General features: G+C 67.4%; 57 protein-coding genes and 2 tRNA genes (2 of these 59 cut by a window edge). 37 read left to right on the forward strand and 22 right to left on the reverse strand.

What is annotated here, in order from left to right; translation table 11 throughout:
- Positions 1 to 624: the 3' portion of an esterase gene (locus ABQF13_RS00555; protein ID WP_448390704.1), read on the forward strand. 72 nt of this gene lie to the left of the window's left edge; the window shows 624 of its 696 coding nt (coding positions 73-696); its start codon lies beyond the left edge, outside the window; the stop codon is at positions 622 to 624.
- On the opposite strand, the gene ABQF13_RS00560 is transcribed toward ABQF13_RS00555, so the two are convergent.
- Complete coding sequence (locus ABQF13_RS00560) at positions 621 to 1907, reverse strand: BamB-related PQQ repeat family beta-propellar protein (RefSeq protein ID WP_448390705.1); 1287 nt, start codon at positions 1905 to 1907, stop codon at positions 621 to 623. The two genes, ABQF13_RS00555 and ABQF13_RS00560, sit on opposite strands and share 4 nt — an antisense overlap.
- 82 nt (positions 1908 to 1989) lie before the next feature.
- Between ABQF13_RS00560 and ABQF13_RS00565 the strand changes: the two genes are divergently transcribed.
- Positions 1990 to 2727: an acyltransferase gene (locus tag ABQF13_RS00565; RefSeq protein WP_448390706.1), complete on the forward strand. Its 738-nt coding sequence runs from the start codon at positions 1990 to 1992 to the stop codon at positions 2725 to 2727.
- Between the two features lie 104 nt (positions 2728 to 2831).
- Here the strand turns inward: ABQF13_RS00565 and ABQF13_RS00570 are convergent, their stop codons facing one another.
- Genes ABQF13_RS00570 through ABQF13_RS00580 form a run of 3 tightly spaced genes read right to left on the reverse strand, consistent with a single transcriptional unit; the run spans position 2832 to position 6398 of the window.
- Complete coding sequence (locus ABQF13_RS00570; protein ID WP_448390707.1) at positions 2832 to 4073, reverse strand: glycosyltransferase family 4 protein; 1242 nt, start codon at positions 4071 to 4073, stop codon at positions 2832 to 2834.
- 34 nt (positions 4074 to 4107) lie between these two features.
- Entirely contained in the window at positions 4108 to 5631 is a 1524-nt protein-coding gene (locus ABQF13_RS00575; protein ID WP_448390708.1) for a 1,4-alpha-glucan branching protein domain-containing protein, read from the reverse strand.
- Positions 5628 to 6398, reverse strand: a complete 771-nt coding sequence (locus tag ABQF13_RS00580; protein WP_448390709.1) for a class I SAM-dependent methyltransferase — start codon at positions 6396 to 6398, stop codon at positions 5628 to 5630. The genes ABQF13_RS00575 and ABQF13_RS00580 overlap by 4 nt, the downstream gene beginning before the upstream one ends.
- A gap of 197 nt (positions 6399 to 6595) precedes the next feature.
- On the opposite strand from ABQF13_RS00580, the gene ABQF13_RS00585 reads away from it, so the two are divergent.
- From ABQF13_RS00585 to ABQF13_RS00625, 9 genes are all read left to right on the forward strand, one after another.
- Positions 6596 to 7387, forward strand: coding sequence for an electron transfer flavoprotein subunit beta/FixA family protein (locus ABQF13_RS00585; RefSeq protein WP_448390710.1), 792 nt, complete (start codon positions 6596 to 6598; stop codon positions 7385 to 7387).
- Between the two features lie 30 nt (positions 7388 to 7417).
- Positions 7418 to 8374, forward strand: a complete 957-nt coding sequence (locus tag ABQF13_RS00590) for an electron transfer flavoprotein subunit alpha/FixB family protein (protein WP_448390711.1) — start codon at positions 7418 to 7420, stop codon at positions 8372 to 8374.
- A 145-nt stretch (positions 8375 to 8519) separates the two neighbouring features.
- Entirely contained in the window at positions 8520 to 9263 is a 744-nt protein-coding gene (locus ABQF13_RS00595; protein WP_448390712.1) for an SDR family oxidoreductase, read from the forward strand.
- 82 nt (positions 9264 to 9345) lie between these two features.
- Entirely contained in the window at positions 9346 to 10158 is an 813-nt protein-coding gene (locus ABQF13_RS00600; RefSeq protein WP_448390713.1) for a GNAT family N-acetyltransferase, read from the forward strand.
- The gene (locus tag ABQF13_RS00605; protein WP_448390714.1) at positions 10155 to 10979 is read left to right on the forward strand and encodes a lysophospholipid acyltransferase family protein; all 825 of its coding nucleotides are present in this window, start codon (positions 10155 to 10157) and stop codon (positions 10977 to 10979) included. Before ABQF13_RS00600 ends, ABQF13_RS00605 begins: the two co-directional genes overlap by 4 nt.
- 47 nt (positions 10980 to 11026) lie before the next feature.
- Positions 11027 to 12253: a cysteine desulfurase family protein gene (locus ABQF13_RS00610; protein ID WP_448390716.1), complete on the forward strand. Its 1227-nt coding sequence runs from the start codon at positions 11027 to 11029 to the stop codon at positions 12251 to 12253.
- Between the two features lie 25 nt (positions 12254 to 12278).
- A complete protein-coding gene (gene mnmA / locus ABQF13_RS00615; RefSeq protein WP_448391358.1) occupies positions 12279 to 13346 on the forward strand; it encodes a tRNA 2-thiouridine(34) synthase MnmA in 1068 nt (355 codons plus the stop codon).
- Between the two features lie 82 nt (positions 13347 to 13428).
- On the forward strand, positions 13429 to 14130 hold the full coding sequence (locus tag ABQF13_RS00620; RefSeq protein ID WP_448390717.1) for a helix-turn-helix transcriptional regulator: 702 nt from the start codon (positions 13429 to 13431) through the stop codon (positions 14128 to 14130).
- Positions 14123 to 14569: a hypothetical protein gene (locus ABQF13_RS00625; RefSeq protein WP_448390718.1), complete on the forward strand. Its 447-nt coding sequence runs from the start codon at positions 14123 to 14125 to the stop codon at positions 14567 to 14569. The genes ABQF13_RS00620 and ABQF13_RS00625 overlap by 8 nt, the downstream gene beginning before the upstream one ends.
- 9 nt (positions 14570 to 14578) lie before the next feature.
- On the opposite strand, the gene ctaD is transcribed toward ABQF13_RS00625, so the two are convergent.
- Positions 14579 to 16273: an aa3-type cytochrome oxidase subunit I gene (gene ctaD, locus ABQF13_RS00630; protein ID WP_448390719.1), complete on the reverse strand. Its 1695-nt coding sequence runs from the start codon at positions 16271 to 16273 to the stop codon at positions 14579 to 14581.
- A gap of 155 nt (positions 16274 to 16428) precedes the next feature.
- Between ctaD and fdxA the strand changes: the two genes are divergently transcribed.
- Together fdxA and ABQF13_RS00640 are read left to right on the forward strand one after the other, a co-directional pair.
- Positions 16429 to 16773: a ferredoxin gene (gene fdxA / locus ABQF13_RS00635; RefSeq protein ID WP_448390720.1), complete on the forward strand. Its 345-nt coding sequence runs from the start codon at positions 16429 to 16431 to the stop codon at positions 16771 to 16773.
- The gene (locus ABQF13_RS00640) at positions 16773 to 17405 is read left to right on the forward strand and encodes a helix-turn-helix transcriptional regulator (RefSeq protein ID WP_448390721.1); all 633 of its coding nucleotides are present in this window, start codon (positions 16773 to 16775) and stop codon (positions 17403 to 17405) included. Before fdxA ends, ABQF13_RS00640 begins: the two co-directional genes overlap by 1 nt.
- Here the strand turns inward: ABQF13_RS00640 and ABQF13_RS00645 are convergent.
- Positions 17402 to 18046, reverse strand: a complete 645-nt coding sequence (locus tag ABQF13_RS00645; protein WP_448390722.1) for a sensor domain-containing protein — start codon at positions 18044 to 18046, stop codon at positions 17402 to 17404. The two genes, ABQF13_RS00640 and ABQF13_RS00645, sit on opposite strands and share 4 nt — an antisense overlap.
- 57 nt (positions 18047 to 18103) lie before the next feature.
- Between ABQF13_RS00645 and ABQF13_RS00650 the strand changes: the two genes are divergently transcribed.
- The 4 genes from ABQF13_RS00650 (at position 18104) to ABQF13_RS00665 (ending at position 20961) form a co-directional block, all read left to right on the forward strand.
- Entirely contained in the window at positions 18104 to 19114 is a 1011-nt protein-coding gene (locus ABQF13_RS00650) for a uroporphyrinogen decarboxylase/cobalamine-independent methonine synthase family protein (protein ID WP_448390723.1), read from the forward strand.
- Between the two features lie 71 nt (positions 19115 to 19185).
- Positions 19186 to 19671 carry an SRPBCC family protein gene (locus ABQF13_RS00655; protein WP_448390724.1) on the forward strand — a complete coding sequence of 162 codons (486 nt, stop codon included), beginning with the start codon at positions 19186 to 19188 and terminating at the stop codon, positions 19669 to 19671.
- Positions 19668 to 19997: an ArsR/SmtB family transcription factor gene (locus tag ABQF13_RS00660; protein ID WP_448390725.1), complete on the forward strand. Its 330-nt coding sequence runs from the start codon at positions 19668 to 19670 to the stop codon at positions 19995 to 19997. The genes ABQF13_RS00655 and ABQF13_RS00660 overlap by 4 nt, the downstream gene beginning before the upstream one ends.
- 118 nt (positions 19998 to 20115) lie before the next feature.
- The gene (locus ABQF13_RS00665; protein WP_448390726.1) at positions 20116 to 20961 is read left to right on the forward strand and encodes a hypothetical protein; all 846 of its coding nucleotides are present in this window, start codon (positions 20116 to 20118) and stop codon (positions 20959 to 20961) included.
- Positions 20962 to 20963: 2 nt separating this feature from the next.
- Here the strand turns inward: ABQF13_RS00665 and ABQF13_RS00670 are convergent, their stop codons facing one another.
- Positions 20964 to 22568, reverse strand: coding sequence for a 4-coumarate--CoA ligase family protein (locus tag ABQF13_RS00670; RefSeq protein ID WP_448390727.1), 1605 nt, complete (start codon positions 22566 to 22568; stop codon positions 20964 to 20966).
- A 38-nt stretch (positions 22569 to 22606) separates the two neighbouring features.
- Positions 22607 to 23011 carry an MmcQ/YjbR family DNA-binding protein gene (locus ABQF13_RS00675; protein WP_448390729.1) on the reverse strand — a complete coding sequence of 135 codons (405 nt, stop codon included), beginning with the start codon at positions 23009 to 23011 and terminating at the stop codon, positions 22607 to 22609.
- Between the two features lie 178 nt (positions 23012 to 23189).
- Here ABQF13_RS00675 and ligA point away from each other — a divergent pair, with 178 nt between their 5' ends.
- Together ligA and ABQF13_RS00685 are read left to right on the forward strand one after the other, a co-directional pair.
- Positions 23190 to 25310 (forward strand): NAD-dependent DNA ligase LigA, encoded by a 2121-nt coding sequence (gene ligA / locus ABQF13_RS00680; RefSeq protein ID WP_448390730.1) that lies wholly within the window; start codon positions 23190 to 23192, stop codon positions 25308 to 25310.
- Positions 25311 to 25449: 139 nt separating this feature from the next.
- Entirely contained in the window at positions 25450 to 25704 is a 255-nt protein-coding gene (locus ABQF13_RS00685) for a metallothionein (RefSeq protein WP_448390731.1), read from the forward strand.
- A 1-nt stretch (position 25705) separates the two neighbouring features.
- Here the strand turns inward: ABQF13_RS00685 and ABQF13_RS00690 are convergent, their stop codons facing one another.
- The 6 genes from ABQF13_RS00690 to ABQF13_RS00715 all read right to left on the reverse strand — a co-directional run bounded on the left by ABQF13_RS00690 (position 25706) and on the right by ABQF13_RS00715 (position 30072).
- Positions 25706 to 27286, reverse strand: a complete 1581-nt coding sequence (locus tag ABQF13_RS00690) for a polyamine aminopropyltransferase (RefSeq protein WP_448390732.1) — start codon at positions 27284 to 27286, stop codon at positions 25706 to 25708.
- Positions 27283 to 27741, reverse strand: a complete 459-nt coding sequence (locus ABQF13_RS00695; RefSeq protein WP_448391359.1) for a DUF350 domain-containing protein — start codon at positions 27739 to 27741, stop codon at positions 27283 to 27285. Before ABQF13_RS00695 ends, ABQF13_RS00690 begins: the two co-directional genes overlap by 4 nt.
- Positions 27742 to 27788: 47 nt before the next feature.
- Complete coding sequence (locus tag ABQF13_RS00700) at positions 27789 to 28217, reverse strand: DUF4247 domain-containing protein (RefSeq protein WP_448390733.1); 429 nt, start codon at positions 28215 to 28217, stop codon at positions 27789 to 27791.
- Positions 28214 to 28717 carry a DUF2617 family protein gene (locus ABQF13_RS00705; protein WP_448390734.1) on the reverse strand — a complete coding sequence of 168 codons (504 nt, stop codon included), beginning with the start codon at positions 28715 to 28717 and terminating at the stop codon, positions 28214 to 28216. Before ABQF13_RS00705 ends, ABQF13_RS00700 begins: the two co-directional genes overlap by 4 nt.
- 8 nt (positions 28718 to 28725) lie before the next feature.
- Entirely contained in the window at positions 28726 to 29337 is a 612-nt protein-coding gene (locus ABQF13_RS00710) for a DUF4178 domain-containing protein (RefSeq protein ID WP_448390735.1), read from the reverse strand.
- Positions 29338 to 29415: 78 nt separating this feature from the next.
- On the reverse strand, positions 29416 to 30072 hold the full coding sequence (locus tag ABQF13_RS00715) for an ACT domain-containing protein (RefSeq protein WP_448390736.1): 657 nt from the start codon (positions 30070 to 30072) through the stop codon (positions 29416 to 29418).
- A gap of 72 nt (positions 30073 to 30144) precedes the next feature.
- Between ABQF13_RS00715 and gatC the strand changes: the two genes are divergently transcribed.
- From gatC to ABQF13_RS00730, 3 genes are all read left to right on the forward strand, one after another.
- Positions 30145 to 30444 (forward strand): Asp-tRNA(Asn)/Glu-tRNA(Gln) amidotransferase subunit GatC, encoded by a 300-nt coding sequence (gatC, locus tag ABQF13_RS00720; RefSeq protein WP_448390737.1) that lies wholly within the window; start codon positions 30145 to 30147, stop codon positions 30442 to 30444.
- On the forward strand, positions 30441 to 31922 hold the full coding sequence (gene gatA, locus ABQF13_RS00725; protein ID WP_448390738.1) for an Asp-tRNA(Asn)/Glu-tRNA(Gln) amidotransferase subunit GatA: 1482 nt from the start codon (positions 30441 to 30443) through the stop codon (positions 31920 to 31922). The genes gatC and gatA overlap by 4 nt, the downstream gene beginning before the upstream one ends.
- A gap of 76 nt (positions 31923 to 31998) precedes the next feature.
- Positions 31999 to 33030 carry an ATP-dependent 6-phosphofructokinase gene (locus ABQF13_RS00730; protein ID WP_448390739.1) on the forward strand — a complete coding sequence of 344 codons (1032 nt, stop codon included), beginning with the start codon at positions 31999 to 32001 and terminating at the stop codon, positions 33028 to 33030.
- Positions 33031 to 33034: 4 nt separating this feature from the next.
- Here the strand turns inward: ABQF13_RS00730 and ABQF13_RS00735 are convergent, their stop codons facing one another.
- On the reverse strand, positions 33035 to 33730 hold the full coding sequence (locus ABQF13_RS00735) for an NAD(P)-dependent oxidoreductase (RefSeq protein WP_448390740.1): 696 nt from the start codon (positions 33728 to 33730) through the stop codon (positions 33035 to 33037).
- A 72-nt stretch (positions 33731 to 33802) separates the two neighbouring features.
- Here ABQF13_RS00735 and ABQF13_RS00740 point away from each other — a divergent pair, with 72 nt between their 5' ends.
- Positions 33803 to 34276: a MarR family winged helix-turn-helix transcriptional regulator gene (locus ABQF13_RS00740; protein WP_448390741.1), complete on the forward strand. Its 474-nt coding sequence runs from the start codon at positions 33803 to 33805 to the stop codon at positions 34274 to 34276.
- Positions 34277 to 34301: 25 nt separating this feature from the next.
- Entirely contained in the window at positions 34302 to 35804 is a 1503-nt protein-coding gene (gene gatB / locus ABQF13_RS00745) for an Asp-tRNA(Asn)/Glu-tRNA(Gln) amidotransferase subunit GatB (RefSeq protein ID WP_448390742.1), read from the forward strand.
- A 79-nt stretch (positions 35805 to 35883) separates the two neighbouring features.
- On the opposite strand, the gene ABQF13_RS00750 is transcribed toward gatB, so the two are convergent.
- Positions 35884 to 37005 (reverse strand): PQQ-dependent sugar dehydrogenase, encoded by a 1122-nt coding sequence (locus ABQF13_RS00750; RefSeq protein WP_448390743.1) that lies wholly within the window; start codon positions 37003 to 37005, stop codon positions 35884 to 35886.
- Between the two features lie 134 nt (positions 37006 to 37139).
- Here ABQF13_RS00750 and ABQF13_RS00755 point away from each other — a divergent pair, with 134 nt between their 5' ends.
- Positions 37140 to 37964 carry a DoxX family protein gene (locus ABQF13_RS00755; protein ID WP_448390744.1) on the forward strand — a complete coding sequence of 275 codons (825 nt, stop codon included), beginning with the start codon at positions 37140 to 37142 and terminating at the stop codon, positions 37962 to 37964.
- Positions 37965 to 37967: 3 nt separating this feature from the next.
- Here ABQF13_RS00755 and ABQF13_RS00760 read toward each other — a convergent pair whose 3' ends face one another.
- Positions 37968 to 38357 carry a PH domain-containing protein gene (locus tag ABQF13_RS00760; protein WP_448390745.1) on the reverse strand — a complete coding sequence of 130 codons (390 nt, stop codon included), beginning with the start codon at positions 38355 to 38357 and terminating at the stop codon, positions 37968 to 37970.
- A 289-nt stretch (positions 38358 to 38646) separates the two neighbouring features.
- Between ABQF13_RS00760 and ABQF13_RS00765 the strand changes: the two genes are divergently transcribed.
- The 3 genes from ABQF13_RS00765 (at position 38647) to ilvC (ending at position 42093) form a co-directional block, all read left to right on the forward strand.
- The gene (locus tag ABQF13_RS00765; RefSeq protein ID WP_448390746.1) at positions 38647 to 40518 is read left to right on the forward strand and encodes an acetolactate synthase large subunit; all 1872 of its coding nucleotides are present in this window, start codon (positions 38647 to 38649) and stop codon (positions 40516 to 40518) included.
- Positions 40518 to 41024 carry an acetolactate synthase small subunit gene (ilvN, locus tag ABQF13_RS00770; RefSeq protein WP_448390748.1) on the forward strand — a complete coding sequence of 169 codons (507 nt, stop codon included), beginning with the start codon at positions 40518 to 40520 and terminating at the stop codon, positions 41022 to 41024. Before ABQF13_RS00765 ends, ilvN begins: the two co-directional genes overlap by 1 nt.
- 67 nt (positions 41025 to 41091) lie before the next feature.
- Positions 41092 to 42093 (forward strand): ketol-acid reductoisomerase, encoded by a 1002-nt coding sequence (gene ilvC, locus ABQF13_RS00775; RefSeq protein ID WP_448391360.1) that lies wholly within the window; start codon positions 41092 to 41094, stop codon positions 42091 to 42093.
- A gap of 63 nt (positions 42094 to 42156) precedes the next feature.
- On the opposite strand, the gene ABQF13_RS00780 is transcribed toward ilvC, so the two are convergent.
- The gene (locus ABQF13_RS00780; RefSeq protein ID WP_448390750.1) at positions 42157 to 43587 is read right to left on the reverse strand and encodes a phytoene desaturase family protein; all 1431 of its coding nucleotides are present in this window, start codon (positions 43585 to 43587) and stop codon (positions 42157 to 42159) included.
- Positions 43588 to 43651: 64 nt separating this feature from the next.
- Between ABQF13_RS00780 and serA the strand changes: the two genes are divergently transcribed.
- On the forward strand, positions 43652 to 45238 hold the full coding sequence (gene serA, locus ABQF13_RS00785; protein WP_448390751.1) for a phosphoglycerate dehydrogenase: 1587 nt from the start codon (positions 43652 to 43654) through the stop codon (positions 45236 to 45238).
- Entirely contained in the window at positions 45235 to 46245 is a 1011-nt protein-coding gene (locus ABQF13_RS00790) for a 3-isopropylmalate dehydrogenase (protein WP_448390752.1), read from the forward strand. Before serA ends, ABQF13_RS00790 begins: the two co-directional genes overlap by 4 nt.
- A gap of 43 nt (positions 46246 to 46288) precedes the next feature.
- Here ABQF13_RS00790 and ABQF13_RS00795 read toward each other — a convergent pair whose 3' ends face one another.
- On the reverse strand, positions 46289 to 47455 hold the full coding sequence (locus tag ABQF13_RS00795; RefSeq protein ID WP_448391361.1) for an MFS transporter: 1167 nt from the start codon (positions 47453 to 47455) through the stop codon (positions 46289 to 46291).
- A 153-nt stretch (positions 47456 to 47608) separates the two neighbouring features.
- Between ABQF13_RS00795 and ABQF13_RS00800 the strand changes: the two genes are divergently transcribed.
- The 4 genes from ABQF13_RS00800 to ABQF13_RS00815 all read left to right on the forward strand — a co-directional run bounded on the left by ABQF13_RS00800 (position 47609) and on the right by ABQF13_RS00815 (position 50211).
- A complete protein-coding gene (locus ABQF13_RS00800) occupies positions 47609 to 48424 on the forward strand; it encodes a fumarylacetoacetate hydrolase family protein (RefSeq protein WP_448390754.1) in 816 nt (271 codons plus the stop codon).
- Positions 48421 to 49881 carry a glutamate--tRNA ligase gene (gene gltX, locus ABQF13_RS00805; protein ID WP_448390755.1) on the forward strand — a complete coding sequence of 487 codons (1461 nt, stop codon included), beginning with the start codon at positions 48421 to 48423 and terminating at the stop codon, positions 49879 to 49881. Before ABQF13_RS00800 ends, gltX begins: the two co-directional genes overlap by 4 nt.
- Positions 49882 to 50000: 119 nt before the next feature.
- Positions 50001 to 50075, forward strand: a tRNA-Gln gene (locus ABQF13_RS00810).
- A 63-nt stretch (positions 50076 to 50138) separates the two neighbouring features.
- Positions 50139 to 50211: transfer RNA gene (locus tag ABQF13_RS00815), tRNA-Glu, on the forward strand.
- Positions 50212 to 50258: 47 nt separating this feature from the next.
- On the opposite strand, the gene ABQF13_RS00820 is transcribed toward ABQF13_RS00815, so the two are convergent.
- Entirely contained in the window at positions 50259 to 50960 is a 702-nt protein-coding gene (locus ABQF13_RS00820) for an IclR family transcriptional regulator (protein WP_448390756.1), read from the reverse strand.
- 37 nt (positions 50961 to 50997) lie between these two features.
- Between ABQF13_RS00820 and leuC the strand changes: the two genes are divergently transcribed.
- From leuC to ABQF13_RS00835, 3 genes are all read left to right on the forward strand, one after another.
- Positions 50998 to 52443 (forward strand): 3-isopropylmalate dehydratase large subunit, encoded by a 1446-nt coding sequence (gene leuC, locus ABQF13_RS00825; RefSeq protein ID WP_448390757.1) that lies wholly within the window; start codon positions 50998 to 51000, stop codon positions 52441 to 52443.
- A gap of 11 nt (positions 52444 to 52454) precedes the next feature.
- Entirely contained in the window at positions 52455 to 53048 is a 594-nt protein-coding gene (gene leuD, locus ABQF13_RS00830; protein ID WP_448390758.1) for a 3-isopropylmalate dehydratase small subunit, read from the forward strand.
- A gap of 191 nt (positions 53049 to 53239) precedes the next feature.
- The gene (locus tag ABQF13_RS00835) at positions 53240 to 53854 is read left to right on the forward strand and encodes an HU family DNA-binding protein (protein WP_448390759.1); all 615 of its coding nucleotides are present in this window, start codon (positions 53240 to 53242) and stop codon (positions 53852 to 53854) included.
- 54 nt (positions 53855 to 53908) lie between these two features.
- Here the strand turns inward: ABQF13_RS00835 and mutT1 are convergent, their stop codons facing one another.
- Complete coding sequence (gene mutT1 / locus ABQF13_RS00840) at positions 53909 to 54835, reverse strand: 8-oxo-(d)GTP phosphatase MutT1 (protein ID WP_448390760.1); 927 nt, start codon at positions 54833 to 54835, stop codon at positions 53909 to 53911.
- Positions 54836 to 54872: 37 nt separating this feature from the next.
- A protein-coding gene (locus ABQF13_RS00845; RefSeq protein ID WP_448390761.1) for an RNA degradosome polyphosphate kinase crosses the window boundary here: on the reverse strand, positions 54873 to 55910 show its end. It continues 1182 nt past the right edge of the window; only the last 1038 of its 2220 coding nucleotides appear in the window; its start codon lies beyond the right edge, outside the window — the gene reads right to left on this strand; it ends in the stop codon at positions 54873 to 54875.

Raw genomic sequence — 55910 nt, forward strand, 5'->3', positions numbered from 1 at the left:
TCGGCGCAGACGGCCTGTCAGGAACTCGGCGGCGTGGTCGACGCCGACCAACTGTGCCAGGTCCACGCCGAGGGGCCCACCTACCAACTCGACTTCAAGTTCCCCACCGGCTACCCGGATCCCGCACCGGTGGTGGCTTACCTGACGCAGGCCAGGGACGGTTTCATCAACGTCGCCGAGATGCCCGATTCCTACACCCTGCCGTACGAATTGGATGCGACAGGCGCCAGCTACCGCTCGGGTCCGCCGAACGCGGGCACCAGGAGCCTGGTGTTCACGTTGTGGCAGAACGTCGGCGGCGCCCATCCGCAGACGTTCTATCAGGCGTTCAACTGGAACGTCGGCAAGAACGCGCCGATCACGTTCGACAACCTGTTCAAACCGGGCAGTAAACCGCTTGACGTGATCTACCCGGAGGTCGACCGGTACCTGCAAAACGAATACGGCACGGTCAATCCCGTTCCGCCTGGCAGCGGCAGGGATCCGATCAACTACCAGGACTTCGCGCTGACCGACGACGCCCTGATCTTCTTCTTCACCCAGGGCTCGCTGCTCCCGGAGTCCGCGGGACCGGTGGAGGCGTCGGTGCCGCGCGCCGTCGTCGCGTCCATTCTGGCGCTCTAAGCGGGCGCGAACCCGTAGACGACGCCGTCGCTGGTGGCGGTGACGACGCGCCCGTCATCGCCGATCGAGACGCCGACGGGCCAACCCGTCGCCTCGGGCAGCGGATAGGTATTGACGGTGTGGCCGTCGGCGGGGTCGAACGTCATCAGCGCCAGCCCGTCCTCGCCGTCGCGGACCACGGTGTAGGCCACGTCGGGCCCGGCTTGGCTGGACGTCGACAGGGTCGTGACGTCGTCGCGGGTCCAGAGCACCTCGCCCTCGCCGCCGGTGTCCTTGATACCGACGAGTTTTGCGCCGGGTCCGCCGCCGGCCACGATCAGCCCGTCCGGTGACACCGAGGGCGGCGTCTGCGCGAGATAGTCCAGCGGCACCGACCACTTCGGGGTGCCGTCGGCGGCGTTGAGCGCCCAGAGTCGCTGGTCGCGGCCGTTGACGTACACCGTCGAACCGTCCGCCGAGAAGACCGGACTGGCCAACGGTCCGCCGCCGACGGCGTCGCTGGTCCAGTCGCGGGTCAGCAGCGGAGTCTGGCCGGGCCGGTAGCGCAGCGCGACGAGGACCGGCGCGTCGGCGCCAGGCTCCCACAGGCTCAACACGATCAGTCCCGGCGTCGGCGCGAACGCCGGCGCGGCGGCCACCGGGCAGCGCGCGCGGGCCAATTGGCAGTCGGCGAGCCCGCGTTCGGAATCCGTCGGGTCCACGCCGGCCACCAGGTCCAGCGGCGTACCCACCACGACGCCGTTGTGGGCGTCGAATACCAGTACCTGACCGAGGTGGGTGACGACCAGCAGATGCCCCGGCTCGAGAATCCGTGGTGTGGTCGGCATTCCGATCACCGGTTTGCGCCAGCGGATCCACTGTGTGGTCGGAAAAGTCAGCACTGCGCCGGGTTGGCCGACATAGAGGTTGTCGAACCCGTCAAGAAGCGGACTGAACACGCCGCCGCCCTGCACCAGCCGGGTGCACCAGCGCTGGCGGGCGTTGTTGTCGGCCTCCCAGACCATCAGCGAACAACCGGTCGGGGTTTGTGCGTTGATCCCGAGGTAGCCGTTGTTTCCCAGCGCGACGGCGGAGCGCAGATCCCCCTTGACCAAGCGGGTCCAGTCCAGACGGAGCGTGTCGGCGCCGGGATGGGGTGTGTAGCTGCTGTTGCGCGCGTCGCCATACTGCGCCGGCCAGCCCTCCGCGGGCTTCGCCTCCACCCAGGAGTCGGGGTTGCCGCACCCCGCCAACACGGCCGTGATCAGCGCCGTCGACGCGAGCACGGTCAATCGCCGCAACACGGGTTCCTTCCTCTGCGGAGTACGCGAAGCACACGTGAGGGTAACCGCTCGAGGCCAGAGTCCTCGCGTAGGCTTTCCGGCCATGACGACCATGTGGGGCGCACCGCTGCACAAGCGGTGGCGCGGGTCGCGGCTGCGTGATCCGCGCCAGGCCAGGTTCTTGACGATGGCGTCGCTGCGGTGGGTACTGGCCAACCGCGCCTACAGCCCGTGGTATTTAGTGCGCTACTGGCGGTTGTTGAAGTTCAAGCTCGCCAACCCCCACATCATCACCCGCGGCATGGTGTTCCTCGGCAAGGGCGTGGAGATCCAGGCCACCCCCGAGCTCTCGACCATGGAGATCGGCCGGTGGGTCCACATCGGCGACAAGAACACCATCCGCTGCCACGAGGGTTCACTGCGGTTCGGGGACAAGGTGGTGCTCGGTCGCGACAACGTCATCAACACCTACCTCGACATCGAGCTGGGTGACTCGGTGCTGATGGCCGACTGGGTCTACATCTGTGATTTCGACCACAGGATGGACGACATCAACGTGCCGATCAAGGATCAGGGCATCGTCAAGGGCCCGGTGCGCATCGGCCCCGACACCTGGATCGCCACCAAGGTCACGGTGCTGCGCAACACCTCGATCGGGCGCGGCTGCGTGCTGGGGTCGCACGCGGTGGTCAAGGGTGAGGTGCCGGACTTCTCGATCGCCGTCGGCGCGCCTGCCAAGGTCGTCAAGAACCGGCGGCTGGCGTGGGAGACCTCGGCGGCCCAGCGCGCCGAGCTGGCCGCGGCGCTGGCCGACATCGAACGCAAGAAAGCCTCCCGCTGAGCCTTCCCTTTGCGCGAGCGTGCATGTTTGAGGCCGACACGCCGTCACTTGCGCGGAGTTTGCGGTCGTCCCCTACTTGCGTGTGGGCCCACGCGCCACGGTGGTCAGCGGTCGGGCAACGCGTGCTCGACGATCGTGCGGCGGCGATGCGGTTGGCGCTCAGCCCGTTTGGCGGCCAAGTACACCTGCGCTGTCTCCTCGGCGACGGTGTCCCAGGCGAAGTCTGACGTGAGGCGTTCGCGTGCGGCGACGGCCATCTCCTGGGCGGCCTGCGGGTCGTCGAGCACGGCGCGTACCGCGGCGGCCAGGCCGGCGATATCCCGTGGGGCATACGACATGCCGGTCTGGCCGTTGATCACGGCCTCGCCCAAACCGCCGACGTCGGAGGTCACCAGCGGGGTGCCGGTCGCGGCGGCCTCAAGCGCGACGATGCCGAACGGTTCGTAGTGGCTGGGCAGCACGGCCGCGTCGGCGGTGTGCAACAGGTCGACCAGATCGGCGTGGTTGAGGTGGCCGACAAACGATGTGGCCTTGAGCACCTTGTGCTTTCGCGCCTGCTCGACGAGCCACGCGTGCTGGGTACCGGTGCCGGCGACGGTCAGCGTGGTGCCGGGGTGGGTGCGCCGGATACGGGGCAGCGCGGCGATGGCGTCGTGCACGCCCTTCTCATACTCGAGTCGGCCCAGGTACACCAGCTGCGGCGGGCCGGTGTGTGGCTGTCGCTTCGCGAAAGGCCAATGTGCAACGTCGATTCCGTTGCGGATCACCCGCGTCTCGGCCAGGCCGGGACCGAACAACTCGGTGATCTCGTCGGCCATCGACGCCGAACAGGTGATCAGCGAGTCGGATTCGTGAACAAGCCAGGACTCCACCGCGTGCACCTGGCGGCTGATCGGTCCCGACACCCAGCCGGAGTGCCGACCCGCCTCGGTGGCGTGGACGGTGGAAATCAGTGGTACGTCGAAGTATTCGGCCAGCGCGATCGCCGGGTGCGCGACCAGCCAGTCGTGCGCGTGGACGACGTCGGGTTTCCAGGGTTCGGCGTTGGCTCCCTTGATCGCCAACCCCGCCCGCACCATCGCGTGCCCCATCGCCAACGTCCAGGCCATCATGTCGGTGCCGAAGTCGAACTCGTGCGGGTCCTGGGCGGCGGCGACGACGCGGACTCCCTCGCGCGTGTCGTCGGAGGTGGGGTGGCTGCTGGGGTCGGTGCCGCTGGGGCGACGGCTGAGCACCACCACCTCGTGTCCGGCGTCGGCAAGCGCCGTGGCCAGGTGGTGCACGTGGCGGCCGAGGCCGCCGACGACCACCGGCGGGTACTCCCACGACACCATGAGGACTTTCATCGGATCGCCCCGACGCGGCTTGGGGGTTGGCCCGTCATCGGGGTAACCGCCTGGCGTCCAGCGCGCCGAACAGTCCGTCGGCGCGGTTCCAGCCCTCGGCCAGTCGCTGCGCCTGATCGGCGCGACCCGAGGCCATCGCGTCGGCGATCTCGCGGGTGGCGTGTGCATGCAGATGCGCGCGGTAGCGCGCGTAGTCCGCGGCCGTGTCCTTGCTCACCATGAATGGCCAGTCGCTGGATACCGTCAACAGCGTCTCGCGAAGTATCTGGTCGGCCACGAAGCTACGCGCAGGCGGGGTGTCGGTCTCGCCGAGCGCCTTGTCCACGGTAGACAGCGCGGTGTCGACGACTTCGCTGTTCAAGTGGACCATGTCGCTGACCTTCTCGCCGGCCCACACCTGCCAGTCCTTACCCGAACCCCATGAACTGGGTGGCAATTCGACAGCCGGGCCAACGAAGTCGTCGGCGATCGCATCGGACAACGTGCCGATCCGCACCCCGGCCTCCGGCAGCGCGCGCAGCACACGGCTCAGCCATGCAGGACCCTCGTACCACCAGTGCCCGAACAACTCGGTGTCGAACGCCGCGATCACGTGGGCGGGCCTGCCGATCCGGTCGCTCTCGTCGATAAGCCGTCGGCGCACGAGGTCGACAAAATCCGCGACGTGGTGCTCGACTGCGCGTTCGGCGCGCAGCGGATCGTAGGGCGCCTTGTCCTGCGATGCGACATTGCGTCCGGTCACCCGCGCGGGCTTGAGCCCGGTGGTGTGGTCGTAGGTGTGGAAATCGCGGTACGCCGAGTGACCGGGATAGCCCGACTTGGGCGACCACACCCGGTAGCTGACCGTCAGGTCGCGGCCGAATGCGATGACGTCCGAACCGGCCACGGTGCGGCCCAGCGCGGTATCGCCGTGCAGCGACGGTCCATCGACCATGAAATGACCGACACCGGCTGCGGCATAGTCGGTTTCCATGCCCGGCGCGTACGCGCACTCGGGCGCCCATATTCCCCTCGGCGTGTGGGCGAACCGCAGCGACGCGTCGGCGAGGCCCTCGCGCAGCGCGAACTCGCGCAGCCGCGGATGCAGCAGCGGCTGAAACGGGTGCGCCAACGGGCCGCCGAGCAACTCGATCGTCTCGGCGTCGATCAGCTCGCGCAGCAGCGGGCTGGCGCCGTGGGCCCACAGCGTCTCGAAGTCCGCAAGCGCGCGTTCGGTCTCGGCCAGTTCGCGAATCCCGAACTCGCGTAACGGCGCACCCAGCGTCGTCGCCTCCACGGCGCGCAGCTGCCAGTTCGCCAGCCAATGGTGCATACCGGTCAGGCAGTAGGGATCGTCGAGCTGCGCGGTGAGCACCGGCGTCATACCGAGCGTCACCACGTGGCGACGGTCTTCTGCGGCGAGCTCACGAAGGACACGCATCAGCGGCAGGTAGGCCGCCGACCACGACTGGTAAAGCCATTCCTCACCGACCGGCCAGCGACCGTGATGTGCCAGCCACGGTAGGTGAGTGTGCAGAACGAGCGTGAACAAACCCGGCACGGGCGTCGAAGTCGTCACGGCCGCACCGCGATTGCCACCAGGTCAAGGCTGTCGTCGATGTTACGGTCCGCGGCGTCGACGAGATCGAAATCTGCGGTACGCACCGACGCCACGTCGGCGAGCAGATCGGCGGGCCAGGGCGCGTCGGCCAGCGCGCGGGCGATCTGGGCGTCGATGATCGAGCCGCCGTGGCGGGCGTCGAGTTCGAGCAGCCGCGGCCCGTGGAAAACCCCGGACACGCGCTCCATCCGAAAACCCGCGCCGCTCAACAGGTCCGTCAACTCGGCGGCGTTGAGCTCGCGGGTGTGGAACGGGTTGACCGGCGTGTCGCGGCCGGGGGAGAAGGTGATGCGGTTGGGCGTCGACATCAGCAGCACTCCGCCGGGACGTAGCACCCTCAAGCACTCGGCGACGAATTGCTCTTGGTCCCACAGATGTTCGATCACCTGGAAGTTGACCACCACGTCGACCTCGCCGTCGGTCAGCGGTAACGCGGCCAGATTCCCGTGGTGCATCTCGACCCGTGGATAGCGCGCGCACACGTGAGCGACGGTCGATTCGTCGTAATCCAGACCGATCACGCGGCGCGCGACGTCGGCGATCAGATCCGCGCCGTAACCCTCGCCGCAGCCCGCTTCGAGGACGTCGCGGCCCGCGCAGCGGTCCGCCAGCCGCTGGTACACGACCTCGTGGCGGCGGAACCAGTAGTTCTCCTCCGGCAGGCCAGGAACGGTGCGTTCCCCGGTCAGCGGGAGGTCCGGATCGCCCGTGACGAATGCGCTCATTGCAAGGCAGGCTAACGCGTATCGGCTCGCAGGCGAACGGTTCACCACCTACGTGCTGCTAGAACGCCGGCTTGGACCCGCTATTGTGTTCCTGCGAACCGCCATAAGTTACTCACTAGTAACATGGTGTTTGTTGCTTCGAACGTGGTAAAGCAGGCCGGCCCCTCCGGCCTCTTCAAGGAGGACGAACCAGACTCATGACGAACATCGTGGTCCTGATCAAACAGGTCCCAGACACTTGGTCGGAGCGCAAGCTCACCGACGGCGACTTCACCCTCGACCGCGAGGCCGCCGACGCCGTACTCGACGAGATCAACGAGCGTGCTGTCGAAGAAGCGCTGCTGATCAAGGAGAAAGAGGGCGGCGACAGCACTGTGACGGTGCTCACTGCCGGCCCTGAGCGCGCCACCGAGGCCATCCGCAAGGCCCTGTCGATGGGCGCCGACAAGGCGGTGCACCTTGTCGATGACGGTATGCACGGCTCCGACATGGTGCAGACCGGCTGGGCGCTGGCGCGCGCGCTGGGCACCATCGAGGGCACCGAGCTCGTCATCGCCGGCAACGAGGCGACCGACGGCGTGGGGGGAGCGGTTCCGGCGATCGTGGCGGAGTACCTGGGCCTGCCCCAGCTGACCCACCTGCGCAAGGTGACGGTCGAGGGCGACAAGGTCACCGGCGAGCGCGAGACCGACGACGGCGTCTTCATGCTCGAAGCGCCGCTGCCCGCGGTGGTGAGCGTCAACGAGAAGATCAACGAGCCGCGCTTCCCGTCCTTCAAGGGCATCATGGCCGCCAAGAAGAAGGAAGTGACCACGCTGACGCTGGCCGACATCGGCGTGGAGGCCGACGAGGTGGGTGTCGCCAACGCGGGCTCGAAGGTGCTGTCTTCGACGCCGAAGCCGCCGAAGACGGCCGGCGAGAAGGTCACCGACGAGGGCGACGGCGGCACCAAGGTCGCCGAGTACCTGGTTGCTCAAAAAATCATCTAGTTCCGACTTCGCAGAAAGACGTAGAAACTCATGGCTGAAGTACTCGTGCTCGCAGAGCACGCCGATGGTGCCCTCAAGAAGGTCACCGCTGAACTGATCACCGCGGCCCGCGTGCTGGGCGAACCGTCCGCTGTGGTGGTGGGCCCGCCCGGGAGCGCCGAGCCGCTCGTGGAGGGGCTGAAGGAGGCCGGCGCGGCCAAGATCTACACCGCCGAGTCCGACGACGCGCAGAACTACCTCATCACGCCGTATGTCGACGTGCTGGCTTCGCTGGTCGAGTCGGCCAGCCCCGCAGCGGTGCTGCTGGCCGCGTCGGCCGACGGCAAGGAGATCGCCGGCCGGCTGGCCGCGCGCACCGGCGCGGGTGTGTTGACCGACGTCGTGGACGTGCAGGAGGGCGGCAAGGCCGTCCACTCGATCTTCGGCGGCGCCTACACCGTTGAGGCCGAGTCCACCGGTGAGCTCGCGGTCATCACGTTGCGTCCCGGCTCGGTGGAGGCCGCGGCCAGCGCCGGGGCCGGCGAGGTGGTCAGCGTCGAGGTGCCGGCACAGGCCGAGAACGCGACGAAGATCACCAAACAGGAACCTGCGGTGGCAGGTGACCGTCCGGAGCTCACCGAGGCCACCGTCGTCGTCTCCGGCGGCCGCGGCGTCGGCAGCGCCGAGAACTTCTCGGTCGTCGAGGACCTGGCCGATGCGCTCGGTGGCGCCGTCGGTGCGTCGCGCGCCGCCGTCGACTCCGGCTATTACCCGGGCCAGTTCCAGGTGGGCCAGACCGGCAAGACCGTTTCGCCGCAGCTCTACATCGCGCTGGGCATCTCCGGTGCCATCCAGCACCGCGCCGGTATGCAGACGTCGAAGACGATCATCGCGGTGAACAAGGACGAGGAGGCGCCGATCTTCGAGATCGCCGACCTGGGCGTCGTCGGTGACCTGTTCAAGGTCACCCCGCAGCTCACCGAGGCGGTCAAGGCCCGCAAGGGTTAATCGGACCGCAGCACGCGAACGCCCCGACGCCTGCGTCGGGGCGTTTGCGTTGTACGGGCACCGGCAGACTACGGAGTCTCAAGGGTTCGACGGACACCACCTGCGTGCGAGCGTGATCGTGCGACCGAAAGGAAAGGTGTTCGACATGAAGATCACGGTTATCGGTGCCACCGGCCTTATCGGCTCCAAGGTGGTTCCGTTGCTCGAAGCCGGCGGCCACACGGTGGTCGCGGCGTCCCGGGAAAGCGGGCTGGACGTGCTCACCGGCGAAGGCGTGGCCGACGCGCTCGATGGCGCCGACGCGCTGGTGGACCTGACGAACTCGCCGTCGTTCGACGACGACGCGGTGATGCAGTTCTTCACCACCTCGACCACCAACCTGGTGCGGGCCGCCGCCCAAGCCGGCGTCGACCACTATGTGGCATTGTCGATCGTCGGCGCCGACGGGCTGCCCGAAAGCGGCTACATGCGGGCCAAAGTGGTCCAGGAGAGGATCCTGCGCGAATCGGGACTGCCCTACACGATCGTGCGGGCCACGCAGTTCCAGGAGTTCGCCGAGGCCATCACCGAATCGCTGACGATCGACGGTCAGGTGCGCGCCCCCGACGGCATGATCCAGCCGATCGCAGCCGACGACGTCGCCGCGCAGGTGGCCGGGGTGGCCGCGGCGCCGGCCCGCAACGGCTACGTCAACATCGGCGGACCCGACAAGATGTCGTTCGCCGAGATGGCCAGGTCGGTGTTGCGCGCCAAAGGCGACGACCGGCCCGTCGTCGTGGACTCGCAGGCCACCTACTTCGGCACCCCGGTCGATCACCACAGCCTGGTCACCGGCGACGACGCCGTCATCACGCAGATCCGCTTCGCCGACTCGATGGCCAACCGATGAAACGGCAACTCGTCACCTAGCGCTCACCGACACGTCACGTGCGCGATGCCGTCCGGAGATGCGGCGGCGCGACCGTGCAGCCATGAGCACTGCTGCTGTCCTCATCCCCGCCGGCCAGGCCGGCACCGTTGCCGCTCCGCGCTACACCCTGCTGTTGTCCACCGACGCAGTGCAGATCGAAGCCGCGCAGCGGCTGCGCCACGATGTGTTCAGCACCGAACCCGGCTTCCAACTCAATACCGCGACCGACGCCGACCGGTTCGACGAGTTCTGTGACCACCTGCTGGTCCGCGACGACGCCTCCGGGGAGCTGGTCGGCTGTTACCGAATGCTGCCTCCGCCAGCGGCCATCGCCGCGAAAGGGCGGTACACCGCAACCGAATTCGACGTGCGCGGGCTCGACTCACTGCGGCCCCACCTGGTGGAGATGGGCCGCGCGGTGGTGCGTGCGGATCACCGCAACGGCGCGGTGGTGCTGCTGATGTGGGCTGGCATCCTGGCCTACCTGGACCGCTGCGGCTACGACTACGTGACCGGCTGCGTGTCGGTGCCGATCCACGGCGCCGACGACGCCGTCCCCGGGCGGCAGATCCGCGGGGTGCGCGACTTCGTGCGGCGCCGACACGCCGCCCCGGCGACGTACACCGTGCACCCGTACCGACCGGTGATCGTCGACGGTAGGGGCCTCGACGACATCGACCCGCCCGTCAAGGTCAACGTCCCGGCGCTGATGCGCGGCTACCTGCGCCTGGGCGCGCAGATATGCGGGGAGCCCGCCCACGACCCCGACTTCGGGGTGGGCGATTTCCCGGCGCTGCTGGACAAACGCCACGCCGACACTCGCTATCTGCGCCGGCTCAGATCGGTGCAAGCGGCCGGCGGGATCGCGTCGTGACCAGCCCGTGGCTACCGCAGGCGACGTGCGACGCCGGCTGCGTCGACGCCGGCGCGACGACGCCCGGTCACCGTGTGGTGGTCGCGTGGCGTATCGCGGTGCGCGTCATGCTGGCGCTGGTGCTGTTGTCGGCGACGCCGCTGATCGCGACGCCCGTGCCGGGCAGATCCCGCGTCCAGCGCAGCTACTGCCGGCTGATGTTGCGCTGCCTCGGTGTGCGAATCACGGTGTCGGGCGGGCCGATTCGCAACCTGCCCGGTGTGCTGGTGGTCAGCGGGCACGTGTCGTGGGTTGACGTGTTGGCGATCGGTGCGGTGCTGCCCGGCCGCTTCGTCGCCAAATCGGAACTGATCAGCTGGCCGGGTCTGGGACTGCTGGCCCGGCTGGTGAAGGTCATCCCGATCGAGCGGGCCAACCTGCGGAGGCTGCCCACCGTCGTCGATACCGTCGCCGCCCGGCTGCGCGCCGGGCACACCGTCGTCGCGTTTCCCGAGGGCACCACCTGGTGCGGGCTGGCGCACGGCCCGTTTCGGCCCGCGATGTTTCAGGCCGCCGTCGACGCGGGCAGGCCGGTCCAACCGCTGCGGCTGAGCTACCACCACCGCGACGGCCGGCCGTCGACCACCGCCGCCTACATCGGCGACGACAGCCTGCTCGCGTCGATCCGCCGGCTGATGACCGCGCAGCGCACGATCGTGCGGGTGCAGGTCGCGTCGCTGCAGTTGCCGGGCGGCGACCGCCGTGAGCTCGCCGCCCGCTGCGAATCCGCGGTGCGTGGCGGCCGGGCCCGCCGCGGCGGAGCGCACGCGTTGGCGGCCTGACCGCGGCACCGGGACCATGCGGACCCGGCCGCTAGACTTGAACGGTTATGACCTCGCCGACTTCGCGCCCGAGGGGCTCAGCAGGGCCGGTCTACCTCGATCACGCCGCCACCACCCCGATGCACCCCGCTGCCATCGAGGCGATGACGGCCGTGCTGGGCACCGTCGGCAACGCATCTTCGCTACACGGCACCGGCCGCGCGGCGCGCCGCCGGATGGAGGAGGCCCGCGAGGCGCTGGCCCACCTGCTGGGCGCGCGGCCGTCGGAGGTGATCTTCACCGCGGGCGGCACCGAGAGCGACAACCTCGCCGTCAAGGGCATCTACTGGGCCCGCCGCGACGCCGAACCCCGACGCCGCCGCATCATAACCACCCCGGTCGAACATCATGCGGTGCTGGACGCGGTGCAGTGGCTCGTCGAGCACGAAGGCGCCGAGGTGAGCTGGCTTCCTGTGCAGCCGGACGGTTCGGTGACGCCGGCCGCGCTGCGCGAGGTGTTGCAGCGCCACGACGACGTCGCCCTGGTGTCGGCCATGTGGGCCAACAACGAAGTCGGCACGATTCTGCCGGCCCCCGAACTGGCGGCCGTCGCAGCCGAATTCGACGTGCCGATGCACAGCGACGCCGTGCAGGCCGTCGGCCAGATCCCGGTCGACTTCGCGTCGAGCGGCCTGTCGGCGATGAGCGTCACCGCACATAAGTTCGGCGGGCCCACCGGTGTCGGAGCGTTGTTGCTGCGCCGCGACACCGCCTGTGTGCCGCTGCTGCACGGCGGCGGCCAGGAACGCGATGTCCGTTCGGGCACACCCCATGTCGCAGGCGCAGTGGCGATGGCAGCGGCCGCCAAGGTGGCCGTGGAGGGCCTGGAAGCCCACAGCGCCCGGGTGACGCGACTGCGCGACCGATTGATCGACGGCGTGTTGTCCAGCATTGACGATGTGCATCTCAACGGAGCCGTCGGGTCGGGCCGGCTGCCGGGCAACACCCACTTCACCTTCCGCGGCTGCGAAGGCGACTCGCTGTTGATGCTGTTGGACGCCAGGGGAATCGAGTGCTCGACGGGTTCGGCGTGCACCGCGGGGGTGGCGCAGCCGTCGCACGTCCTGATCGCGATGGGCACCGACCCCGCCCACGCCAGGGGATCACTGCGGTTCTCGCTGGGGCACACCAGCACCGACGCCGACGTCGAGGCCGCGCTTGCGGTCCTACCCGCCGCCGTAGAGCGCGCCCGTCAGGCGGTGCTGGCGAGTTCGGGAGCGGTGGACTTCCGATGAGCGCTTGCGCGAAGAGTAGACGATGATGCGGGTCCTCGTGGCGATGAGCGGTGGTGTCGACTCCTCGGTCGCCGCCGCCCGGATGGTCGACGCCGGCCACGACGTCGTCGGCGTGCATCTGGCCCTGTCGGCAGCGCCCGGTACGTTACGCACGGGGTCGCGGGGGTGCTGCTCGAAGGAAGACGCCGGCGATGCCCGACGCGTCGCCGATGTGCTCGACATCCCGTTCTACGTATGGGATTTCGCCGACCGCTTCGCCGAGGACGTGGTCGACGACTTCGTGTCGTCATATGCGCGCGGTGAGACGCCAAACCCATGTGTGCGGTGCAACGAACGCATCAAGTTCTCCGCGTTGGCGGCGCGTGCGTTGGCGCTGGGTTTCGACGCGGTGGCCACCGGCCACTACGCGCGCCTGGTCGACGGTCGGCTGCGTCGCGCGGTGGACCGTGACAAGGACCAGTCCTACGTGCTGGGCGTGCTGACCGCCGAACAGTTGCGCCACGCCCTGTTCCCGATCGGCGACACCCCTAAGGCCCAGATCCGCGAGGAAGCCGCGCGTCGCGGCCTGGCGGTGGCTGATAAGCCCGACAGCCACGACATCTGCTTCATTCCGTCCGGGGACACCCGCGCGTTCCTCGGCGCCCGCATCGGCGTGCGCAGGGGGGCCGTGGTCGACACCGGCGGTACGATCCTGGCCGAACACGACGGTGTGCACGGCTTCACCGTCGGACAGCGCAAGGGGCTAGGCATCGCCGGCCCCGGCCCCGACGGTCGGCCGCGTTATGTCACCGGAATCGATGCCGAAACGAGCACCGTGTACGTCGGCGCCGCCGAGGAACTGGACATCTGGACGCTGACCGGCGAACGCCCCGTGTTCACCTCGGGCGTCGCGCCGACAGGACCGGTGGAGTGCGTCGTACAGGTGCGTGCCCACGGCGGGATCGCCGACGGTGTGGCGCAACTGAGCGACGAACAGTTGGTGGTCGACCTGCGCGCTCCACTGCGCGGGGTGGCCCCGGGCCAGACCATGGTGCTGTATCGCCCCGACCCGCAGGGTGACGAGGTCATCGCGAGCGCGACCATTCGTCGCTGAACCACAGACGGTGGTTCCGCCCCCGGATAACGGCTAATATAAATGAGTCACATCCGTTAAATGTGGGAGCGGAGGCCGCCGAGTGGACGACGAAGCCCAAGTAGCCGCGGCCCGGCCACCACGAGATCGGTTGCCGCGCAATCGGCAACGGGAACGAGTGCTGGCGTTGGTGCGCAAGCATGACGGTGCCGTGGACGCCGCCGCAATCGCATCGCAAATGGGCCTGCACGTGACGACCGTGCGCTTTCATCTGGACGCGCTGTGTGACGAGCAGGCGATCGTGCGCACGCGGTTGCCCCGCGCCGGGGCCGGTCGGCCGCGCACCGGCTACCTGGCGGTGCAGGAGCGCCTGGACTACCGGGTTCTCGCCGAGGTGCTGGCGCTGGAACTCGGCAGAACCGAGGAGGGCCGCCGCGAGCGGGCCGAGCGTGTTGGGCGACGCTGGGTGGACCGAATGTGTGCGGCGCCCGAGGACGATGCCGGGTCGGGCGAGGCGGTCGGTGATGCGCTCGAGCGCCGGGCTGTTGCGGCAGCCGAAGTCTTTGCCCGGATGGGCTTTGCGCCCGAGCTCCTCGCGCCGGAGCGATCGCGTCAGGGGCGTGAGCGGGTCATCAGGCTGCATGCCTGCCCGATACGTGAACTGGCGCGGTCGCACCCCGAAGTCGGTTGCGGCCTTCACCGCGGGGTGTTGGCGGGACTGGTTCGCGATACAGCGCTGTCCGCGGAGCTCGAGCCGTTCGTCGAGCCCGAGCTCTGCCTGGCAAGGGTGGTGTCAAATGACTGAACCTGCTGGATACGTGCAACTGCTCGTGCCGACGCTGTGGCTCGGCATGGTGCTGGCCATATCGTTTATCGAAGCACCGCTGAAGTTCGGGGCGCCCGGCGTGACGCTGCCGATCGGGCTCGGCATCGGCCGTCGCGTGTTCAAAGCCCTCAACGGTGTCGAAATCGTGCTTGCCGTCGTGCTTTTGGCGGCCACCCTGATTGCCAAGCCCTCGACGGCTGTGTTGATCCTGGTGCTGGTGGCAGCGGCGGTGCTGGCCGTACAGGTGGTCGTCGTGCGCCCGCCGCTGACAAAGCGCTCGAACCGGGTACTCGCCGGTGAGACGCTGCCCCGCTCGAACATGCACTACGTCTACGTCGGCCTGGAGCTGGTCAAGGTCGGTGCGCTGATCGCGCTGGCCTTCGTATTGGTCTCCCGGGTGGTCGAATACCTGATTTGACCGCTGACCTCAGTGCGGCGTCAATGCGTGGTTGTGAATGTGGGCCTCGGCGCGAATGCGCTGCACCATATGGGGATAGTGCAGTTCGAAGGCGGGCCGCTCGGAGCGGATGCGCGGTAGTTCGGTAAAGTTGTGCCGCGGCGGCGGGCATGTCGTGGCCCATTCCAGCGAGTTGCCGTAGCCCCACGGGTCATCCACCAGAACCGGTTCGCCATAGCGCCAGCTCTTGAAGATGTTCCACATGAACGGCAGCATCGAGACCCCGAGGGTGAACGCGCCGATCGTGGACACGACGTTGAGTGTGGTGAAGCCGTCGGTGGGCAGGTAGTCGGCGTAGCGGCGCGGCATGCCCTCGTTGCCGAGCCAGTGCTGCACCAAAAACGTGGTGTGGAAACCGATGAACGTTAGCCAGAAGTGCAGCTTGCCCAGCCGCTCGTCGAGCATTCGCCCGGTCATCTTGGGAAACCAGAAGTAGATGCCGGCATAGGTGGCGAACACGATGGTGCCGAACAGCACGTAGTGGAAGTGCGCCACGAGGAAGTAGGTGTCGGTGACGTGGAAGTCCAGCGGCGGGCTGGCCAGCATCACCCCGGATAGGCCGCCGAGCAAAAACGTGAGCAGGAAGCCGACCGAGAACAGCATCGGTGACTCAAACGTCAACTGACCCCTCCACATCGTGCCGATCCAGTTGAAGAACTTGATGCCCGTCGGCACCGCGATCAGATAGGACATGAAGGAGAAGAACGGCAGCAGCACCGCGCCGGTGGCGAACATGTGGTGCGCCCAGACGGCGGTGGACAACGCCGCGATACCGACGGTGGCATAGATCAGCGTGGTGTAGCCGAAGACCGGTTTACGGGAGAACACCGGGAAGATCTCGGTGACGATGCCGAAGAAGGGGATCGCGACGATGTAGACCTCGGGGTGGCCGAAGAACCAGAACAGGTGCTGCCAGAGGATGACGCCGCCATTGGCCGGGTCGTAGACGTGCGCGCCGAGATGGCGGTCGTAGGCCAGGGCGAACAGCGCCGCGGTCAGCAGCGGAAAGACCATGAGCACCAGTATCGAGGTGACCAGGATGTTCCAGGTGAACACCGGCATCCGGAACATCGTCATGCCGGGGGCGCGCATGCACACCACCGTCGTGATCATGTTGACCGCGCCCAGGATGGTGCCAAGGCCGGCCAACCCGAGCCCGAAGATCCACAGGTCACCACCGGCGCCCGGGGAGTGGATGGCGCCGCTCAACGGCACATAGCCGGTCCAACCGAAATCGGCTGCGCCGCTGGGGGTGAGGAAGCCCGACACGGTGATCAGGGCGCCGAACAGGTAGAGCCAGTAGCTGAACGCGTTGAGCCGCGGGAAGGCCACGTCGGGTGCGCCGACCTGCAGCGGGAGGATGCAGTTGGCGAATCCGAACACGACGGGTGTCGCATACAACAGCAGCATGATCGTGCCGTGCATGGTGAACAGCTGGTTGTACTGCTCGTTGGACAAGAACTGCAGGCCGGGTGCCGTCAGCTCGGTGCGCATCAGCAGCGCCATCAGCCCGCCGGCCATGAAGAAGGCGATCGACGTCGCGATGTACATGATCCCGAGGACCTTGGGATCGGTGGTGGTCAGCAGCTTGTAAACCAACGAGCCGCGCACAGCTCGGGTGGGCGGGGAAGGTCGGGTGGGGACGAGCTCACCAAGGACGCTCATGAGCCGTCACGCGCTGTGCCGCAAGCTGTTTCAACGATCGGGCGCATAGTCGTCCCCTCTTCGCCAAGTGCCTTATTTAAATGACTATAGTCCTCTAAATAAACCCCTGGGGCGAGGGGTTTATTACAACTTCTAGTTGTAGTAATGTGCGGGTCATGACGTACGTAATCGGTCAGCCCTGTGTGGACGTCAAAGACCGCGCCTGCGTAGAAGAGTGCCCAGTGGACTGCATCTACGAGGGCGGCCGCATGCTCTACATCCACCCTGACGAATGTGTCGACTGCGGTGCCTGCGAACCGGTGTGCCCGGTGGAGGCGATCTACTACGAGGACGACCTGCCCGAGGATCTGCAGCCCTACACCGAGGACAACGCCAGATTCTTCACCGAGACGCTACCGGGGCGCAGCGAGCCGCTCGGTTCGCCCGGCGGCGCGGCAAAGCTGGGCCCCATCGACGCCGACACCGAACTGGTGACGAACCTTCCGCCCCAGGGGGAGTGATGCGTCGGCGGCGGCGCGATCGCATACTCGACGCGTTGCGCAACTCCGCCGAGGCGCGCAGCATCGCCAGCTTGGCAGGCGAAATCGGAGTGCACCCCAACACGATTCGGTTCCACGTCGATGCGTTGGGAAGGAACGGCCTCGTCGAGCAGGTTGCCGATCGGGCGGCGACACGGGGTCGCCCGCCGGCCCGGTACCGCGCCACCCGCAGGATGGACCCGGCCGGGCCGACGAACTATTTCCTGTTGGCGGCGGCGATGACGGACTACTTCGCAGCCCACGCGCCCGACCCGGTACTCGACGGCACCCGTTTGGGCCGATCGTGGGGTGCGACGTTGGCCAAGGGCCGGACGCAACGGGCGTCGTCTGCGCGGCAGGCCGTCGACGACCTGGTCGATGTGCTGGCCGAGACGGGGTTTCGTCCTGAGCAGCCGACGGGCCGGGTCGTTCGAGACATCAGGTTGCGGCACTGCCCGTTCCTCGAGGTGGCCGACCGCCACCAGCCCGTGGTCTGCGCGCTACACCTCGGGCTGATGCAGGGAGCGTTGACCGCGATGCAGTCACCGTTGGCCATCGACAGCCTGGACCCCTTGGTCGAACCGGATCTCTGCGTCGCGCACCTGCGAAACTAATTCGGGACCTTGTCCAGGATGTTGGCCATCACGATGGTGGGCACCGAATCGGGAAACCTGCACGCCGTCACCTCGACCAGCACGACGTTTTTGATGCGGTACTCCCGTCCGCACCCGTTGTCGGTGCGGGTCTGTAGTGAATCGGCTCCGATCGTGGCCTCGCCGACGAACATCGGTCCCAACGGTGTTGTCCGACAATCGTCTGCGCGCGCGACCAGATCGTCGAAGGCCCGGCGCGCGGTGTCGGGATCGCGGTAGGCGGCCGCGCCCTGCGAGATCAGCCCCCCGCCGGGCGGATGCTGAAACGTCGTCTTGTGGAACTCTTCGATGTCAGGGCCGAAGGTCTGGGTCTCGGCGAACACCCATCGGCACTGCGGCGGTGTTGATTCGGCGAACTGATCGATGTCGACGGGGACCTTGCCGTCCATCGTCGGAATGACGGTGAGGTCGTCGCCGGCTCCGGTGATGGCGCGCATCTGCGCCTGGTCGAGCATGATCGTGTCGACGTCCAACGGGGACAACGAATCGTCATCGATGCCCGGTACCGCCCGCACGGCGCTACCGCTGATCGCCTGCGTGCAGCCCGCGGCCAACAGGGCCGCTGCACACCACAGGACCGCCGGTCCCGCCGCTACCCGCATGGCCTTCCTCCCAGCCGTTGAGAAACGAGGTTAGCCCGATCGCATACTGTCAAACGAATGAGCGTTTTCGCGGCCGCGACAGGAATCGGATCCTGGCCTGGAATATCGGCGCGCCAGGCCGCCGAGGTGATCGTCGGCGAACTGCACACGCTGCCGCACCTGGCCGAGTTACCGGCCCGCGGCGTAGGCGCCGACATGATCGGACGTGCGGGCGCGCTGCTGGTCGACATCGGCATCGACACCATGCCGCGCGGCTACCGCATCGCCTCGGGCCGCAGTGCCGTGGCCCGGCGGTCGATGAGCCTGCTCGACGAAGACATCGACGCCTTCGAGGAGGCGTGGGAGAAGGCGGGTCTACGCGGCGGATCGCGGACGGTCAAAGTGCAGGCGCCCGGGCCGATCACGCTGGCGGCTCGACTCGAGCTCGCCAACGGCCACCGCGCCATCACCGACCGCGGTGCGCTGCGCGATCTGGCGGCGTCGCTTGGCGAGGGGATGGCCGTGCACATTGCGCAGCTGGCCCGGCGGCTGGAGGCCGCCGTCGTCGTGCAGTTCGACGAACCACTGTTGACCGACGCCCTCGACGGCAGGCTCACCGGGGTGACCAGCATGACACCCGTGCACCCGGTCGACGAATCGGTCGCGATCGAGCTGCTTGACGACTGCGCGGCCACCGTCGGCGCCGACGTGATGCTGCACAGCTGCGCCTCGCAGGTGCCCTGGAACCTCTTGCAGCGCACCGCAATTGCGACTATTTCGGTTGACGTCACCACGCCGACCGCCGCTGATCTGGACGGGATCGGCGAGTTCGTGGAATCCGGTCGCACGGTGCTGCTGGGCGTCGTCCCCGTCGTGGCTCCGGCGGTCCGCCCGGCTGCCGAGGAGATCGCCAAGGCCGCCGCCGCTGTCACCGATCGGGTCGGGCTACGCCGATCGATGCTGCGCGACCGGATCGGCATCACCCCGGCCTGTGGGCTCGCTGGGGCCACACCGCAGTGGGCGCGCACCGCCGTCGAGTTGGCGCAAGAGGTCGCCGACGCGTTCGCGGATGATCCGGACGCGGTCTGAACAAAACGCAACCGGAGGGTTGCGCATTTCCTATCCGCCCGTTAATGTCATAGGCAACCAGGAGGTTGCGAATGAGTTCAGATCGAATCGATAAGCAAATCGTGCTGAAGGCTCCGCTTGAACGGGTCTGGCGGGCCATCAGCGACGCTGGCGAGTTCGGCCAGTGGTTCGGCGTCCGTTTCGACGGGCCATTCGTCGAAGGCGCCGCGGTCACCGGGGTCATGACGCCGACGGCGGTCGACGAGGACGTCGCCAAAAGCCAAGAGACGTATGCGGGTATCGCGGAGACCTGGTGGATCGTCGCGGTCGAACCACCGTGGCGACTGGCCTATCGCTGGCGCCCGTACGTCCTCGAAGACGGCGAGGACGGGCCCACCACGCTTGTCGAGTTCACGCTGCAGGAGACCGCTGACGGTGTGCTGTTGCGCATCGTCGAATCCGGCTTCGATGCCATACCCGCCGATCGTCGAGCGTCGGCGTTCGAAGACAACAGCACGGGATGGGCGACGCAAACCGAACTCGTGCGCAGGTACGTCACGATGAGCGAGACGGTGTGAGCGCCTCGGCCCTCGTCGAGCGGGCACCGGTGTTCGATGCGTTGGGCGACGCGAACCGGCTACGCATTCTCACCCGGCTGTGCGACGGCGGGCCCTGCTCGACGACCGAAGTGACGCAGGTGGTGCCGGTTACCCGGCAGGCCGCCACCAAGCACCTCGTGCTGCTCGAAACCGTCGGCCTGGTGAGCAGTCAGCGTCGTGGCCGGGAACGCATTTGGCGAATCCAGCCCGAGCCGCTGACCGAAGCCAGCGAGTACCTGACGAACTTGTCGCGTCGCTGGGATCGTGCAATCGACCGATTGCGCGCTTACGTCGAAGATGAATAGTGAGCACGTCTGACAATTTGCGTGCCTTCGGCGGGATCGCCGATGTTCACTATTCCCGCGTGCGACAATCATGATGGTTCAGCGCCGAATCGTCTTTGCCAGTCGCAGGAGAGCAATTGTGGCCCGACTAAACCCGCGCGGGGCGGCGGTCGTCGGTGTCGTATCGCTGTTTCTCCTAGTCGGCGGCCCCGGTATGGCGATGGTCACCGCGGATCCGGGCGGTTCGCGCGGCGGCGGCTCGGATCGCGGATCCAGCGCCGACCGCGGCGACTCGAAGAGCAACCACAACCACCGCGGCGATCGCCACGACTTCGACCGGGGACGCCGAGGCGACGACCGCGACAACAACGGCGGCTGGAACCGCGCCGGCAGTGACGGCCCCCAGTCCCGCGTCGGCTCCGGGCGCGAACTACCTCAGCAGGCGGCACCGAACGCACCGGCCGGCGTGGCTGCCCGCGCTCCGGTCAGCGAGGAGCCGCCCCGCGCGAACCCGCCTGCGATCAGCGAGCGTTCGGCCATCGCCAGCAGCCCGCCCGTCGAGGCGCCGGCCCCGGTCATCCCGGCACCCGAGACTGGCGCCACCGGCACGGATGGCTCCGAACCGGGCGCCGGACCGGCGAACACATTCGAGGCGCCCCGGGTGATCGTCGGCAACGGCCGCGAACCCGGCCTCCAGAGCACCGATCCGGCGCCGCGTTGGCAGGGCCCCACGCCGGCCCCTGCCGTCGCGCCGCCCGCGCCCGCTCCGGTCGCACCGCCGCCCCCACCACCCGAGCCGCCGAGGTGGCTGCATCATTTCTCCGCACCGCCGGCCATGCCGCGTCATCTCCCGGTCGCGCCGACGACCGACTGGAAGTCGTTGTGGGGTCTGGTCGGGCTGCTGCTGATCCCCGCCGCCGGTGCCGCGTTGGGTTACCGGCAGGCGCGCGCCGCGCAGACGGCCGACCGGATACACCGCCCCTGAGTTCAGCCCCGCAGATCCTTGCGCAGAATCTTGCCCGACGCCGACTTGGGGATCGCGTCGATGAACGCCACCTGACGCACCTTCTTGTACGGCGCGACCTGACCGGCGACGAACTCCATCACCTCGTCCTCGGTCAGCTGTGCACCAGATTGCTTGACCACGAACGCCTTTGGTACTTCTTCACCGTCGGCGTCGGGCACCCCGACCACCGCCGCGTCGGCGACGCCCGGATGACCAAGCAGCACCGCCTCGAGTTCGGCGGGCGGCACCTGATAGCCCTTGTACTTGATCAGCTCCTTGAGCCGGTCGACGATGTACACGCACCCGTCGGCGTCGATCTGCGCCAGATCGCCGGTGTGCAACCACCCTTCGTCGTCGATGGTTTCCCGGGTGGCCGCCTCGTTGTCGAGGTAGCCCGCCATCACGTTGGGCCCCTTGAACCAGAGCTCGCCGGTTGGGCTCAGACCCTCTGCGGGCGCGACGATCTCGTCGTCGGTCTCGGGGTCGACGAGCTTGGAGGCGGCGTTGGACACCGTCCAGCCCACCGAGCTCAGCGGCGCGACCATGCCCATCTCCTGGCGGCCGCCGTCGAACGGGGTGATGTGGCTGACCGGGCTGAGCTCGCTCATCCCGTAGCCCTGAACGACGGTGCAGCCCAACCGGTTGGCGACGGCGTGGCCGAGATCGGCGTCCAGCGGTGCGGCGCCCGACATCACGGTGTTCAGCGAGGACAGGTCGTACTCGTCGACCATCGGGTGCTTGGCCAGCGCCACGGCCACCGGCGGCGCGATGAACACGATCGTGCACTTGTAGGTGGCGATGTTGGACAGGAAGGCCTCGAGGTCGAAGCTGCCCATGATCACCAGCCGGGCGCGTGCATGCAGTGCGGCGTTGAGCAGCACCGTCATTCCGTAGATGTGGAAGAACGGCAGCACCGCCAGGATGGTGTCGTCGGGGACCATGCCGTGCAACGGCCGGATCTGCGCGACGTTGGCCACCAGGTTGCGGTGCGTGAGCATCACGCCTTTGGGGTTGCCGGTGGTTCCCGAACTGTAGGGCAGCACCGCTAGATGCGTCGACGGCGCGAAGCTGACGTCGGGCGCCGACAGGCCTGGGTCCATCAGATCGGCGGCGTTGGGATGTCCGGTGGCGGCGACACCGTCCCCGTCGAGCACGATGAGGTTCTCATTGGCCAGCCCGACGGCCCGGGCGGCCTCTTGCGCCTGCGCCAGCAGCGGCGTCACGGTGACCAGCATCTTGGCCTTCGAATCGGTCAACTGCTTGGCGATGTCCTTGGCGGTGAACAGCGCATTGACGGTGGTGGCCGTCGCCCCGGCACGCAGGATGCCGTGAAACGCCACGGCGAACCCGGAACTGTTCGGCGAAAGCAGCGCGACGACGTCGCCGACGCCGATCCCGCGCCCGGCCAGTGCGCCGGCGAACGCGTCGACGCGGCCGATCATCTCGCGGTAGCTGGTCTCGCGGCCGGACTTGGCGTCGATCAGGGCGATCCGGTCGAGGTCATCCTCGGCGATATCGCCGAACAGGAAGTCGTAGACGCTCGTGGACGGAATGTCGACTTCGGGAAAGGGACTGGCGAAACTCAAGACGCCTCCGATCGGATGATGGTCCGCCGCTTACCCGCTCACCCTACGTCGAGGCGTTTGACGAGCTTCTTCGGAGCTACCAATCGGAACGACGCGTCGATCAGCTCACGCACCTCGCCCCAGTCGATCTTCGGGTTCGCGGTCAGATCCAGCCCGAGCCACCCCGACGGCCCCATGTAGGCGGGGTAGTAGAAGCGAGCGTCCTGCTCGAGCGCGCGCCGGTCGCTTTCGTCGACCTTGACCAGGATGGAGTGGGGGTATCGGAGGTACTCGCCCTTGGTGCCGGTCTTGGCGTTGCCGCCGTACATCGCGAAGATCTTCGGTGCGCAGAACACCGGCCGGCCCCAGGAGATCTTCTCGAACGCCTCGGGGAAGCTCAACGCGATCTCGCGCACCTGCGCCAGCCCGAGGTCATCGTCGTGGAACATGATCGGGTGCGGCATGCCCGACAGGGTAGCGGCGGGCCCGCTCCTTCGGGCCGAGGCGTGACGTCAAACCGACGCAATGGTCGATTTCGCGGCCGCAAACCTGCCAAAACGTCGGTCCGGAAGACCACGGTTGAGCCCGCGCGCTGCGACGGAGGGGTGCGGGCATGTCGGCCGCCTGCATTAGCCTGCGAGGGTGAGTTCCGAGGCAACGCCGGATCCCGAGACGACGCTGGCCGAACAGGTCGAGGACGCCCCCGACGCCGACGTGCGACGCCGCTGGCAGGAACTGGCCGACGAGGTGCGCGAGCATCAGTTCCGCTACTACGTGCGCGACGCGCCGATCATCTCGGACGCCGACTTCGACAAGCTGCTGCGGGAACTGGAGGCGCTCGAGGACGAGCATCCCGAGCTGCGCACCCCCGACTCGCCGACGCAGTTGGTCGGCGGCGCTGGCTTCGCGACCGACTTCACCGCTGCCGAGCACCTGGAGCGGATGCTCAGCCTGGACAACGCGTTCACCCCTGAGGAACTGGCCGCGTGGGCCGCGCGCATCAAGGAGGAGATCGGCCCCCAAGCCGCCCAAGACGCGCACTTTTTGTGCGAGCTCAAGATCGACGGGGTGGCGCTGTCGCTGGTGTACCGCGACGGCCGGCTGGAGCGCGCGGCAACCCGGGGCGACGGACGCACCGGCGAGGATGTCACGCTCAACGCCCGCACCATCGACAACGTTCCCCAAAAGCTCACCGCCACCAAGGAATTCCCGCTACCCAAGGTGCTGGAAGTACGCGGCGAGGTGTTCTTCCGGGTGACCGACTTCGAAGAACTCAACGCCGGACTGGTCGCCGAGGGCAAGCCGCCGTTCGCGAACCCCCGCAACAGCGCGGCCGGATCGCTGCGGCAGAAGAACCCGGCCGTCACCGCGCGCCGCAAACTGCGGATGATCTGCCACGGTATCGGCCGCGCCGAGGGCTTCCGCCCGGACTCGCTGTACGAGGCATATCGCGCGCTGCGGGCGTGGGGCCTGCCGGATTCGGAGCACACCGCCCGGGTGCAGGGGATGGAGGCCGTCACCGAGCGCATCGCCTACTGGGGCGAACATCGCCACGAGGTCGAGCACGAAATCGACGGTGTGGTGGTCAAAGTCGACGAGGTGGCGCTGCAACGCCGGCTCGGGTCGACGTCGCGGGCACCGCGCTGGGCGATCGCCTACAAGTACCCGCCCGAGGAGGCCCAGACCAAGCTGCTCGACATCAAGGTCAACGTGGGTCGCACCGGCCGGGTGACGCCGTACGCCGAGATGGAACCGGTCAAGATCGCCGGTTCCACGGTCAGCCAGGCCACGCTGCACAACGCCTCGGAGGTCAACCGCAAGGGCGTGCTGATCGGGGACACCGTGATGATCCGCAAGGCCGGCGACGTGATCCCGGAGGTGCTGGGACCCGTCGTGGATCTGCGCGACGGCTCCGAGCGCGAGTTCGTCATGCCCACAACGTGTCCGGAGTGCGACACCACGCTGGCGCCGGCCAAAGAAGGCGACGCCGACATCCGCTGCCCGAACACCCGGTCCTGTCCGGCGCAACTGCGCGAGCGGGTGTTTCACCTGGCCGGCCGCGGCGCGCTCGACATCGAGGGCCTGGGTTACGAAGCGGCCGTCGCGCTGCTCACCAGCGGTGTCATCACCGACGAGGGTGACCTGTTCACGCTCGGCAGCGAAGACTTGCTGCGCACAGACCTGTTCCGCACCAAGGACGGCAACTTGTCGGCCAACGGCAAGCGGCTGCTGGTCAACCTGCACGATGCCAAAACCCGTCCGCTGTGGCGGATTTTGGTCGCGCTGTCCATCCGCCATGTGGGCCCGACGGCGGCGCGCGCGCTGGCCACCGAGTTCGGCAGCCTGGAGGCGATCATCGAGGCCTCCGAGGACCGGCTGGCAGCGGTCGAGGGTGTCGGCCCGACGATCGCCGCGGCAGTCACCGAATGGTTCACGGTCGACTGGCATCGCGCGATCGTCGACAAGTGGCGCGCTGCGGGGGTGCGGATGGCCGACGAACGCGACGAGAGCATCGAACGCCACCTCGAGGGTCTTTCGATCGTCGTCACCGGATCGCTGGCGGGGTTCTCCCGCGACGACGCCAAGGAAGCCATCGTCGCGCGCGGCGGCAAGGCGGCCGGTTCGGTGTCGAAGAAGACCGCCTATGTGGTGGCCGGCGATTCACCCGGGTCCAAGTACGACAAGGCCGTCGAACTCGGTGTGCCGATCCTCGACGAGGATGGCTTTCGCCGGCTGCTGGAAACCGGCCCCGACGGCTTATAACCTCCGAGAGGAACATTTAGGCGGGACGGTGCGAGTAATTTTCGCCAATTCGTCCATCTCGGCGCGGTGAAGTAGAGGCCCGTGCGTTTGTCACCCTCGCCCACCGGGCACCCGAATGGACGAGTGACAAGGAGTTCTGATGGCAATCTGCGATACCTGTGGCAACGAGTACGACAAGGCGTTCACCGTGACGTGGGGCGACGGTAAGAGCGCAACCTTCGACAGCATCGAATGCGCCGCCTCGCGGTTGGCGCCCGAATGTGCACACTGTGGCTGCCGCATCCTGGGCCACGGCATCGAAACACCCGACGCGATCTTCTGCTGCGCACACTGCGCGCGCAAAGACTCCAACGCCGACGTCAACGACCGCTACCCGGTGCCGGCCGGCGGCTGACTCACCGGTAGCCCTTGCGGATATCGTCGACGATGCGCGGATGGTCCAGCGTCGACGGCGCCAACCACTGCGGACCGACATCGCCGCCGAATACCGTTGCCGCGTCGAGCACGTGCTGGTCGAGATACCTCAGCTCTGGAGCGTCGGCGGGAACCGTCGGCGTCGGCGCGCTCGACCCGTTGCGCGCCAACACCATGCCCCAGTCGCCGAACGTCGGCACATGCACGTGGTAGGGCGTGACGGCGTAGCCGGCCGCCCCGATCGTGGAGACCGTGCGCCAGAACGCCGTCGGCGTCGCGAACGGGCTGCCGGCCTGCACCGCCATCAGCCCGTCGGCGGCCATCACGCCGCTGATCAACGCATAGAACTCCACCGAGTACAACCGGCCCAGCGCCGGGGTGTCCGGGTCGGGCAAATCCACGATCACCGCGCCGAAACCGCCCGGCGGTAGGCGGTCGGGCGGGGTCTCGCGCAGCCACCGCATCGCGTCGTCGATGACGACCTCGACCCGGGGATCGTCGAGCGCGCCGTCGTTCGCCTCGCGCAGCGTGGTGCGGGCCATCTCGACCACCGCGGGATCCAACTCCACCTGCACGATCGTGTCGACCCCGGGCTGGCGTAACACTTCCCGGGCTGCCAGGCCGTCACCGCCACCGAGGATCAGCACCGAATCCGCGCCTTCACCGAGCGCGGGATAGACCAGACTCTCGGTGTACCGGTACTCGTCGCGGGTCGAAAACTGAAGCCCGCCATCGAGATACAGTCTTGTGTCATCGCCGCGGCGGGTGACCACAATCTCCTGGTATGGCGAGCGTTCGAGCGCGACGATCGGATCGGCATACAGCCGTTGCCGTGTCGAGGTCTCGATGTCGCCGGCGCGCACCAGCAGCGTCACCAACACCGCCAGTGCGGTCGCCAAAACAGCCAGCGCCGTGGCGAACTCGCGTGCGCTGACAATCCGGCGCAGCAGGAATACCGCCACCACCGCGGCCGCCACCACGTTGATGACGCCGGTGGCCGCGGCGCCGCGAATCATGCCCAGCTGCGGCAACAGGATGAACGGCCAGATCAGCCCACCGATCAGCGCACCCAGATAGTCGGCGGCGTTGAGGTTGGCCAGCACCCGCCCGGTGTCGGCGGCGCCGGAGATGCGGCCTCGTTGCAGCAAGGTCATCAACAGCGGCACCTCGGCGCCCACCAGGCTGCCGATCAACAGGGTGCCGACCACGAGCACCCACAGTGAACCGCCGACGAACGCGAACGCTACATACAGCGCGGCCGCCGACAGCCCGCCGATCACCGCCAACAACGTCTCGACGGCGATGAATGTGATGGCCGCCCGGCCGAGCAGCGGCTTGACCAGCAGCGCCCCGGCCCCGAGCGCGGCGACATAGCCCGCGACGATCAGCGACATCGCGACGATGCCGCCGCCGTGCAGGCTCGCCGACAGCGTCAGCAGGGCCAGTTCGTAGACCAGTCCGCACGCTGCGCACGCCGCCACCGCCGCGAGCAGCAGCGCGCGCCACCGCGTCGTCGACCCGACCTGCGGCGCCGCCTCCGGTGGATGCTCGGTCGCCGTCATGACAGCGCGGCGGCGTTCACCCCTCCCACGGCCAGCAACGTCACGGCGGTGGCGATGGCCGCGGGATGCAGACGCTCATCGGCGATGAGGTCGCGGAAGCGCCCGGGGACCACGATTTCGAGCACGATGAGCGCCAGGCCCTGCAGCGCCACCCCGACCAGCCCGTACACCGCGGCATCCACCAGGCCCTGACCCAATTCGCTGGAGCTGGCGATGATCGCGGTGGCGACCACCAGCGCCAGTGCGGCGTACATGCCGCACGCGACGGCGACGGCGTTGGGTCGCCGCTCGACGAACACCATCTGACGCAGGTTGCCCGGCGTGAGTGCGTCGACCATCACGAAGCCGGCCGCCAGCACGACGACGCCGATCGCGAAGTACAGCACCGCGGCAACGACGTTCTGCACGAGGTTTTCACCGCTGACCGTTCCGAATTCGACGGCGGCGGAATACATGTCGAGGGGCATCTGCTCTCCTTAACTCATTGGTCTTGGTGCGCACATCATTTCGACCCACCCGGGCCGCCAGGACTGCCGCCCGCACCGCCCGCCGGAGACCCGGGAAAGAAACCGGGTCCCAGGAATATGAAACCGCCGTGGCTGTATCGGGCGTTGGTGTCTTCCACGCGGATACTGCAGGGGCGGGCGCCGTCCGGTCCGACGATGACGATGTCGTCGTCGTAGCGCAGGTACTCCGAACCGCGGTCGGTGGCGCGCGCCTCCGGGCTCTTGTAGTCGGCCAGCCGGTCGGCCACCTCGGCGGGTGAGCCGTTGCACTCGTAGCTGGTGGCCTGTGCGCCGTGCGAATACGCCGGGTAGGTCTCGGCCACATGTGTTCGGATGTCGGGCAGCATCGACACGCCGATGATCAAGCACACGATCCCGCCGAGCGCGAGGCCGCCGGACAGCCAGAACAGGCCGGTGCGGCTCATGGCCGCCACCGACTGCTCGTGTGCACGACGGTGCCGCCGCCGTCGGGGTCCGGGTAGAGGTGCCAGGTGCGCCAGCGCCACCCGTGGCAGTCGGGTTCGGCGGCCAACGCCGTCAACGCGGCGTCATCGCCGGGGAACGCGCCGCCCAGCCATCCGGGTTCCTGTGCACACCGGGCACGCAACAGCTGCGCCAGCGCCCGAAAGCTGCTCTCGGCGTGGGCCTCGTGGCGCGATTCGAGCAGGTACCCGGTGGCGACGGCGCGGTGCGGCAACTCGGTGGAGGCCTCGGCAGTACACGAAACCTCTTCCGAGAAAGCATGTTTCGGGTGTTCGACGGCGACCATGTGGGAGGCGCCGAGCACCCCGAGCACGAGTTCGCCGCTGTCGGGGTGGGTCAGCCGGCAGACGGCCAGTGGCGTCGGCGCGGCGGCGTTGAGCGCGAGGCGCAGCCCGGCCCCGGAAACGTCGGCCGGGTTGACGGCCAGGTGGTGCAGGGGCAACGACGTTCCTAAGCGTTGGGTGGTGGAGCCGGGTATACGGTCAATTCGCCTGGAAGCACCGGGGTTCCGACTGAAACCTCCCACGGCATATCCGCTGCCCAACGCTCGAACCCGAGAAACGACGTCTCGTCGGCGTCGGCGTAGTCGACGAATTCCATCTCGCCGCCCGCGGGCAGGCCGGTGGTGCCCTCGGTCGTGAAGGAGGCGCGACCGCGTTCGGTCTGCCGGTAGGAGACCCCGTCGACCTCGAGGGTGCCGTTGGGTTGTTGCGTGACGTCCTTGCGCCGCCGCCACGTCATCAGTTCCAGGCGGCCCTCGTCTTCTTCGACGCTGAACCACAACGGTTCGCTACCGCCTTCGAGTAGGTGCTCCCACCACACGAATGGGCCCTGACGCAGCGTGACCGAACCGCGCACGACGTAGTCCAGCCCGCCGTGGGAGACGATCGCGCCTGGCCCGAGTTGGCGCGGCCCGAATTGCGGCATGGTCGCGGCGAACTTCAGCGGGTCTTGGCGTCCGGTGTCGGTTTCGGACTTCTTCGGCCGGCGCAACGCCACGACCAGCACGACGATTGCCGCGACGAGCAAGATGATGGCGACCAGGATTAGCAGCGTGTCCACGCAGAGCCCTTCCGTACGGTTTGCGGCGGTGCGTCAAGCGGATATCAGCTCACGGTACAGGCTGGGTTGGGTCGCCGGTCAGCGCAGAATCGTCGCGACAATCCCGGCCAGGTAGCCCAGCCGCGCGATCTCCGAGGGCCGGAACTGCGGTCCGCCCGGTCGCCCGACCACGAGCGCCGTGTGCGGGTCACCGAGGGGCGCGGCGGCCAGCGTCGTATTCATCTCGCGCCACAGGTCGGGCACCCAGTCGGCCGTCGCGTCCAGCGCTTCGGGACGCTCCAGCGGTAGCCAGGGCGTTTCGGCCGTTCTCGTCTCGGGTGCGCCCCCGCTGCCGACGACGCGGTGCGGCCCGGATTCGGCCAGCCGGACCACCGAGGCCCACCCGACCCGTAGCACCCGGGGCGCCTCGTCGACGAGCACCTGCAGCTTGTTCTTATTGGAGGCCGCCGCCACGTGGTCGATGAGCTCGAGTTCGCGATGGGCCTCCAGCAGCCCGGTGTGCGGACGGACGGAATCGACGCGGACGCCGTCGATCTTCTCGGCGGCGGTGATCAGCATGTCGGGCATCGCACCGGGCGGCAGCTCGACGACGAGGTCGTCGATCGCAATTCCCGAACCCCGTTCGACTACGTCGAGGGACAGGATGTCGGCGCCCACCGAACCGAGCGCCACGGCCAGTCCGCCGAGGCTGCCCGGCCGGTCCTCGAGCTGGACGCGCAGCAGATACGAAGGCACGCGCACACTGTTACACAGCCTCTGGTGATCGGCAGCGTGGGCGCTCAGCCGGCGGTGGTTAGGGTTGACGGCGTGTCACAGATCTCTCGAGACGAGGTTGCCCACCTCGCGCGCCTGGCCCGGCTCGCCCTGACCGATGACGAGCTGGACAGCTTCGCCGGCCAGTTGGACGCCATCCTCGGTCACGTCAGCCAGATCCAGGCCGTCGACGTCGCCGGCGTCGAGGCCACCGATAACCCGCTGAAGGACGTCAACGTGTTTCGGCCCGACGAGGTTGCGCCGTCGCTGACCCAGGCGGAAGCCCTGGCCGCGGCGCCGACGGCCGTCGAGGGTCGGTTCGGCGTTCCGCGCATCCTCGGGGAGGCCGAATGAACGAGCTCCTACGGTCGGACGCGGCGACGCTGGCCCACAAGATCGCGACAAAGGAGGTGTCCTCGGCGGAGGTCACCCGGGCCTGCCTCGATCAGATCGCTGCCACCGACGAGCGCTATCACGCGTTCCTACACGTCGCCGAGAACCGCGCGCTGGCCGCGGCCGCGAGGGTCGACGCCGCGGTGGCGGCCGGGGAGGCGCTGCCCTCGCCGCTGGCCGGTGTCCCGGTGGCGCTCAAGGACGTCTTCACCACGACCGACATGCCCACCACCTGCGGGTCCAAGATCCTCGACGGCTGGCGCTCGCCCTACGACGCGACCGTGACCGTGCGGCTGCGGGCGGCGGGCATCCCGATCCTGGGCAAGACCAACACGGACGAGTTCGCGATGGGCAGCTCCACCGAGAACTCCGCCTATGGCCCGACCCGCAACCCGTGGGACGTCGAGCGGGTGCCTGGCGGATCCGGCGGCGGCAGCGCCGCAGCGTTGGCGGCGTTTCAGGCGCCGCTGGCCATCGGCACCGACACCGGCGGGTCGATCCGGCAACCCGCGGCGCTCACCGCGACCGTCGGGGTGAAGCCCACGTACGGGACGGTGTCGCGGTACGGGCTGGTGGCGTGCGCGTCGTCGCTGGATCAGGGCGGGCCGTGCGCGCGCACCGTGCTCGACACCGCGCTGCTGCACCAGCTGATCGCCGGGCACGACCGCCGCGACTCCACGTCCCTCGACGTCGACATTCCCGACGTGGTGGGCGCGGCGCGCGCGGGCGCTTCCGGTGACCTCAAGGGCGTGCGGATCGGCGTGGTGCGCCAGCTGCGCGGTGACGGCTATCAGCCCGGGGTACTGGAGTCGTTTCACGCCGCGGTGGACCAGCTCACCGCGCTGGGCGCCGAGGTGACCGAGGTGGATTGCCCGCATTTCGACTACTCGCTGTCGTCCTACTACCTGATCCTGCCCTCGGAGGTGTCCTCGAACCTCGCGCGGTTCGACGGTATGCGATACGGCGTGCGGGTCGGCGACGATGGCACCCACAGTGCCGAAGAGGTGATGGCGTTGACGCGCGCTGCGGGCTTCGGTCCAGAAGTCAAGCGTCGCATCATGATTGGTACCTACGCGCTGTCGGCGGGTTACTACGACGCGTACTACAACCAGGCCCAGAAGGTCCGCACGCTGATCGCGCGCGACCTCGACGAGGCCTACCAGCGCGTCGACGTCTTGATCTCGCCGACCACCCCGACCACCGCATTCGGGCTGGGGGAGAAGGTCGACGACCCGCTGGCGATGTATCTGTTCGACCTGTGCACGCTGCCGCTGAACCTGGCGGGCCACTGCGGTATGTCGGTGCCGTCCGGTCTGTCCTCCGACGACAACCTGCCGGTGGGCCTGCAGATCATGGCGCCCGCGTTGGCCGATGACCGGCTGTATCGGGTCGGTGCCGCCTACGAAGCCGCGCGGGGTCCGCTGCCGACGGCCATCTAGCCGCCGAGCGCACGCAAGTTGTACGCAAACGTCGAGTAGGGGCGCAAACAACCGTGCGCTCGGGGAGGATGGGGGCATGCGTATCGGAGTTCTGACCGGTGGCGGCGACTGTCCTGGCTTGAACGCGGTGATCCGGGCGGTCGTTCGCACCTGCGACGTGCGATACGGGTCCTCGGTCGTCGGATTCCAGGACGGCTGGCGCGGCCTGCTGGAGAACCGACGCATCCAACTCGCCAACGACGACCGCAACGACCGGCTGCTGGCCAAGGGCGGCACAATGCTCGGCACTGCCCGGGTGCATCCGGAGAAGTTGCGCGCCGGGCTGGAACAGATCAAGCAGACGCTCGACGACAACGGCATCGATGTGCTCATCCCGATCGGCGGCGAAGGAACGCTGACCGCCGCGCACTGGCTGTCCGAGGAGAACGTCCCGGTGGTCGGGGTACCCAAGACCATCGACAACGACATCGATTGCACGGACGTGACATTCGGCCACGACACCGCACTCGGCGTGGCCAGCGAGGCCATCGACCGGCTGCACAGCACCGCCGAATCCCATCAGCGGGTGATGCTCGTCGAGGTGATGGGCAGGCACGCCGGCTGGATCGCCTTGAACGCCGGGTTGGCGTCCGGTGCGCATATGACGCTGATCCCCGAGCAGCCTTTCGACGTCGAAGAAGTGTGCCGCTTGATCAAGGCACGCTTCGTGCGTGGTGATTCACACTTCATCTGTGTGGTGGCCGAGGGCGCCAAACCCGCCCAGGGCACGATGCAGTTGCGTGAAGGCGGCCTTGACGAGTTCGGTCACGAACGGTTCACCGGGGTGGCGCAGCAACTCGGTATCGAGGTCGAAAAGCGCATCAGCAAAGAGGTTCGGGTCACGGTGCTCGGGCATGTGCAGCGCGGCGGTACGCCAACGCCCTACGACCGCGTGCTGGCCACCCGGTTCGGCGTCAACGCCGCCGACGCCGCACACGCGGGGGAGTACGGGATGATGGTGTCGTTGCGGGGCCAGGAGATCGGCCGGGTCCCGTTGGCTGACGCCACCCGGCAGTTGAAGTTGGTGCCGCAGAGCCGATACGACGACGCCGCGGAGTTCTTCGGCTGAACGATCACGCGCCCGTGACCGCTTCGCGGCGGATCATCTGCCACATCGTGGGCACCTGCTCGGTTGTCGAGACGACGACGGTCTTTCCGACGGTTGCCATGTCGCCGGCCAGCCGCGTCATGTAGTCGGCGAGGTCGACGCGCGCAGTGAACATGCCGACCGGATCAACGTCTCCGGCAATGTAATTGGTGGTCCTGGACAGGTCGAAAAGCCCTGACGGCCGCACCACCGTCCAATCGAGCCCGCTGCCGGTCACGATGTCCTCCATGCGACGCTGATCGTCGTAGGTGCTCTTGCCGATGGTGCGCGTGATAAGCGGTTCGACGACCCGCAGCGCGAACGGAGGATCAACGCGGCCCGGGTAGTGGTGAGCGCCGGTCGAACTCACCACGACCAGCCGCCGCACCTTGTTGGCGTGCATGGCCGCGACGATGTTCTGGACGCCAACGGAGTACGTGTCGATGGGCCGCAGACTGAACGGCACACCGAGGCTCGACAACACGGCGTCGGCTCCGGTGACGACCCCGGCCACCGCCGCGGCGTCTCGTGCGTCGGCGCCCGCCACGGTCAGCCGGTCGTCGCTGAACGGAAAGTCGCGCGGTCGCCGCGTCACCGCGACGGCCGAGTGGCCCGCCTCGAGCACCCGTTGGGTCACCAGTCGGCCGGTCGGACCGTTGGCGCCGAAGATCGCGATATGCATAGGCCTCCCTAGTAGTCATAGAGCGTGATTATCACTGTATGTGACTATCACTGCGAGTGCTAGTGTCTGCGCATGGTCGAGCGCTCGCGGGGCATCACCGCGCTGCATGAACGCATCCCGTTCCTGTTGTCTCAACTCGGCGTGTACCTCGCCGAGGACTTCGTTCGTCGGCTGGAACCGTTCGGTGTCGAGCCTCGGACCTACGCGGTGCTCAAGGCCCTCTCGGCCGACGACGGCCAGTCGCAACGCCAGCTGTCCACACAGCTGGGCATCCACCGCAACGTGATGGTGACGGTGGTCGACAAACTCGAGGCACAGGGGCTGGTCAAACGGATGCCGCATCCTGGCGATCGCCGGGCGTTCGCCGTGACCCTGACCGACACGGCCCGCAAACTGCTACCGGAGCTCGACGCCGAAGGCCGCGCGCAGGAGGACGAGATCACCGAGACGTTGACGGCCGCCGAGCGCAAAAACGTGCTGCGGCAGCTACAGCGGATGTCCGCCGCGGCGGGCCTGATTCCCGGTGTGCACCCGAAACTGGGCTGATCGGACCCCCACTAGACTCGCTGGCATGACTGTCGCCGCTTCCGAACTGCTCGCCTACGACGACGTGATTGCGCGCTACGAGCCGGTGCTGGGCCTCGAGGTGCACGTCGAGCTGTCGACGGCGACGAAGATGTTCTGCGGCTGCGTTAACAAGTTCGGGGCCGACCCCAACACCCAGGTGTGCGCGGTGTGCCTGGGGCTACCCGGTTCGCTGCCCGTGCTCAACGAGAAGGCGGTCGAATCGGCGATCCGCATCGGGCTGGGCCTCAACTGCGAGATCGTGCCGTGGTGCCGGTTCGCCAGAAAGAACTACTTCTACCCGGACATGCCGAAGAACTACCAGATCAGCCAGTACGACGAGCCGATCGCGATCAACGGCTATCTCGACGTCCCGCTCGACGACGGCAGCACCTGGCGGGTGGAGATCGAGCGGGCGCACATGGAAGAAGACACCGGCAAGTTGACCCACCTCGGCAGCGAGACCGGCCGCATCGAGGGTGCGACGACATCGCTGATCGACTACAACCGCTCCGGTGTGCCGCTGATCGAGATCGTCACCAAACCCATCGAGGGCGCCGGTGAGCGCGCACCGGAAATTGCGCGTGCCTACGTCACCGCGTTGCGGGATCTGCTGCGTGGACTGGATGTTTCGGACGTGCGGATGGACCAAGGCTCCATGCGGTGCGACTCCAACGTCTCGCTCAAACCCATCGGACAGGCAGAGTTCGGCACCCGCACCGAGACCAAGAACGTCAACTCTCTCAAGAGCGTCGAGGTCGCCGTCCGCTACGAGATGCGCCGTCAGGCAGCGGTTCTCGAGTCCGGTGGTCGAATCACTCAGGAGACCAGACACTTTCACGAGGACGGGTACACCTCACCGGGGCGTAGCAAGGAGACAGCCGAGGATTACCGGTATTTTCCGGAGCCCGACCTCGAGCCGGTGGCGCCCGATGCGGAGTGGATCGAGCGGCTGCGCAAGACCATCCCCGAACTGCCGTGGGTGCTGCGCAAGCGGATTCAGGACGAATGGGGCATCTCCGATGAGGTGATGCGCGACCTCGTCAACATCGGTGCGCTCGACCTGATCGCCGCCACCGTCGAACAAGGGGCCTCCAGCGACGCGGCCCGGGCCTGGTGGGGAAATTTCCTGGTGCAGAAGGCCAATGAAGATGGGGTAGCGGTGTCCGACTTGCCGATCACGCCCGAGCAGGTGGCCGCGGTGGTCAAGCTCGTCGACGACGGCAAGCTGTCGAACAAGCTCGCCCGCGCGGTCGTCGAGGGGGTGCTTGCCGGCGAGGGCGAACCCGAACAGGTGATGGCCGACCGCGGCATCGAGGTCGTGCGCGACGACTCGGCGCTGCAGGCCGCCGTCGACGAGGCGTTGGCCGCCAATCCCGACGTCGTCGAGAAGATCCGCGGAGGCAAGGTGCAGGCCGCGGGCGCCATCGTCGGCGCCGTCATGAAGGCCACCAAGGGTCAGGCCGACGCGGCGCGGGTCCGCGAACTGGTGCTCGCCGCCTGCAGCTGACCCGTCGCGGGCAACCGCAGATTGTCACGTCGTGACGGCGTGTCGCGGGCAGACACACGGTCGCTCGCGGTGAAACGGGCTAGGTCTGGTCCTCGTTGCGGCGCGGGAACCCACCGCCCTGCGGGAACAGCGGGAAGACGACGTCGTCGAGCTTCTCCGCATCGCCTGCGGTCTTGTTGACCGTCGCGCCCCAGACGTTGCCGTCCGGTGAGAGCGCCAACGCCCACGCGTGGCCGTGCTGGTCCTGGCGCACCACCTCAGGGTCGCCGGTGACCGCGCCGGTGTCCGGGGCCAGCCGCACCGCGACCGTCTGCTTGGTGTCGACCAGGTTCACCAGCACGGTGCCGTCGAGCGCCGCGCAACCCGCCACCCCCGGACGGTCCGGCCAGGTCCACACCGTCGAGGTCGTCGAGTCCTTGGTGATGCGCTGCAGCCGGTCAGCGGTCGGGGTGCGGTCGGTGATGTAGAGCGAGCCGTCCGAATGGTCGATGCACATGCCGCCCGCCGACCCCAGCCCTGAGAGCGCGGTTGTCGTCGGCGCCTGGTTGACGGTCGTGGGCTGCTCGATACGCAGCACCTTGCCGGCCAGCGAAGCCGGGTTGGCGGCATCGGCCGGGTTGCCCGCGTCACCGGTCTGGACCAACAGCGTCGTCGGGCTGGTGAAGATCAACGAACCTGTGTTGCCGACCGCGCCCTTGGGAATGCCGGTCAGGATCGGCTTGGGAACGTCGCCGTCGGCGATGCGGATCACCCGGTTGTCGGTGGGGGTGCTGACGTAGGCGTACATCAGCCGGTCCTGCGAATACGTCGGTGACAACGCGATGTCCATCAACCCGCCGTCACCGGACCCGTCGACCGGCAGCGTGACCTTCACCTTCGGCTCGGCCCGCACCGACACCTCCTTGACGGCGCCGGTGACCCGCTCGGCGACCAGCGCCGACTGGCTGTCGGGAAGCATGATCAACCCGCTGGTGCTCTCCAGACAGCCCTGCATGACACCGGGTGCCGGGCACTCCTTCGGAAACGGTTTGGGCGGCAGCGGCGGCGGAGGTGTCGGCGTGGTCGTCGGCCCCGGCGCCAGTTGCGGCTCGGTGGTGAACGGCTGGGACTGCGCGTCGTCGAACCGGGCACATCCGGACCCGACCAGCAACGCCGCGCATACGACGGCGAACACGGTCCGCATCGGCCGGCGCAGTTTCATGCGAGCCAGGTTACGGATCGTTCGGCGATACGCGCCACGCAGACCGTCGCGGTGGCTGCGTCAACCGGGCGAATAAGCGCGAAAGCGCCGTGCCAATCCTCGGTTCCGGGGTGCCAAGCACTTACTCTGGCAACGTGACCAGTCAACCCCAAGACCCACGCGCCTGGCAGCGGCCCGACGACGCGGCCCACCGGCCCGTGTCGGCAAGCCTGGTCGACCCCGAGGACGATCTGCCGTCCGCCAACTACGCGGGGGATTTCGAAACCACGACGATCCCGCACTACGACTCGAGCGGCTCGGCGCCGGCGGCACCGGGGTTTGGGCTGCTCAACGATCCCGAACCGTTGCCGTACGTGCAACCGGGGCAGGCCCCGGGCACCTATGGCGCCGAACCTGCCGCGATCCAACCCGATCCGTACGCCGGCGGAAGTGACCGCCGCGGCACCCAGGACCTGGGCCTGCTGCTGCTGCGGGTGGCGGTGGGCGTGCTGTTCATCACGCACGGACTGCAGAAGGCATTCGGCTTGTGGGGCGGCCCCGGCCTGGACGGATGGAAAGCCGACCTGGCCGCGATGGGCTTCCAGTACCCCGACGTCTTGACCTACGTGGCGACCGGCGGTCAGATCGCCGCCGGTGTGCTGCTGATCATCGGCCTGTTCACCCCGGTCGCGGCGGCCGGTGCGCTCGCCTACCTCGTGACCGGGGTGTTGGCCGAAGCGATGATCGCCCACGAGGAAGCCAGGCTCGCGTCGTTCCTCACCGACGGCCACGAATACCAGGTGTTCCTGGCGGTTGCCGTCGTGGCGATCATCCTCGTCGGACCCGGCCGGTACGGGCTCGACGCCACCCGCGGTTGGTCGCGGCGGCCCTTCATCGGGTCGTTCGTCGCATTGCTGCTCGGCGTCGGAGCCGGCGTGGCGATCTGGGTGCTGCTCAACGGCGGCAACCCGCTCGGATAGCCCCTACGCGTACGGGTTGGGGACGCGACCTCCGCTGGCCTCGGTCAACAACGGCAGCGTCGAGAACGTCACCGCGGGCAGCCGTACCCGCCGGCCGTCCTTGAGGTGGGCGTAAGCCGACGTGCCCTTGTCGAACTGCAGGCCGGCGATGTCTTCCCAGTTCATGGTCTGGCTATCGAGAAACGTGTGCGCGGTCACCGTGGTGGCGTCAGCCACCGTGCGACACCGGATGATGTATGCCGACAGCAACACCGGGATAACCATCAGCGCCACTGTCCAGCTGGGACCGGCCAGCACGATCGCCAGCAGGCCCAACGTCACGAACCCGACCGCGATATGTGCCGTCGGCGAAATTCGGATGACGACGGGCTTCTGCTCGGCAGGGGAGCTCACCCGGCCATCTTCGCACTTGGTGCGCGGGCACCGCCAACGCCACCGAGGTGCCGGTGATTTGACCTTTGACCAGTGCAGAGGCTACCGTCGACGGTTATGCAGGCCCCGGGATTGCTCGTAGTAATTGGGAAGCGCGTTGATGCCGCGCTAGCCCCAAGCCGGGCATAGCCACCAGCATCGACGCGCGACCCTCGTACAGCAGCCCAGCTGGCGGGGGTTTTTTCTTGCCCCATTTCCGATTTGAGACCCTAGATACGGATCCGCACAGGATTTAGGAGAGACAGACACCGTGAGCGCACCCACCACGCGGCCACTAGAGCAGTCGACGAGCACGCCCAACGGCGGTGCCGCTGCTTCCGCCGGCTCAAGACCAGCAGCCCAGGCCGGCGCCGCCGAACGCATTGAGCCACAACAACTCACCGGAGCGCAGGCCGTGATCCGGGCGCTGGAGATGCTCGAGGTCGACGTCGTGTTCGGTATTCCCGGCGGCGCGGTGTTGCCGGTCTACGACCCGCTTTTCGACTCGCAGAAGCTGCGTCACGTGCTGGTGCGCCACGAGCAGGGCGCAGGCCACGCCGCCAGTGGCTACGCGCACGCCACCGGAAAGGTCGGGGTGTGCATGGCGACCTCGGGTCCCGGGGCGACGAACCTGGTCACCCCGCTGGCCGACGCGCACATGGACTCCATTCCCGTGGTGGCGATCACCGGTCAGGTCGGGCGCGCCCTGATCGGCACCGACGCGTTCCAGGAAGCCGATATCTCCGGCATCACGATGCCGATCACCAAACACAACTTCCTGGTCCGCAGCGGCGACGACATCCCACGGGTGATCGCCGAGGCGTTCCACATCGCAGCGTCGGGCCGCCCCGGCCCGGTGCTGGTCGACATCCCGAAGGATGTGCTGCAGGGTCAGTGCACGTTCACCTGGCCGCCGCAGTTTGACCTGCCCGGCTACAAGCCCAACACCAAGCCGCACAGCCGCCAGGTGCGCGAGGCCGCCAAGCTGATCACCGCCGCCCGCAAGCCGGTGCTCTACGTCGGCGGCGGCGTGATCCGCGGCGAGGCCAGCGAGGAGCTGCGTCAGCTCGCCGAGCTGACCGGCATCCCCGTCGTCACCACGCTGATGGCCCGCGGGGCGTTCCCCGACAGCCATCCGCAGAACATGGGCATGCCCGGCATGCACGGCTCGGTGTCGGCAGTGGCCGCTCTTCAGCGCAGCGACCTGCTGATCGCGCTGGGCACCCGCTTCGACGACAGGGTGACGGGCAAGCTGGATTCGTTTGCGCCGGAAGCGAAGGTCATTCACGCCGACATCGACCCGGCCGAGATCGGCAAGAACCGCTTCGCCGACGTGCCGATCGTCGGCGACGTCAAGCACGTGATCACCGATCTTATCGAGGTCTTGCGTCGCGACGGCGCCGTGGACAACATCGCGATCGACAACTGGATGGAGTACCTGCGCGGCGTACAGGACACGTACCCGCTGAGCTACGGCCCGCAAAGCGACGGCAGCCTGTCGCCCGAGTACGTGATCGAAACGCTGGGCAAGATGGCCGGCCCCGACGCAGTGTATGTGGCAGGCGTTGGGCAGCATCAGATGTGGGCGGCGCAGTTCGTCTCCTACGAGAAGCCCAAGACCTGGTTGAACTCCGGTGGTCTTGGCACCATGGGCTTCGCGGTCCCGGCCGCGATGGGCGCCAAGTTTGGCCGGCCAGAGACCGAGGTGTGGGCGATCGACGGCGACGGCTGCTTCCAGATGACCAACCAGGAGTTGGCCACCTGCGCCGTCGAGGGGGCGCCGATCAAGGTCGCGGTCATCAACAACGGCAACCTCGGGATGGTCCGGCAGTGGCAGACGCTGTTCTACGAAGAGCGGTACAGCCAAACGGATCTGTCCACCCACTCCCGGCGTATCCCGGATTTTGTCAAGCTTGCCGAGGCACTCGGTTGTGTCGGATTGCGTTGTGAGCGAGCCGAAGACGTCGAAGACGTCATCAAGCAGGCCCGCGAGATCAACGACCGCCCGGTGGTGATCGACTTCATCGTGGGCGCCGACGCCCAGGTGTGGCCGATGGTGGCCGCGGGCACCAGCAACGACGAGATCCAGGCCGCGCGCGGCATCCGGCCACTGTTCGACGACCCGGAAGAAGGGCACGCCTGATGGCGCCCAAGACGCACACGCTGTCGGTGCTCGTCGAAGACAAACCGGGTGTGCTGGCCAGGGTGGCGTCGCTGTTCTCCCGGCGTGGCTTCAACATTCAGTCGTTGGCGGTCGGGGCTACCGAGCACAAGGACATGTCGCGGATGACCATCGTGGTCAGCGTCGAGGAAGCACCGCTCGAACAGATCACCAAACAACTCAACAAGCTGGTGAACGTGATCAAGATCGTCGAGCAGGACGAGGAGAACTCCGTTGCACGCGAATTGGCGCTGATCAAGGTCCGCGTCGACGCGGCCACCCGCGGGCAGGTCATCGAGGCCGTTAACCTGTTCCGCGCCAAGGTCGTCGACGTGTCCACCGAATCCCTGACCGTCGAGGCCACCGGCACCCAGGACAAACTGGATGCGCTGTTGCGCGTGTTGGAGCCCTACGGGATCCGAGAGCTCGTGCAGTCCGGGATTGTGTCGCTGTCGCGTGGACCGCGCGGCATTGGCACCGTGAAATAGGCACCCAGAAGTTAGCCGAAAACCGAAGATAGGAAAGAAGATTAACGTGGCACAAGATGGCATTGAGATGTTCTATGACGACGACGCCGATCTTTCGATCATTCAAGGACGCAAGGTCGGTGTGATCGGCTACGGCAGCCAGGGTCATGCGCATTCGCTGAGCCTGCGCGACTCGGGTGTGCAGGTGAAGGTGGGCCTGAAAGAGGGTTCGAAATCGCGTGACAAGGTCGCCGAGCAGGGGCTGGAGGCGGACACGCCTGCCGAGGTGGCCAAGTGGGCCGACGTCATCATGCTGCTGGCGCCCGACACCGCCCAGGCCGACATCTTCTCCAGCGACATCGAGCCGAACCTGCAGGACGGCAACGCGTTGTTCTTCGGTCACGGTCTCAACATCCACTTCGATCTGATCAAACCGCCGGCCAACGTCACCGTCGGCATGGTGGCCCCGAAGGGACCGGGCCACCTGGTGCGCCGCCAGTTCGTCGACGGCAAGGGTGTGCCCTGCCTCGTCGCGGTCGAACAGGACCCGAAGGGTGAGGGCCAGGCGCTGGTGCTCTCGTACGCCAAGGGCATCGGAGGCACCCGCGCCGGGGTCATCAAGACCACCTTCAAAGACGAGACCGAGACCGACCTGTTCGGTGAGCAGGCCGTGTTGTGCGGTGGCACAGAGGAACTCGTCAAGACCGGCTTCGACGTGATGGTGGAGGCGGGCTACGCCCCCGAGCTGGCGTACTTCGAGGTGCTGCACGAACTCAAGCTCATCGTCGACCTGATGTACGAGGGCGGCATCGCGCGGATGAACTACTCGGTGTCCGACACCGCCGAGTTCGGCGGCTACCTGTCCGGGCCGCGGGTGATCGACGCCGACACGAAGAACCGGATGAAGCAGATCCTGGCCGAGATCCAGGACGGCAGCTTCGTCAAGAAGTTGGTGGCCAACGTCGAGGGCGGCAACAAGGAGCTCGAGCGGCTGCGTAAGGAAAACGCCGAGCATCCGATCGAGGTCACCGGCAAGAAGCTGCGCGACTTGATGAGCTGGGTGGACCGCCCGCTGACCGACACGGCCTAACCCTCGGCGATTTCGGCGCGCTCATGCCCCCTGACGGGGCGTTTGCGCGCCGAAATCGCTGGGTTACGGTGCCAACGACGGCAACGTCTTGATGCCGAACTCGCGGCGCAGCGCGGTGCGCGCGGCATAGAAACCCGCCAGGCCGTGCACGCCGCTGCCCGGCGGTGTGGCCGATGAACACAGGTACGCCTTGGGAATCGGCGTGGCCCACGGGTTGATCCGTGGCGTCGGGCCGACCAGCGCGTGCAGCAGCGTGTTGCCGCCGACGCCGATGTCCCCGCCGACGAGGTTGGCGTTGTGATCGGCCAGCCGCGACGCCGGAATCGACCGGGCGGCGACGACGATGTCGCGGAAGCCGGGCGCGAAACGCTCGAAGATCCTCGTCACCGTCTCGGTCTGGTCGACGTCTGATCCCGACGGCACATGCGCGTAACTCCACAGCGGGCGGCGGCCCTGCGAATCGATGCGGGACGGATCGGCCAGGTGCGGCAGCGCCGCCAGCACCATCGGCCACTGCGCGTGCCGGCCGTCGGCGACTTCGTGTTCGGCGTGTGCGGCCTGTTCGCGCGTCCCGCCCATGTGCAGTGTCGGCGCGTCCGCCAGCCGCGGGTCTGTCCACGGAATGTCATCGGACAGAACGAAGTCCACCTTCGCCACCCCGGGGCCGTACCGGTAGTGCTCGAGCGCTTTCCGGTACGGGCCGGGCAGTTTGTCGCGGTAGATGTGCAACAGCGCAGTCGGGGCCGTGTCGTAGAACACGACGCCCTCGGGCGGCTCGGTGATCTCCTCGCCGGCCATGATCGAGCCGTCGTGCGCGCGCAGGTCCGCCAGCAACGCATCGGCTATCGCCTGGCTTCCGCCGACCGGGATCGGCCAGCCCACCGTGTGGGCGAGCGTCGCCAGCATCAACCCGCCGCCTGCCGAGACCAACGACGGCATCTGGGAAATGACGTGCGCGGCAACACCGGTGAACAGGGCGCGGGCGTCGACACCGCGCAGCGCCCGCCAAGCCGGGGTGCCCTGTTCGAGCACCCGCAGCCCCAGCTGCACCGCGCCGATCAGATCGGAGGGGATCGACCGCTTGTCGCCGAGCAGCAGGTCGATCACGACGTCGTCGCGCTCGACCAGCGGACTGAGCAGGCGCCGCCACGAATCGCCGTGGCTGAGCTCAGCGCAGGTCCGGTCGAGATCGTGGTAGCCGATCGCCGCGGGCCTGCCCGGTAGCGGGTTGGCGTAGGAGATCTCGGGCACCTGCAGCGCCACACCCCGGGCCGGCAGGTCGAACTCGGCGAGGAACGGCGACGCCAGCGCAAGCGGATGCACCGCAGAGCAGATGTCGTGGGAGACGCCGGAGAACTCCGGGTCGGCCAGGGTGCGCGCGCCACCGCCGAGGGTGGGCTGAGCTTCGAATACCTGTACCGACAGTCCGGCTCTTGCACAGACGACAGCGGCGGCCAGTCCGTTGGGTCCGCTGCCTACGACGGTGATGTCCACGCTGCTTATTCTCCCGCCCGCCACCCCAGATTCTCCCGCCCGCCACCCCCATTAGTCTGGCCGGGTGAGTCTGCCCGTTGTATTGATCGCCGACAAGTTGGCTGAATCCACCGTCGCCGCCCTTGGTGACCAGGTAGAAGTTCGCTGGGTCGAGGGCCCGGACCGAGAGAAGCTGCTGGCCGCGGTGCCTGAGGCCGACGCGCTGCTGGTGCGCTCGGCGACCACCGTCGACGCCGAGGTGCTGGCCGCCGCGCCCAAGCTCAAGATCGTCGCCCGGGCCGGTGTGGGCCTGGACAACGTCGACGTCGACGCCGCCACCGCGCGCGGTGTCCTGGTCGTCAACGCGCCGACCTCCAACATCCACAGCGCCGCCGAGCACGCGCTGGCGTTGATGTTGGCCGCCGCGCGCCAGATCCCCGCCGCCGACGCGTCGCTGCGCGAGCACACCTGGAAGCGTTCGTCGTTCTCCGGCGTCGAGATCTACGGCAAGACCGTCGGCGTCGTCGGCCTCGGCCGAATCGGCCAGCTGGTCGCTCAGCGGCTCGCTGCGTTCGGCACCCATGTCATCGCCTACGACCCGTACGTGTCGCCGGCGCGCGCCGCCCAGCTCGGCATCGAACTCCTTGCGCTCGACGAGCTGCTCAGCCGGGCCGACTTCATCTCCGTGCACCTACCCAAAACACCGGAGACCGCGGGCCTGATCGGCACGGAGTCGCTGGCCAAGACCAAGCCGGGCGTCGTCATCGTCAATGCCGCGCGCGGCGGGTTGGTTGACGAGGACGCGCTGGCCGACGCGGTGCGCTCCGGGCATGTGCGCGCTGCGGGTATCGACGTGTTCGCCACCGAGCCGACGACCGAGAGCCCACTTTTCGAACTGCCCGATGTCGTGGTCACACCGCATCTGGGCGCTTCCACCGTCGAAGCCCAGGATCGCGCGGGTACCGACGTGGCCGCCAGCGTGAAGCTGGCGCTGGCCGGTGATTTCGTGCCCGACGCGGTCAACGTCGCAGGCGGCGCAGTCGGTGAGGAGGTCGCGCCGTGGCTGGACCTGGTGCGCAAGCTGGGCCTGCTCGTCGGCGTGCTGAGTGATGAGCTGCCGCTCTCGCTGTCGGTGCAGGTCCGCGGCGAACTGGCCTCCGACGAGGTTGAGGTGCTTAGACTTTCGGCGCTGCGGGGACTGTTCTCCGCGGTCATCGAAGATCCGGTGACGTTCGTCAACGCGCCCGCGCTCGCTGCCGAACGCGGGGTGGAGGCCGAGCTGAGCACCGCAACGGAAAGCCCCAACCACCGCAGCGTGGTCGACGTGCGCGCGGTTTACGCCGACGGCTCCACCGCCAATGTGGCCGGCACCCTGTCGGGTCCGCAGTTGGCGGAGAAGATCGTCCAGATCAACGGGCGCAACTTCGATCTGCGCGCCGAAGGTGTGTACCTGATCGTCAACTACATCGATCAGCCGGGCACGCTGGGCAAGATCGGCACCCTGCTCGGCGCCGCAGGCATCAACATCCACGCCGCCCAACTCAGCGAGGACGCCGAAGGCCCCGGTGCGACGATTCTGCTGCGCATCGACCGTGACGTGCCCCCCGACGTGCGGACCGCGATCGCCGACGCGGTGGACGCGATGCTGCTGAAAGTGGTGGACCTGTCGTGAAATTGGCGATCGTCGCCGGTGACGGCATCGGCCCCGAGGTGATCGGCGAGGCCGTCAAGGTGCTCGACGCGGTGCTGCCGGGCGTGAACAAGACGCACTACGATCTGGGTGCGCGGCGCTACCACGCCAGCGGCGAGGTGCTGCCCGATTCGGTCCTCGACGAACTGCGCGGCCACGACGCGATCCTGCTGGGCGCCATCGGCGACCCGTCGGTGCCCAGCGGGTTGCTCGAACGCGGCCTGTTGCTGCGGATCCGGTTCGAATTGGACCACCACATCAACCTGCGGCCGGGCCGGTTGTATCCGGGGGTGGCCAGCCCGCTGGCCGGTAACCCCGAGATCGACTTCGTCGTCGTACGCGAAGGCACCGAGGGCCCCTACACCGGCACCGGCGGGGCGATCCGGGTGGGCACACCCAACGAGATCGCCACCGAGGTCAGCGTCAACACCGCATTCGGTGTGCGCCGGGTGGTCAAGGACGCGTTCGGCCGGGCGCAACAGCGGCGCAAGCATCTGACGTTGGTGCACAAGAACAATGTGCTGACCTACGCCGGCACGTTGTGGTGGCGCACGGTGCAGGAAGTGGCCGCCGACTACCCGGATGTCGAGGTGGCCTACCAGCACGTCGACGCCGCGACCATCCATATGGTCACCGATCCCGGCCGGTTCGACGTGATCGTCACCGACAACCTGTTCGGCGACATCGTCACGGACCTGGCCGCCGCGGTGTGCGGGGGTATCGGCTTGGCGGCAAGCGGCAATATCGATGCGACGCGGACAAACCCGTCGATGTTCGAGCCCGTGCACGGAAGCGCACCCGACATCGCCGGGCAGGGCATCGCCGATCCGACGGCGGCGGTCATGTCGGTTGCGCTGCTGCTGGCCCATGTCGGCGAGCATGACGCGGCCGCCCGGGTGGACAAGGCCGTCGAACACCATTTGGTCACCCGCGGCAACGCCAAGATGTCCACGACGCAGATCGGCGACCGGATCGCGGCGGCGCTGTAGTTTCTTCGCGAGATCTACACCAGGGTTGTCCTCGCGGTCGACATCACAGCCCTGGTGTTCGTTTCGCGAAGTTGGTGTGGTCCGCCGGCACGAGGGGCACCGCAACGAACGGCAACAGCGCGCACACTGCGAACGCCACCGGATAGCCGACTGCGCCGATCAGCGCACCGAACAACGGAGCCGCGACCGCGCTGGCCAGGTGCTGGCTGGTGTTCTGGGTGCCCAGCGCCCGACCGCTCCAGAAGGGGCCGGCGATCTCGGCGATCGCGGTGAACGCCAACCCGTTGTCGGACACGGTGATCACCGACGCGATGACCATCAACGCCACGCTCGTCGGCGAATCGAGCCAGTCCGTCAGCGCAAGCAAGGCCATCGACGCCGCGGCGGCCAACGCGATGGTGCGGATGGGGCGCAGCCGAGACCCCAGCAGATCTGACCAGCGACCGGCGGCGATGCGGCCGCCGGCGCCCAGCACCTGCGCCAGCGTGACCATCGCGCCCGACGATTCGGCCGACCAGTTGTGCTCGGTCATCAACCACGCCAACGTGAACGTCCACAGCACCGCCTGCGGTATTACGAGCAGCACGGAGACCGCGTGGATGCGCCAGAGCAGACCCGATTCGCGGTACGGGTTGGCCAGCACCTCGTCGGCGGCCTCTGCGCGCGGAGGGCGGGGCGGGTCGATCACGGCCACCGCACACACCACCGCGGAGACCCCGCACACCACCGCAGGAAACAACAGCGCCGCAGATACCCCGTGCGTCTCGGCGATACGCGGAATCACCAAGGCGCCCAATGCGACCCCCAACGGAACCGCGGCCTGGCGGATGCCCATCACCAGGCCACGCTGCTCGGGAGGAAACCAACCGACCACCAACCGGCCGCTGGCCGAATTGCTGCTCGCCGCAGCCATACCGCCCAGAAACAGGAACCCGCCGACCGCCCACAGCGATTCCACCGACGCCGCGCCCACCGCCGCGGCGGCGATCAAGGCCGAACCCACTGCAAGTACGAAGCGTTCACCGATCCGGTCGACCACATAGCCCCACGCGATCAGCGTGACGACAAGGCCGAAGCCGGCCATCGACGACAGCAGACCCGCCGATGCGAGGTTCAGGCCCCGTTCGGCCTGTAGCGTCGGAATCAGAAACGCCACACCGTTGATGAACACGTTGGCGCTGGTGGTCGCCGCCAGCCCGATCGCCAACATCGACCAACGCAGCGCGGTGCTGGTCGATCCGTCGGTCACCGGGCCATCGTCGCACGATGGTCTCACATCGCTGAATTCACGTTTCAAAATATGAGACACCAGGCGCGGGGAGCGGCCGCATGCGCGACGAGCGCGGCCATTAGGCTAACCGTCATGCGCCTTGGCCGAATCGCGAGTCCCGACGGGGTGGCCTTCGTCAGCATCGACGGCCCCACCGATGATCCGACACAAGCGGTCGCCCGCGAGATCGCCGAACACCCGTTCGGGACGCCTAACTTCACCGGCAGGCAGTGGCCGCTCGCCGACGTGCGCCTGCTCGCCCCGATCCTCGCCAGCAAGGTGGTGTGCGTGGGGAAGAACTACGCCGCCCACATCGAGGAGATGGCCGCGCACGCGAGGAGCAATGAGGGCCACAGCGGAAGGTTCGACGATCCGGTCATCTTCATGAAACCCAACACCGCGATCATCGGGCCCAACGTGCCGATCCAGCTGCCGCCCGACGCCGACCCGGTGCACTTCGAAGGTGAGTTGGCTGTGGTCATCGGCCGCCCGTGCAAGGACGTGCCCGCAGCCCGCGCGGCAGACAGCATCCTCGGCTACACGATCGGCAACGACGTCTCCGCGCGCGACCAGCAGAAGAAGGACGGCCAGTGGACCCGCGCCAAGGGGCACGACACCTTCTGCCCGGTCGGACCGTGGATCGTCACCGATCTCGATGCCTCCGACGTCGAAATCCGTACCGAGGTCAACGGCCAGCTCAAACAGAACAGCAGAACGTCGTTGATGATTCATGACATCGGGGAGATCGTGGAATGGGTCTCGCGCGTGATGACGCTGCTGCCCGGTGACCTGTTGTTGACCGGTACCCCCGAGGGTGTCGGCCCCATCGAGGACGGCGATACCGTCAGCATCACTGTCGGCGGTATCGGAACACTGACTAACCCCGTTGTCCGCAAAGGAAAGTCATGACCGTACGAGTACGGTTCTGCCCATCACCGACCGGCACCCCACATGTCGGGCTGATCCGCACGGCGCTATTCAACTGGGCCTACGCGCGGCATATGGGCGGCACCTTCGTGTTCCGGGTGGAGGACACCGATGCCCAACGCGACAGCGAGGAGAGCTATCTGGCGTTGCTGGATGCGTTGAACTGGCTCGGGCTGAACTACGACGAGGGCCCGGAGATCGGCGGACCCTGCGGTCCTTACCGACAGTCCGAGCGTGGCGACATCTACCGCGACGTGCTGAGTCGACTGCGCGAAGCGGGGGAGGTCTATGAGGCCTTCTCCACCGCCGAAGAAGTCGAGGCGCGGCATGTGGCCGCGGGCCGAAACCCCAAACTGGGCTACGACAACTTCGACCGCGACCTCACCGACGCGCAGCGCGCGGCGTTTCGGGACGAGGGTCGTAGGCCGGTGCTGCGGTTGCGCATGCCCGACGAGGACATCACCTGGTGCGACATGGTTCGCGGTGAGACAACCTTCTCAGCCGGCAGCATGCCCGACTTCGCATTGACCCGTGCCAGCGGAGATCCACTGTACACCTTGGTCAATCCCGTCGACGACGCGTTGATGAAGATCACCCATGTGCTGCGCGGAGAGGACCTGCTGCCGTCCACACCACGCCAGATCGCGCTGTACCGCGCACTGATCCGAATCGGCGTGGCCGAGCGTGTTCCCGAGTTCGCGCACCTGCCAAGCGTTCTGGGCGAGGGTAACAAAAAGCTTTCCAAGCGCGACCCGCAGTCCAACCTGTTCGTCCACCGCGAGCGCGGGTTCATCCCCGAGGGGCTGCTGAACTACCTGGCGTTGTTGGGCTGGGGAATCGCCGACGACCGTGACCTTTTCACACTCGACGAGATGGTGGCTGCCTTCGACGTGGTCGACGTGAACGCCAACCCCGCCCGTTTCGACCAGAAGAAGGCCGACGCGCTCAACGCCGAACACATCCGGATGCTTAGCGCCGAAGAGTTCGCCGCGCGCTTGGCTGCCTACTTCGCCGAGCACGGCTACACCACAGGGCTCGACGAGAAGCGCTTCGCCGAGGCCGCCGATCTGGTGCAGACCCGCATCGTGGTCCTCGGCGACGCGTGGAACCTGCTGAAATTCCTCAACGAGGACGAGTACCGGCTCGACGAGAAGGCCGCGGCCAAAGAGTTGAAGCCCGATGCGGTCCCGGTGCTCGACGCGGCGCTGGGCGCGCTCGAATCAATCGGCGAATGGAACACCGCGGCGATCGAAGCGGCGCTGAAGGCCGCGCTGTTGGAGAGTTTGGAGCTCAAACCACGCAAGGCGTTCGGTCCGGTGCGGGTGGCGGCCACCGGCGCGGCGGTCAGCCCGCCGCTGTTCGAATCGCTGGAACTGCTGGGCCGCGACCGCACCTTGCAACGGCTGCGCGGCGGGCGTGATCACGCCGCGGCGGCGTGAAAGGTGCCGGTAAATCTTTGGTAGTCTGCACGTCGGCCCGACACAACATGCGGCAACGGTTCACCCGCCGCGTGAATGGTCGGAATAATAGTCTGTGACCAGCGGTTATAGGCAGCCAGTGGGGTATGGTGTAATTGGCAACACAGCTGATTCTGGTTCAGCCATTCTAGGTTCGAGTCCTGGTACCCCAGCCAATCCACCGGGATTGGGCCGACATACCTCGCTGAGCTATGCTGGCCATCCGGACAGCAGTTCTGGCCCCCGTCGTCTAGCGGCCTAGGACGCCGCCCTCTCACGGCGGTAGCGTGGGTTCGAATCCCATCGGGGGTACAAACATCTCGTCGTCGGCGCTGTGCCGGCAGGTTCGGTGAGCGATTTCACAGCCGTCGGGTGAGCGCATCAGCCGCGGCCAGCAGGTCAGCGGCCCACCGCGGACCCGGCCGTCGGCCCATCCGATCGATCGGTCCCGAGACCGACACCGCCGCGACCACCGTGCCGCGACCATCGCGCACCGGAGCCGAGACACTGGCCACCCCTGGTTCGCGTTCCGCGACGCTCTGCGCCCAGCCCCGCTTGCGAACCTCGGCCAGCGCCCGATCGGTGAACTTGGCGGCCGGGAGCACGCTCTGCTGTGTCGCGAGGTCCGCGTAGGCCAGCAGCACCTTGGCCCCCGAGCCGGCCGTCATCGGCAGCCGGGTACCGACCGGCACCGTATCGCGAAGCCCGGCAGGGGGTTCCAGAGCCGCCACACAGATTCGCGCGGTGCCTTCGCGGCGGTAGAGCTGGACGCTCTCGCCGGTGATCTCGCGCAGCCGCGGTAGCACCACCGCACCCGCAGCCAACAGCGGATCGTTGACCTGCCCGGCCAACTCGGTCAGTCCAGGACCCAACCGCCACCGTCCGTCGCCGTTGCGCGCGAGTAATCGATGGGTCTCCAGACCGGCGGCAAGCCGGTGTGCGGTGGCGCGGGGCAGCCCGGTGCGCTCGCACAGTTCGGCAAGGCCACAGGGCGACTCGGCGACCGCATGCAGGACGCCCACCGCTTTGTCGAGCACGCCGATGCCGCTATCCTGTCTCATAAGAAGATACTAGCGTCCCAGATTGTGAGATAGTCAAATGTCTAACGCGAATAAGCCACGCGCTTTGGCGCAAAAAGTGTGGGACGGCCATGTGGTCGCCAAGGGCACGGGCGAGGGTGCGGCACGCGAACCCGACCTGATCTACATCGACCTTCATCTGGTGCACGAAGTCACCAGCCCGCAGGCGTTTGACGGGCTGCGGCTCAACGGGCGCACCGTGCGACGGCCCGATCTGACGATCGCGACCGAGGACCACAACGTGCCCACGATCGACATCGACAAGCCGATCGCCGATCCGGTGTCACGCATTCAGGTCGAGACCCTTCGGCGCAACTGTGAAGAGTTCGGTATCCGGTTGCATCCGATGGGCGACTCCGAACAGGGCATCGTGCACATCATCGGACCGCAACTCGGGTTGACCCAACCCGGCATGACGGTCGTCTGTGGTGACAGCCACACTTCGACCCACGGCGCATTCGGTGCGTTGGCGATGGGCATCGGCACCTCGGAAGTCGAGCATGTCCTTGCGACGCAGACGCTGCCGTTGCGCCCGTTCAAGACCATGGCGATCAACGTCGACGGTGAATTGCCGCCAGGGGTCAGCGCCAAGGACATCATCCTCGCGGTGATCGCGAAGATCGGAACCGGCGGCGGTCAGGGGCACGTCATCGAATACCGGGGCAGCACCATCGAATCGCTGTCGATGGAAGGCCGGATGACGATCTGCAACATGAGCATCGAGGCCGGCGCGCGGGCAGGCATGGTGGCGCCCGACGAGACGACGTTTGAATTCTTACGCGGTCGCCCGCACGCGCCGCAGGGCGCGCAGTGGGAGGAGGCGGTCGAGGCGTGGCGCCAACTGCGCACTGACGACGGCGCCGAATTCGACACCGAGGTGTACATCGACGCCGCGACTCTGAGTCCGTTCGTCACGTGGGGGACCAACCCCGGGCAGGGTGTGCCGCTGGCGGGATCGGTGCCCGATCCCGAACTGATGCTCGACGACGGTGCGCGTCAGGCAGCCGAAAAGGCGTTGGCTTACATGGACCTTCGGCCCGGGATGGCCATGCGGGAGATCGCCGTCGACACGGTCTTTGTCGGCTCGTGCACCAACGGACGGATCGAGGACCTGCGCGTGGTGGCCGACGTGCTGAGGGATCGCACCGTCGCCGATGGTGTCCGGATGCTCATCGTGCCGGGTTCGATGCGGGTGCGTATGCAAGCCGAATCCGAAGGCCTCGGCGACATCTTCACCGCCGCGGGCGCCGAGTGGCGCCAGGCCGGGTGCTCGATGTGTCTGGGGATGAACCCCGACCAGCTGTCACCGGGTCAGCGCTGCGCATCGACGTCCAACCGCAACTTTGAAGGTAGGCAAGGCAAAGGCGGCCGTACCCACCTGGTGTCGCCGGCCGTCGCCGCCGCCACCGCGGTGCGGGGCACGTTGTCTTCGCCCGCCGACCTGCCCGCAGCTACGACTCGATAAGGGGAGCCGTCATGGAAGCATTTCGCACTCACACCGGAATCGGGGTGCCGCTGCGCCGGTCCAACGTGGACACCGACCAGATCATCCCGGCGGTCTATCTGAAGCGGGTCACCCGAACGGGTTTCGAAGACGGGTTGTTCGCCGCCTGGCGCAACGATCCGTCTTTCGTGCTGAACCTGCCGCCGTTCGACAGGGGTTCGGTCTTGGTCGCCGGACCCGACTTCGGCACCGGTTCCTCACGCGAGCATGCGGTCTGGGCACTGATGGACTACGGCTTCCGTGTCGTGATCTCGTCCCGCTTCGCCGACATATTTCGGGGCAATGCGGGCAAGGCCGGCCTCTTGGCGGCCGAAATTTCTCAGGATGACGTCGAAGTCTTGTGGAAGCTGATCGAACAGCAGCCCGGACTGGAAATCACTGCGAATCTTCAAGATCGGAATATCGTCGCCGGAACGGTTATGGTGCCGTTCACGATTGACGATTACACCGCCTGGCGACTGCTCGAAGGACTCGACGATATAGGCCTTACGCTGCGAAAATGCGATGACATCGAATCGTATGAAGCACGCCGGCCGCACTGGAAACCGCACACTCTGCCGGCGTGACAGTTGGCCCCGGCGAGCCGAAATCGCCATTGTCGAAGCCGCTCCCTTAGCCCCCCGGCAGGAGGCTAAGGGGGGCAAGAAAGTTCGCCAGTTTCACTTGAAATTGCGCGTGGCTCTTGGAAATCAATAGGTAATGGGTTTACCGTGTCCACTAGTCGGTCCAAGGAGGGCCACTAGTTTCGGAGGTTTGCATGAATAAAGCGGAGCTCATCGACGTACTCACGGAGAAGCTGGGCACCGATCGTCGGCAGGCAACCGCTGCGGTGGAGAATGTCGTTGACACCATCGTGCGCGCGGTCCACAAGGGTGACAGCGTCACCATTACCGGCTTCGGCGTTTTCGAACAGCGTCGTCGTGCCGCCCGTGTCGCGCGTAACCCGCGCACAGGCGAGACCGTAAAGGTCAAGCCCACGTCGGTGCCGGCGTTCCGGCCCGGCGCGCAATTCAAGGCGGTTGTCTCTGGGGCGCAGCGCCTCCCGGCCGAAGGCCCGGCCGTGAAGCGCGGTGTGACAGGCGGTACGGCCCGCAAGGCCGCCAAGAAGACGGCGAAGAAGGCTGCCAAGAAGTCGCCGGCGAAGAAGGCCGCTACCAAGCGGACTGCTGCAAAGAAGACCGCGAAGAAGGCACCGGCCAAGAAGGCCGCGAAGAAGTCGCCGGCGAAGAAGGCCGCTACCAAGCGGACTGCTGCAAAGAAGACCGCGAAGAAGGCACCGGCCAAAAAGGCCGCTACCAAGCGGACTGCTGCCAAGAAGACCGCGAAGAAGGCACCGGCCAAGAAGGCCGCAGCCAAGCGCGGCCGCAAGTAAGTTCCTACGCACAGATACGCCGTGGGTCACTGCGACCCACGGCGTATCTACGTGCTACGACCTGGCCGCTAGCGGGCTTTCGAGATGGTCGGCAGCGATCAGTTTGCCGTCGAACATCGACATCACCCAGGTACTGCCTTTGCGGTTGCGCGACTTGTCCGGGCGCACGCCGTCGCGTTCGCACCACCATTCGATCAGCCCCGGAATCACCTTGCCCTGTGTGCAGATCGCCGGGACACCGTCGGCGGCGGCGATTTCCAGGATGCGGCGTCGCGTCGCCTTGTGGTCGTCTGAATATGCTTCCTCGGTCAACAACGGTTCGCGCTCGATGGTCGTCGCCAACTCCTCGGCCAGCGGCTCCAATGTCTGCACGCATCGCGCCCGATCGGCCGCGTAGAGGGTGTCGGCGCCGAACGCCGACAGCACACCAACCAGTGATTCGGCCTGGGCGCGGCCGCGCTTGTCCAGTGGGCGCTTTCGGTCGTCGCCCTTGTAGCGGGACTTGCTCCCCGCGGTGGCGTGCCGCACGATCAGCACCGTCTTGGTGTCGACCGGAAGCTTGATGAAGCGGCGCAGCACCTTTCGATCGTGCGGATACTCCAATTGTTTCATCGCCTCGGAAACGGGTAACCATTTCAGTTCGTCGACCTCGTCGGTCGGGCTGAAATTCCCGGCTACTGTGCGTGCCGCCCAGTAGCGGACCTTCTTGACGCCTCCTTCGACGGGATAGCTCACCGAGGCGAGCCGACGGCCCAGATGTGCGGTGTATCCGGTCTCCTCACGGACTTCACGCACTGCGGTAACCGGCTCGGTCTCGCCCGGGTCGAGCTTGCCCTTCGGTAGCGACCAATCGTCGTAGCGGGGTCGGTGAACGATTGCGACCTCCGGTGCGGCCGGGTCGCCGTTCGGGCGCCACAGCACCGCGCCCGCTGCGTATATTGGCTTATCGGCACCTGCGACGTCGGATGTCTCCTTCGGCACGTCAACTCCTGCAGCTCAATCGGGCCACCTGATCGCGTCACGGATGCCGGCGACTCTCCATCAACGACACCTGATGGTCGCGCACCGTCTCCCCGTGCTGTGGTGAGGCCGTCCATTTTCCGTCCATGTCCAGTTCCCAGCAGCGGGTGGCGGGGTCCAGCGCCGACTCGAAGATGTCGTGCAGTTGCGCCTTCAGACGCCGATCCTTCACGTGTGCCATCACTTCCACTCGCCGGTCGAGATTACGATGCATCATGTCAGCGCTGCCGATCCAGAACTCGTCGATGGCGTTGAAGTGAATAATCCGTGAGTGTTCGAGGAAACGGCCGAGTATCGAGCGCACCACGATGTTTTCGGAGTAGCCGACGGCTTGCGGCCGTAGCGCACAAATCCCCCGCACCACGACCTCCACGCGTACGCCCGCCTGCGACGCTCGGTAGAGCGCATCGATCACCTGCTCGTCGACCAACGCGTTGGCTTTCAGCCGGATCCGGCCCTCGCCGCCGTCCCGGGTGGCCGCTATTTCGCGTTCGATGCGTTCGATGATGCCCTTGCGCACGCCGTACGGGGCGACCAACAGGTTGCGGTAGGCGTCCTTGCGGGAGTAGCCCGTCAGCGAGTTGAACAGGTCGGTCAGATCCGCGCCGATGTCCGGTGCTGCGGTCAGAAGGCCGATGTCCTCATACAACCGGGCGGTCTTGCTGTTGTAGTTGCCGGTGCCGATGTGGCAGTAGCGCCGGATCGTGGAACCCTCGCGACGCACCACGAGCGCGGTCTTGCAATGGGTTTTCAGGCCGACGAGCCCGTACACCACGTGCACACCCGCTTGTTCCAGCGTGCGCGCCCACTTGATGTTGGCCTGTTCGTCGAAGCGCGCCTTGATCTCGACGAGCGCCACCACCTGCTTGCCCGCTTCGGCGGCGTCGATGAGCGAGTTGACGATCGGCGAGTCACCCGAAGTGCGGTACAGCGTCTGCTTGATCGCCAAGACGTTGGGGTCGGCTGCGGCCTGCTCGATGAACCGTTGCACGGTCGTGGAGAACGAATCGTAGGGGTGGTGGACCAGCACATCACC

Source organism: Mycolicibacterium sp. XJ879 (assembly GCF_053483935.1).

Excerpts from the sequence above, each read along its gene's own strand:
- ABQF13_RS00565 (WP_448390706.1), top strand. The coding sequence starts at position 1,990 with ATGACGACCATGTGGGGCGCACCGCTGCACAAGCGGTGGCGCGGGTCG.
- ABQF13_RS00570 (WP_448390707.1), bottom strand. The coding sequence starts at position 4,073 with ATGAAAGTCCTCATGGTGTCGTGGGAGTACCCGCCGGTGGTCGTCGGC.
- ABQF13_RS00580 (WP_448390709.1), bottom strand. The coding sequence starts at position 6,398 with ATGAGCGCATTCGTCACGGGCGATCCGGACCTCCCGCTGACCGGGGAA.
- ABQF13_RS00585 (WP_448390710.1), top strand. The coding sequence starts at position 6,596 with ATGACGAACATCGTGGTCCTGATCAAACAGGTCCCAGACACTTGGTCG.
- ABQF13_RS00590 (WP_448390711.1), top strand. The coding sequence starts at position 7,418 with ATGGCTGAAGTACTCGTGCTCGCAGAGCACGCCGATGGTGCCCTCAAG.
- ABQF13_RS00595 (WP_448390712.1), top strand. The coding sequence starts at position 8,520 with ATGAAGATCACGGTTATCGGTGCCACCGGCCTTATCGGCTCCAAGGTG.
- ABQF13_RS00600 (WP_448390713.1), top strand. The coding sequence starts at position 9,346 with ATGAGCACTGCTGCTGTCCTCATCCCCGCCGGCCAGGCCGGCACCGTT.
- ABQF13_RS00610 (WP_448390716.1), top strand. The coding sequence starts at position 11,027 with ATGACCTCGCCGACTTCGCGCCCGAGGGGCTCAGCAGGGCCGGTCTAC.
- mnmA (WP_448391358.1), top strand. The coding sequence starts at position 12,279 with ATGCGGGTCCTCGTGGCGATGAGCGGTGGTGTCGACTCCTCGGTCGCC.
- ABQF13_RS00625 (WP_448390718.1), top strand. The coding sequence starts at position 14,123 with ATGACTGAACCTGCTGGATACGTGCAACTGCTCGTGCCGACGCTGTGG.
- ctaD (WP_448390719.1), bottom strand. The coding sequence starts at position 16,273 with ATGAGCGTCCTTGGTGAGCTCGTCCCCACCCGACCTTCCCCGCCCACC.
- fdxA (WP_448390720.1), top strand. The coding sequence starts at position 16,429 with ATGACGTACGTAATCGGTCAGCCCTGTGTGGACGTCAAAGACCGCGCC.
- ABQF13_RS00640 (WP_448390721.1), top strand. The coding sequence starts at position 16,773 with ATGCGTCGGCGGCGGCGCGATCGCATACTCGACGCGTTGCGCAACTCC.
- ABQF13_RS00645 (WP_448390722.1), bottom strand. The coding sequence starts at position 18,046 with ATGCGGGTAGCGGCGGGACCGGCGGTCCTGTGGTGTGCAGCGGCCCTG.
- ABQF13_RS00650 (WP_448390723.1), top strand. The coding sequence starts at position 18,104 with ATGAGCGTTTTCGCGGCCGCGACAGGAATCGGATCCTGGCCTGGAATA.
- ABQF13_RS00655 (WP_448390724.1), top strand. The coding sequence starts at position 19,186 with ATGAGTTCAGATCGAATCGATAAGCAAATCGTGCTGAAGGCTCCGCTT.
- ABQF13_RS00675 (WP_448390729.1), bottom strand. The coding sequence starts at position 23,011 with ATGCCGCACCCGATCATGTTCCACGACGATGACCTCGGGCTGGCGCAG.
- ABQF13_RS00685 (WP_448390731.1), top strand. The coding sequence starts at position 25,450 with ATGGCAATCTGCGATACCTGTGGCAACGAGTACGACAAGGCGTTCACC.
- ABQF13_RS00690 (WP_448390732.1), bottom strand. The coding sequence starts at position 27,286 with ATGACGGCGACCGAGCATCCACCGGAGGCGGCGCCGCAGGTCGGGTCG.
- ABQF13_RS00695 (WP_448391359.1), bottom strand. The coding sequence starts at position 27,741 with ATGTATTCCGCCGCCGTCGAATTCGGAACGGTCAGCGGTGAAAACCTC.
- ABQF13_RS00700 (WP_448390733.1), bottom strand. The coding sequence starts at position 28,217 with ATGAGCCGCACCGGCCTGTTCTGGCTGTCCGGCGGCCTCGCGCTCGGC.
- gatA (WP_448390738.1), top strand. The coding sequence starts at position 30,441 with ATGAACGAGCTCCTACGGTCGGACGCGGCGACGCTGGCCCACAAGATC.
- ABQF13_RS00730 (WP_448390739.1), top strand. The coding sequence starts at position 31,999 with ATGCGTATCGGAGTTCTGACCGGTGGCGGCGACTGTCCTGGCTTGAAC.
- ABQF13_RS00735 (WP_448390740.1), bottom strand. The coding sequence starts at position 33,730 with ATGCATATCGCGATCTTCGGCGCCAACGGTCCGACCGGCCGACTGGTG.
- ABQF13_RS00740 (WP_448390741.1), top strand. The coding sequence starts at position 33,803 with ATGGTCGAGCGCTCGCGGGGCATCACCGCGCTGCATGAACGCATCCCG.
- gatB (WP_448390742.1), top strand. The coding sequence starts at position 34,302 with ATGACTGTCGCCGCTTCCGAACTGCTCGCCTACGACGACGTGATTGCG.
- ABQF13_RS00750 (WP_448390743.1), bottom strand. The coding sequence starts at position 37,005 with ATGAAACTGCGCCGGCCGATGCGGACCGTGTTCGCCGTCGTATGCGCG.
- ilvN (WP_448390748.1), top strand. The coding sequence starts at position 40,518 with ATGGCGCCCAAGACGCACACGCTGTCGGTGCTCGTCGAAGACAAACCG.
- ilvC (WP_448391360.1), top strand. The coding sequence starts at position 41,092 with ATGTTCTATGACGACGACGCCGATCTTTCGATCATTCAAGGACGCAAG.
- ABQF13_RS00795 (WP_448391361.1), bottom strand. The coding sequence starts at position 47,455 with ATGTTGGCGATCGGGCTGGCGGCGACCACCAGCGCCAACGTGTTCATC.
- ABQF13_RS00800 (WP_448390754.1), top strand. The coding sequence starts at position 47,609 with ATGCGCCTTGGCCGAATCGCGAGTCCCGACGGGGTGGCCTTCGTCAGC.
- gltX (WP_448390755.1), top strand. The coding sequence starts at position 48,421 with ATGACCGTACGAGTACGGTTCTGCCCATCACCGACCGGCACCCCACAT.
- ABQF13_RS00820 (WP_448390756.1), bottom strand. The coding sequence starts at position 50,960 with ATGAGACAGGATAGCGGCATCGGCGTGCTCGACAAAGCGGTGGGCGTC.
- leuC (WP_448390757.1), top strand. The coding sequence starts at position 50,998 with ATGTCTAACGCGAATAAGCCACGCGCTTTGGCGCAAAAAGTGTGGGAC.
- leuD (WP_448390758.1), top strand. The coding sequence starts at position 52,455 with ATGGAAGCATTTCGCACTCACACCGGAATCGGGGTGCCGCTGCGCCGG.
- ABQF13_RS00835 (WP_448390759.1), top strand. The coding sequence starts at position 53,240 with ATGAATAAAGCGGAGCTCATCGACGTACTCACGGAGAAGCTGGGCACC.